Origin of the sequence: Aeribacillus sp. FSL M8-0254 (assembly GCF_038008845.1) — a bacterium.
In the GTDB taxonomy this organism is placed as follows: domain Bacteria; phylum Bacillota; class Bacilli; order Bacillales; family Aeribacillaceae; genus Aeribacillus; species Aeribacillus composti.
The window spans coordinates 638358-696028 of record NZ_JBBOZY010000001.1 but is presented as its reverse complement, the minus strand read 5'-3'; the positions used below and the strand labels follow the sequence as shown (position 1 = coordinate 696028).

48 protein-coding genes and 2 pseudogenes (2 of these 50 cut by a window edge) are annotated in these 57671 nt (G+C 39.5%); 6 read left to right on the top strand and 44 right to left on the bottom strand.

Features of this window, described 5'->3' with window-relative positions:
• The 17 genes and pseudogenes from NSQ44_RS03340 to NSQ44_RS03260 all read right to left on the bottom strand — a co-directional run.
• Positions 1–1397: the 5' portion of a S41 family peptidase gene (locus tag NSQ44_RS03340; RefSeq protein ID WP_340854888.1), read on the bottom strand. 49 nt of this gene lie to the left of the window's left edge; the window shows 1397 of its 1446 coding nt (coding positions 1–1397); the start codon lies at positions 1395–1397; its stop codon lies beyond the left edge, outside the window.
• 504 nt (positions 1398–1901) lie between these two features.
• Positions 1902–3218 (bottom strand): murein hydrolase activator EnvC family protein, encoded by a 1317-nt coding sequence (locus NSQ44_RS03335; RefSeq protein ID WP_340854886.1) that lies wholly within the window; start codon positions 3216–3218, stop codon positions 1902–1904.
• A 73-nt stretch (positions 3219–3291) separates the two neighbouring features.
• Entirely contained in the window at positions 3292–4182 is an 891-nt protein-coding gene (gene ftsX, locus NSQ44_RS03330; protein ID WP_340854884.1) for a permease-like cell division protein FtsX, read from the bottom strand.
• Complete coding sequence (gene ftsE, locus NSQ44_RS03325; RefSeq protein WP_327863853.1) at positions 4175–4861, bottom strand: cell division ATP-binding protein FtsE; 687 nt, start codon at positions 4859–4861, stop codon at positions 4175–4177. The genes ftsX and ftsE overlap by 8 nt, the downstream gene beginning before the upstream one ends.
• A 328-nt stretch (positions 4862–5189) precedes the next feature.
• Positions 5190–5522, bottom strand: coding sequence for a cytochrome c551 (cccB, locus tag NSQ44_RS03320; RefSeq protein ID WP_063389198.1), 333 nt, complete (start codon positions 5520–5522; stop codon positions 5190–5192).
• A gap of 359 nt (positions 5523–5881) precedes the next feature.
• A protein-coding gene (gene prfB / locus NSQ44_RS03315) for a peptide chain release factor 2 (RefSeq protein WP_327863854.1) occupies positions 5882–6983 on the bottom strand; the annotation gives its coding sequence in 2 pieces (ribosomal slippage) (positions 5882–6910 and positions 6912–6983; 1101 coding nt in all).
• 137 nt (positions 6984–7120) lie between these two features.
• On the bottom strand, positions 7121–9631 hold the full coding sequence (gene secA, locus NSQ44_RS03310; protein WP_063389200.1) for a preprotein translocase subunit SecA: 2511 nt from the start codon (positions 9629–9631) through the stop codon (positions 7121–7123).
• 191 nt (positions 9632–9822) lie between these two features.
• Positions 9823–10374 (bottom strand): ribosome hibernation-promoting factor, HPF/YfiA family, encoded by a 552-nt coding sequence (hpf, locus tag NSQ44_RS03305; RefSeq protein WP_340854881.1) that lies wholly within the window; start codon positions 10372–10374, stop codon positions 9823–9825.
• Positions 10375–10546: 172 nt separating this feature from the next.
• On the bottom strand, positions 10547–10900 hold the full coding sequence (locus tag NSQ44_RS03300; RefSeq protein ID WP_130158802.1) for a flagellar protein FliT: 354 nt from the start codon (positions 10898–10900) through the stop codon (positions 10547–10549).
• Positions 10900–11301, bottom strand: coding sequence for a flagellar export chaperone FliS (fliS, locus tag NSQ44_RS03295; protein WP_340854877.1), 402 nt, complete (start codon positions 11299–11301; stop codon positions 10900–10902). Before fliS ends, NSQ44_RS03300 begins: the two co-directional genes overlap by 1 nt.
• Positions 11302–11357: 56 nt before the next feature.
• Entirely contained in the window at positions 11358–12836 is a 1479-nt protein-coding gene (locus NSQ44_RS03290; protein WP_340854874.1) for a flagellar hook-associated protein 2, read from the bottom strand.
• A 15-nt stretch (positions 12837–12851) separates the two neighbouring features.
• Positions 12852–13196, bottom strand: coding sequence for a flagellar protein FlaG (gene flaG / locus NSQ44_RS03285; protein ID WP_340854873.1), 345 nt, complete (start codon positions 13194–13196; stop codon positions 12852–12854).
• 355 nt (positions 13197–13551) lie between these two features.
• Positions 13552–13782, bottom strand: a pseudogene (locus NSQ44_RS03280) (group II intron maturase-specific domain-containing protein); the annotation flags it as partial.
• A gap of 136 nt (positions 13783–13918) precedes the next feature.
• Positions 13919–14107 (bottom strand): hypothetical protein, encoded by a 189-nt coding sequence (locus NSQ44_RS03275; RefSeq protein WP_235600499.1) that lies wholly within the window; start codon positions 14105–14107, stop codon positions 13919–13921.
• 237 nt (positions 14108–14344) lie between these two features.
• Positions 14345–15457 (bottom strand): cupin domain-containing protein, encoded by a 1113-nt coding sequence (locus NSQ44_RS03270; RefSeq protein WP_063389206.1) that lies wholly within the window; start codon positions 15455–15457, stop codon positions 14345–14347.
• A gap of 24 nt (positions 15458–15481) precedes the next feature.
• Positions 15482–15961: a DinB family protein gene (locus tag NSQ44_RS03265; protein WP_094245185.1), complete on the bottom strand. Its 480-nt coding sequence runs from the start codon at positions 15959–15961 to the stop codon at positions 15482–15484.
• A complete protein-coding gene (locus NSQ44_RS03260) occupies positions 15958–16908 on the bottom strand; it encodes a fumarylacetoacetate hydrolase family protein (protein WP_340854870.1) in 951 nt (316 codons plus the stop codon). The genes NSQ44_RS03265 and NSQ44_RS03260 overlap by 4 nt, the downstream gene beginning before the upstream one ends.
• Positions 16909–17046: 138 nt before the next feature.
• Between NSQ44_RS03260 and NSQ44_RS03255 the strand changes: the two genes are divergently transcribed.
• From NSQ44_RS03255 to NSQ44_RS03245, 3 genes are all read left to right on the top strand, one after another.
• Positions 17047–17847 carry an IclR family transcriptional regulator gene (locus tag NSQ44_RS03255; RefSeq protein WP_066248859.1) on the top strand — a complete coding sequence of 267 codons (801 nt, stop codon included), beginning with the start codon at positions 17047–17049 and terminating at the stop codon, positions 17845–17847.
• 14 nt (positions 17848–17861) lie between these two features.
• Positions 17862–18632: an IclR family transcriptional regulator gene (locus tag NSQ44_RS03250; protein WP_063389210.1), complete on the top strand. Its 771-nt coding sequence runs from the start codon at positions 17862–17864 to the stop codon at positions 18630–18632.
• Positions 18633–18750: 118 nt separating this feature from the next.
• Entirely contained in the window at positions 18751–20019 is a 1269-nt protein-coding gene (locus tag NSQ44_RS03245; protein ID WP_340854867.1) for a phenylacetate--CoA ligase family protein, read from the top strand.
• A gap of 281 nt (positions 20020–20300) precedes the next feature.
• On the opposite strand, the gene NSQ44_RS03240 is transcribed toward NSQ44_RS03245, so the two are convergent.
• From NSQ44_RS03240 to NSQ44_RS03210, 7 genes are all read right to left on the bottom strand, one after another.
• A complete protein-coding gene (locus tag NSQ44_RS03240) occupies positions 20301–20873 on the bottom strand; it encodes a hypothetical protein (RefSeq protein WP_063389212.1) in 573 nt (190 codons plus the stop codon).
• A 33-nt stretch (positions 20874–20906) separates the two neighbouring features.
• Positions 20907–22130 (bottom strand): FAD-dependent oxidoreductase, encoded by a 1224-nt coding sequence (locus tag NSQ44_RS03235; protein WP_340789700.1) that lies wholly within the window; start codon positions 22128–22130, stop codon positions 20907–20909.
• A gap of 730 nt (positions 22131–22860) precedes the next feature.
• A complete protein-coding gene (locus NSQ44_RS03230) occupies positions 22861–24579 on the bottom strand; it encodes an acyl-CoA dehydrogenase family protein (protein ID WP_340854866.1) in 1719 nt (572 codons plus the stop codon).
• 560 nt (positions 24580–25139) lie between these two features.
• Positions 25140–25301: a hypothetical protein gene (locus tag NSQ44_RS03225; protein WP_161939833.1), complete on the bottom strand. Its 162-nt coding sequence runs from the start codon at positions 25299–25301 to the stop codon at positions 25140–25142.
• A gap of 92 nt (positions 25302–25393) precedes the next feature.
• Positions 25394–26947 carry a class I adenylate-forming enzyme family protein gene (locus NSQ44_RS03220; RefSeq protein WP_340854863.1) on the bottom strand — a complete coding sequence of 518 codons (1554 nt, stop codon included), beginning with the start codon at positions 26945–26947 and terminating at the stop codon, positions 25394–25396.
• Positions 26948–27111: 164 nt separating this feature from the next.
• Positions 27112–27891, bottom strand: a complete 780-nt coding sequence (locus NSQ44_RS03215; RefSeq protein WP_063389217.1) for an enoyl-CoA hydratase/isomerase family protein — start codon at positions 27889–27891, stop codon at positions 27112–27114.
• Between the two features lie 22 nt (positions 27892–27913).
• Positions 27914–28768, bottom strand: coding sequence for a 3-hydroxyacyl-CoA dehydrogenase family protein (locus tag NSQ44_RS03210; RefSeq protein WP_063389218.1), 855 nt, complete (start codon positions 28766–28768; stop codon positions 27914–27916).
• A gap of 432 nt (positions 28769–29200) precedes the next feature.
• Here NSQ44_RS03210 and NSQ44_RS03205 point away from each other — a divergent pair.
• Positions 29201–30429: pseudogene (locus NSQ44_RS03205) on the top strand (IS110 family transposase).
• 282 nt (positions 30430–30711) lie between these two features.
• Here NSQ44_RS03205 and NSQ44_RS03200 read toward each other — a convergent pair.
• Positions 30712–32931 carry a helix-turn-helix domain-containing protein gene (locus NSQ44_RS03200; RefSeq protein WP_339194330.1) on the bottom strand — a complete coding sequence of 740 codons (2220 nt, stop codon included), beginning with the start codon at positions 32929–32931 and terminating at the stop codon, positions 30712–30714.
• A gap of 201 nt (positions 32932–33132) precedes the next feature.
• On the opposite strand from NSQ44_RS03200, the gene NSQ44_RS03195 reads away from it, so the two are divergent.
• Positions 33133–33939 (top strand): glycosyltransferase family 8 protein, encoded by an 807-nt coding sequence (locus tag NSQ44_RS03195; protein WP_339194328.1) that lies wholly within the window; start codon positions 33133–33135, stop codon positions 33937–33939.
• A gap of 222 nt (positions 33940–34161) precedes the next feature.
• Here the strand turns inward: NSQ44_RS03195 and NSQ44_RS03190 are convergent, their stop codons facing one another.
• The 9 genes from NSQ44_RS03190 to rraA all read right to left on the bottom strand — a co-directional run bounded on the left by NSQ44_RS03190 (position 34162) and on the right by rraA (position 41903).
• The gene (locus NSQ44_RS03190; protein ID WP_066248836.1) at positions 34162–35841 is read right to left on the bottom strand and encodes an ABC1 kinase family protein; all 1680 of its coding nucleotides are present in this window, start codon (positions 35839–35841) and stop codon (positions 34162–34164) included.
• A 45-nt stretch (positions 35842–35886) separates the two neighbouring features.
• Complete coding sequence (locus tag NSQ44_RS03185; protein WP_327847696.1) at positions 35887–36177, bottom strand: phasin family protein; 291 nt, start codon at positions 36175–36177, stop codon at positions 35887–35889.
• A gap of 148 nt (positions 36178–36325) precedes the next feature.
• Positions 36326–36799 (bottom strand): Cys-tRNA(Pro) deacylase, encoded by a 474-nt coding sequence (gene ybaK / locus NSQ44_RS03180; protein ID WP_327847695.1) that lies wholly within the window; start codon positions 36797–36799, stop codon positions 36326–36328.
• 92 nt (positions 36800–36891) lie between these two features.
• Positions 36892–37602 carry an AAA family ATPase gene (locus NSQ44_RS03175; protein WP_063389224.1) on the bottom strand — a complete coding sequence of 237 codons (711 nt, stop codon included), beginning with the start codon at positions 37600–37602 and terminating at the stop codon, positions 36892–36894.
• A gap of 342 nt (positions 37603–37944) precedes the next feature.
• Complete coding sequence (locus tag NSQ44_RS03170; protein ID WP_066248832.1) at positions 37945–38484, bottom strand: O-acetyl-ADP-ribose deacetylase; 540 nt, start codon at positions 38482–38484, stop codon at positions 37945–37947.
• Positions 38485–38629: 145 nt separating this feature from the next.
• Positions 38630–38968 (bottom strand): L,D-transpeptidase, encoded by a 339-nt coding sequence (locus tag NSQ44_RS03165; RefSeq protein WP_063389226.1) that lies wholly within the window; start codon positions 38966–38968, stop codon positions 38630–38632.
• Between the two features lie 930 nt (positions 38969–39898).
• Positions 39899–40018 carry an NAD(P)H-binding protein gene (locus NSQ44_RS03160; protein WP_340854859.1) on the bottom strand — a complete coding sequence of 40 codons (120 nt, stop codon included), beginning with the start codon at positions 40016–40018 and terminating at the stop codon, positions 39899–39901.
• A gap of 117 nt (positions 40019–40135) precedes the next feature.
• Entirely contained in the window at positions 40136–40819 is a 684-nt protein-coding gene (locus NSQ44_RS03155; protein ID WP_340854858.1) for a class I SAM-dependent methyltransferase, read from the bottom strand.
• Positions 40820–41417: 598 nt separating this feature from the next.
• A complete protein-coding gene (gene rraA, locus NSQ44_RS03150) occupies positions 41418–41903 on the bottom strand; it encodes a ribonuclease E activity regulator RraA (protein WP_063389228.1) in 486 nt (161 codons plus the stop codon).
• A gap of 534 nt (positions 41904–42437) precedes the next feature.
• Here rraA and NSQ44_RS03145 point away from each other — a divergent pair.
• Entirely contained in the window at positions 42438–44135 is a 1698-nt protein-coding gene (locus NSQ44_RS03145) for an ABC transporter ATP-binding protein (protein ID WP_340858105.1), read from the top strand.
• A 40-nt stretch (positions 44136–44175) separates the two neighbouring features.
• On the opposite strand, the gene NSQ44_RS03140 is transcribed toward NSQ44_RS03145, so the two are convergent.
• The 10 genes from NSQ44_RS03140 to NSQ44_RS03095 all read right to left on the bottom strand — a co-directional run.
• Positions 44176–45291: an ABC transporter permease gene (locus NSQ44_RS03140; protein WP_340854856.1), complete on the bottom strand. Its 1116-nt coding sequence runs from the start codon at positions 45289–45291 to the stop codon at positions 44176–44178.
• Positions 45288–46553, bottom strand: coding sequence for an ABC transporter permease (locus NSQ44_RS03135; protein ID WP_340854854.1), 1266 nt, complete (start codon positions 46551–46553; stop codon positions 45288–45290). Before NSQ44_RS03135 ends, NSQ44_RS03140 begins: the two co-directional genes overlap by 4 nt.
• A 13-nt stretch (positions 46554–46566) precedes the next feature.
• Entirely contained in the window at positions 46567–47499 is a 933-nt protein-coding gene (locus tag NSQ44_RS03130) for an ABC transporter ATP-binding protein (RefSeq protein ID WP_340854853.1), read from the bottom strand.
• 272 nt (positions 47500–47771) lie between these two features.
• Positions 47772–48407, bottom strand: a complete 636-nt coding sequence (locus tag NSQ44_RS03125) for a response regulator (RefSeq protein WP_327848463.1) — start codon at positions 48405–48407, stop codon at positions 47772–47774.
• Positions 48407–49507, bottom strand: a complete 1101-nt coding sequence (locus NSQ44_RS03120) for a sensor histidine kinase (protein ID WP_340854851.1) — start codon at positions 49505–49507, stop codon at positions 48407–48409. The genes NSQ44_RS03125 and NSQ44_RS03120 overlap by 1 nt, the downstream gene beginning before the upstream one ends.
• Before the next feature lie 459 nt (positions 49508–49966).
• Complete coding sequence (locus NSQ44_RS03115) at positions 49967–50395, bottom strand: DUF2935 domain-containing protein (RefSeq protein WP_063389235.1); 429 nt, start codon at positions 50393–50395, stop codon at positions 49967–49969.
• 228 nt (positions 50396–50623) lie between these two features.
• On the bottom strand, positions 50624–52612 hold the full coding sequence (locus NSQ44_RS03110; protein ID WP_311066882.1) for a sigma-54-dependent Fis family transcriptional regulator: 1989 nt from the start codon (positions 52610–52612) through the stop codon (positions 50624–50626).
• Positions 52613–53130: 518 nt separating this feature from the next.
• Complete coding sequence (locus tag NSQ44_RS03105; RefSeq protein ID WP_144598056.1) at positions 53131–53631, bottom strand: acetone carboxylase subunit gamma; 501 nt, start codon at positions 53629–53631, stop codon at positions 53131–53133.
• 4 nt (positions 53632–53635) lie between these two features.
• Positions 53636–55915 (bottom strand): hydantoinase B/oxoprolinase family protein, encoded by a 2280-nt coding sequence (locus NSQ44_RS03100; protein WP_066246781.1) that lies wholly within the window; start codon positions 55913–55915, stop codon positions 53636–53638.
• Between the two features lie 22 nt (positions 55916–55937).
• Positions 55938–57671, bottom strand: the 3' portion of a protein-coding gene (locus NSQ44_RS03095; protein ID WP_063389238.1) for a hydantoinase/oxoprolinase family protein. 414 nt of this gene lie beyond the right edge of the window; the window shows 1734 of its 2148 coding nt (coding positions 415–2148); its start codon lies off the right edge, out of view; the stop codon is at positions 55938–55940.

Below are 57671 nucleotides of genomic sequence, written 5' to 3'. Positions count from 1 at the left end.
TTTTGTTTTGAACGAGTTTCTTTTGTGATCAATTCATTCATTTTTATAGCTGTTTTTTGATCCACTTTCCCCGTCACGGATAAACCGTTCATTTTTTGAAACGCCTTTACAGCCAGCTCGGTTTCTGCACTGAAATAACCGTCTTTTCTCCCAGGATCATAACCTAATCCTGATAATAATATTTGTGCAATGCGAACTTGTTCATTATTCATCTCTTTTTTTAATGGCTGTAAAATATCGAGCGGTCCAGCTTTAAAATAATCCGGCTGCGATATTTTTACCGTTGGTTCCACACCTTTTTCATGAATCCAATTTCCTTTAGGAGTCAACCATTTGTATAACGTCAGCTTTATGTTGCTTCCATCATCCAGCGGTATTGTTTGCTGAACTGTTCCCTTTCCAAAGGATTTTTCGCCGACAATGGCATACCCTCCTGCTTCTTTCAACGCAGCTGCCAAAATTTCCGAAGCAGATGCGCTGCCGTTGTCAATTAAGACTGCAATAGGATAATGCTTCTTTTCTTTTAATGTTGAATAATACATCTCCCTTTTTCCGTCTCTCTTTTCTATTTGAATATATGGTGCATGATTCGGGACGAGCTGCTGCAAAATTTGCTCTACAGCCTGCAAATATCCTCCCGGATTGCTGCGGACATCGATGACTAAACCGTTAATTTTTCTTTTTTCCAACATTTTTAATTTTTGTTTAAAGTCATCAGCTGTCCTTTCAGAAAATGAAGTAATATGCAAGACACCCAACCGCTTCCCATTTTTAATTATCTCGGAGCTGAACACTGTTTCTATCGGAATCTCATCCCGCTTTATTTCAAAAAACAATAAATCTTTACTTCCAGGGCGGCGTATCGCAAGTTTGACAGTTGTTCCTTTTTCTCCCCTGATTTTCAGTACTGCATCATGAAGATCTGAACTAGAAATAGTTTTACCATCAATTTTCACAATTTCATCATTTGGTTTTAAGCCCGCTTTTTCCGCCGGCGAATTTTTAAATGGTGAAATAATGGTTATTTTGCCATTGTTCATCCCGATTTCGGCACCGATTCCTTCAAATGAAGAATCAAGGGACTCTGTAAATTGTCTCACAGTTTCTTTATCCATATAGACTGAGTATGGATCGCCTAAAGAAGACATCATCCCTTGAATGGCGCCTTCTAGGAGACGATTTTTGTCGACTGGATGGACATATTTTTCAGAAATTAGTTCATAGGCTTTTATAAATTTCTCCAATCCTGGAATGGTTTCATCCGAACTCTGTGCAGATGCAGCAACTGATGGATTTTTCAGCGATACGTTATTTTCAGCATGACCGTGCACATCCAAAACGATGATGGAACTGGTCACGATCAAAAACACTGTAATCAATTTCATCATTTGTTTCATATGTTTTTGCCTTCCTTTCCAACAATCCGAATTATTTATAGCGTATGCAAAGCTTGTACAAATCATGTACGGATTACAGGAAAAGGAAAAGCAATTCAAAAAAACTTAATATACCGCCCTTTGACAAGAATTTGACCGCTTCTAGCCAGGTTCCATCAAGAAAATAGAAAAATCAGCTAACGATCATCTTTGCTTTGATAATGGGTAAGGTGTTTTGTTCTCTTAAAAACGCTTTCCTTTTCTTTTAGTCAAGCAAACTGCCTACACCGGCATAATCATACGGGAGGAGTAACTATATTTTTTGTAATTATCTATCACTACATGAAAAAAAAGAATTATTGTGAAAATCAATCCATTGAAGCTTGATGTAATCTCCCGTTTCCTCTATTTTTTGCATCGATGAAACACGATCAGAAGAAAACTGTTTTGCAATTTATAAAAAAATAACAATGCACAACAAACTCTTCTTCCCTTAAGAGCTTATTGTGCATTGTTAATAAATTTTTATGGAAGAACGCTTAAAGGATTGATCGCGCTGGATTTGCCTCGCCATGTTCCGTTATGTACTTCAAAATGTAAATGTTGGCCTGCCTGTGGGTTATTCTTAGTTGGTTTTGGATACACATTTCCTGAATTTCCCATATATCCAATAAACTGACCTTGGCTCACTTTTTGATCACTTGAAACGTTAATGCTTCTCAAATGCGCGTAAAGTGTTGTATACGTTTTACCATTAATATTATGGATGATCATAATCACATTACCGTAGCCGCTCATTTTCCCAGCATAACTAACCGTGCCGCCAGCAGAAGCGTAAACTGGAACCGTTCCTCGTTTCGCAATATCAAGTCCTGCATGTAACCTGTCCCATCTCATACCCATTTTAGAAGTAAGAACACCTGAAGCCGGCCAGATAAATGATCCGCTTCCTGCAGCTGATGATACAGATGGTTCTGGTGAAGATCCGCCATCGCTTGAAGCAGCAGCTTTATCGCTTGATTTAGAAGCAGATTGTGAAGCTTGAGCCTGTCCAGTCTTTTCTTCTTCTAGTCTTTTTAAATATTCTTGCTGCTGTTGTTCAATCATTTTTTGCTGCTTTGCCAGCATAGCATCTTGATATTCCAAATCTTCTAATTCATCCATCGCATGACCATATTTTGTTTCCAATTCCGCCAACAGTTTATCCTTTTCATCAATTTGCTTATCTAGCTCTTGTTTCAATGAAGCCAATTCAGATAAAGCTTCTTCCAAAGAGGACAGCTGTTTGTTTAATTTCGCCTCCGCTTCTTCTTTCAGTTTCATATCTCTTTCATGCTCTTCAATAATTTTTTGATCCGCATCAACGATCGTTGTAACAGCGCTTATACGAGTTACAAAATCATTGAAGCTTTTCGCACCTAAGATAACGTCGAGATAGCTGATTGTTCCTCCTGCTTCCTGCAAGGATTTTGCCCGTTCTTTTAACAGTTCATTCCGCTTTTCAATCCGTTTTTTTACTTCAGCAATTTGTTTTTTCAACTGTTCAATTTCAGCTTTAGTTTTCTTGATTTCATTCTCTTTCTCTTCGATTTTTTCACCAGTATCCAACAATTTTTCATCTAACTTTTTAATCTCTTGATTAAGTTGATTTTGTTTTGTCTCTAACTCTTTTACTTCACTTTTCTTGCTTTCTATATTCGATTGAACATTGGACCGCTCATTTTGAATTCTTGCTTTTTTCTCCTCAAAGGATGACGCATAAGCGCTTTTGCTCAGCGGTACAAATACCCCGCTTGTCCCCAATATAGCTGTAAGACTTAATGTCACTATTCTCTTTTTCACAATCCGGTTCCTCCTCTTTTTCCATGTTTTAAATTATCTCAATCGGGTATGTATAAGTGTAGCTAAAGATAAACTACACTTTTAAAAATTTTCGAACAGACATTAAGCTTCCCCATATGCCGATTAAGGCGCCGATTAACAATAAGATAGCCGATATTTGAAAAACAAAAGGGGAAAATGGCAACAATTCAACAAAAGATCCTTGAATGTAAGGGATGGCAAAATTAACTAAACTATTGTAGCTGACAACTAAAACTGTAATTGGTATGACAGATCCCAGCGCTCCTAAAAACAAACCTTCTAAAAAGAACGGCCAGCGTATAAACCAGTTTGTTGCACCAACAAGTTTCATAATTTCTATTTCTCGTCTGCGGGCAAATATAGTGATTTTTATAGTGTTTGAGATTAAAAACATCGCAGTAAACACAAGCCCGATGATTAAGACTATGCCGATATTTCTTGAAACGTTGACAACTTCAAACAATTTTTTCACAGTTTCTTCTGCATATTGAACATCTTCGACATAGCGCATTTTTTTAATTTCTTCCGCTACAACTGGAGTATCTTCGGGAACTTTCGTTTTGACGATGAAAACATCGTTTAAAGGATTATCCTGTTCAAATAGCTTGAATGACTCTCCTTTTTCACCGAAGCTTTTAATTAATTTTTCCAGCTCCTGGTCTTTGGAAGAAAATTGGACATTCTCTACTTTATCTAGATTTTTCAATTTCGATTCAAGTTGGTTTTGAGCGTTTTGATCTGCTGTCCTGTCAATTAGCACGGTTATTTCAACATCTTCTTCAATGTTGCTGGCGATATTATTTAAATTCATCATAATAACCAAAAACGTGCCGACCAAAAGAAGGGTCACTGTTACGGCTGATATAGAGGCTATGGACATCCAAGCGTTTCGCCAAAGACTTTTTATCGCCTCCCGCAAATGACGACCGAGAGTTTTATTCATAAAGACCATACTCCCCTCTCGCCTCATCGCGCACAATTTTGCCGTCCTCAATAGCGATAACCCGCTTTCGAATCGTGTTCACGATCACTTTATTGTGGGTGGCCATTAACACCGTTGTGCCCCGATTGTTGATTTCCTCTAGCAATCTCATAATCTCCCAAGAGGTTTCAGGGTCCAAATTCCCTGTCGGCTCGTCTGCTATTACAACAGGCGGATTGTTTACTATGGATCTAGCAATTGATACGCGCTGCTGTTCACCGCCAGACAATTCGTCAGGGAAGAAACGGGCCTTATGCTTCAATTGCACAAGATCAAGGACATTTAATACTTTCTTTTTAATGTTCTTCGGATTTTCCCCGATCACTTCCAAAGCGAAGGCAACATTCTCATAAACAGTCAATTTCGGCAATAATTTAAAATCTTGAAAGACAACCCCGATATTTCTCCGCAAATACGGCACTTCTTTTTCCTTTAGGTTTTCTAGTTGTATACCGTTTATGACAATACTACCTTTTGTAGGCTTTTCTTCCAGATACATCAATTTGATAAATGTCGACTTTCCAGCACCGCTAGGACCTACGATGTATACAAATTCGCCTTGATTGATTTTTATTGAAATACCGTTAATGGCCAAAACACCATTCGAATAGGTTTTATAAACATCCTTCATTTCGATCATGCTATCACCTGAAGTCATTGAATTATTTCAGTGCTCATCAAAAAATTTTTATTATTACTTGAAACTAATGTTATTTTCTATTCGTCTATTAATTATGAAGCAGAAAATAAATCTTACATCCTTCCCACAAAAAACATTATAACATCATTTTTCGTCAAAAATAGACTTTTTCATATTACATTTTTGTTTCAATATCATATTCCGAGGGAAAATTTTTAAAATTCTTGTAAAAAAAACTACAAAATTTTCTATTATCTGCTATTTTTTTCTATAGCATAAAAAAGCGAGGGTGATCATGTCCCCTCCCTCGCTTCTTATGTTACTTTTGTTACTTTTGTCCTGCAAGCCACTCAGCGACAACATCTGCTTCGCTATCGTTCAATAAACCTTTTGGCATAGCGCCTTTGCCGTTTAAAATAATATCTTTTATTTCATCTTTGCTATACTTGCTTCCAACTTTCTGTAAACTCGGACCGGAAGCACCTTCAAGATTTTGTCCATGGCAGCTTGTACAATTTTGTTTTATCAGATCTTCTGCAGATGCAGTATTCTCAGCTTGATCTGTTCCGCCATTTGTTCCGCTTTCTTGGTCATTCCCGCCGCCCCCGCATGCAGCTAATACGAGTGAAAGACCAAATACTAAGATCAAGAACTTTTTCACTGCGAAATCCCCCTTCACCAATTAGTCTCGAAGATATTATAACCTAATTATTGAGGTTTCAATCTGGAACAAATTGACCAACATTTGACAATCCTGTGAAAATAACTTGAATATTGATAAAAAAGAAAAAGGGTGTCTAATAAGTCGTTTTTACGCCTTATAGACGCCCCTTTAATGTTTTAAATGTTGATATATCAATGTTTATGATGTTTCGTTTCAATGGATTTTGACTTTCTGGACAGCCCCACAAGTTCTCTAATCAAATGGAATTTAGGGCAGTTTTTCTTCGTCATTTTTCCGCATCACATTTCTATTCGCTCATCTTTTGTAAACGCGTCATCATCCTTTTCATAACAGCCTTAAGACAATTTTGCTTTTAAATATGCATCAATAAATGCATCAATTTCCCCATCCATTACAGCTTGAACGTTGCCGATTTCGACATTTGTCCGGTGATCTTTCACCAATGAATATGGATGGAAGACATAAGAACGGATTTGGCTACCCCAGCCAATTTCCTTTTGCTCTCCTCGAATTTCCGCTAATTCTTTTTCCTGCTCTTCAATTTTTAATTGGTATAGCTTAGATTTTAACATTTTCATTGCTCGTTCTCTGTTTTTAATTTGAGAGCGCTCCGTTTGACATGTCACGACAATTCCAGTTGGCAAGTGTGTAATCCGTACCGCCGAGTCGGTCGTATTTACGTGCTGCCCTCCCGCACCGCTTGAACGATACGTGTCAATTTTCAAATCCTCGCTTCTAATTTCAATATCGATTTCATCATTAAATTCTGGCATCACTTCGCAGGAAACAAAGGAAGTATGGCGGCGGCCTGATGCATCAAAAGGAGAAATGCGCACTAACCGATGGACTCCTTTTTCCGCTTTTAAATAGCCATATGCATTGTGTCCTTTAATTAACAGCGTTACACTTTTTATTCCTGCTTCATCACCCGGAAGATAATCGATCGTTTCAACTTTAAATCCTTTCTTTTCCGCCCATCTCGTATACATTCGCAGGAGCATAGATGCCCAGTCCTGAGATTCCGTCCCTCCTGCTCCCGGATGAAGCTCTAAAATCGCGTTGTTTTTATCGTAAGGCTCATTTAACAGAAGCTGTAATTCAAAATTATTCAATTCCTTCGTTAATTTTTTCAATTCGGATTCAAGCTCTCTTTGCAAATCATCATCCGGCTCTTCTTTAATAAGCTCGTAAGTTACTTGAAGATTTTCATATGATTCATTTAAATGGTTAAATTCTCCGACAAGATCTTTTAAGGCGTTTGCTTCATTAATTACCTTCTGAGCTGCTTGCTGGTCATCCCAAAAATTTGGCGCAGCCATTTTCTCCTCTAATTTTTTTATGCGTGCTTCCTTCTCTTCTAAGTCAAAGAGACCCCCTAAAATCCGCTAATCGTTTAGCCATTTTCTCCAGTTCATTCCGAATTTCTACTAAATCCATTAGTCCATCACCTCTAAAAATTTTTTGCACAGTATACTATATTTTTGCAGATTCGCTTTGTCCACTTATACATTAGTTAAAAAATTTATGGGACAGGCGAGACTGACATCTCGCCACACCCATTCTATTTAAAATCGTTATCTTCCGCAACAATGTTTGTATTTTTTGCCGCTTCCGCACGGACATGGCTCGTTGCGGCCAACCTCTTTTGCTTTTCTGACTGGTTTCTTTTTCGTCTGGGCGTCTCCTTCTTTCGGCTGCACGGCTTCGCCGACCGCCACTTCCTGACGTTCCAAATTGTTTTGAATTTCAGCTTTCATTATATATTTTGTAACCTCTTCTTGGATGGACGCAATCATATTTTCAAACATTGTGTAGCCTTCCAATTGATATTCACGAAGCGGATCGGTTTGTCCGTATGCACGTAAATGAATACCTTGGCGAAGATGATCCATTGCATCGATGTGATCCATCCATTTTGTATCAACGGCGCGGAGTACAATGACTCGTTCAAATTCACGCATGTTTTCCTCGCCAAAAGCAGCTTCTTTCTCATCATAACGCTTCTTCGCTTTTTCCCAAATGATATCAATAATTTCATCCGATTCTTTTCCGCGAAGGTCATTTACATTAAAGTCATCTGCTTCATCCAAAATATTGGCTTTTACCCAGTCGACTAATCCTTCAAGGTTCCAGTCTTCCGGAAGCTCTTCTTCAGGCGTAAATGACTGTACAACACGGGTAATCGTTTGTTGAATCATGTCTTCAACATTTTCTCGCAGATTTTCAGATTCAAGCACTTCATCTCTTTGTTTATAAATAATTTCACGCTGCTGACGGAGCACATCATCATATTGAAGAAGCTGCTTCCGCGCATCAAAGTTGTTTCCTTCCACCCGTTTTTGCGCCGATTCCACAGCACGGGTAATCATTTTGCTTTGAATCGGCTGGGAATCGTCCATTCCAAGCCGATCCATCATGCTCATCATACTTTCTGAACCGAATCGGCGCATCAGTTCATCTTCCATTGACAAATAAAACTGCGTAACACCCGGGTCTCCTTGACGTCCAGAACGTCCTCTCAGCTGATTGTCAATTCTTCGGGATTCATGGCGTTCTGTGCCGATGACAGCTAATCCACCCAACTCTTTTACGCCTTCGCCGAGCTTTATATCCGTTCCCCGTCCAGCCATATTTGTCGCGATCGTCACAGCATTCTTTTGTCCGGCTTGTTCAATAATTTCTGCTTCCTTTGCATGGTTTTTTGCATTCAACACATTGTGCGGAATTCCCCGCTTCTTAAGCATATTAGAAAGCAATTCAGATGTTTCAACCGCGACTGTACCTACTAGAACAGGCTGACCAATCATGTGCCGCTGAACGATGTCTTCTACAACCGCTTTAAATTTCCCCTCCATTGTACGGTAAACGAGGTCCGGACGATCTTCGCGGATAACCGGCTTGTTTGTCGGGATGGTAATAACCTGCATGTTATAAATGTTGCGAAATTCTTCTTCTTCTGTTTTCGCAGTACCTGTCATTCCCGCCAGCTTTTCATACATTCGGAAATAGTTTTGGAACGTGATCGTTGCCAACGTCATGCTTTCATTTTGAATTTCAAGGCCTTCTTTCGCTTCGATTGCCTGATGCAAACCGTCGCTGTAACGGCGGCCTTTCATTAACCGTCCGGTAAATTGGTCTACAATGATCACTTGTCCGTCTTCAACGACATAATCAACGTCTTTATGCATGACGACGTGGGCTTTCAGCGCATTGCTGATATGATGGTTTAGTGTGACGTTTTTTAAATCGAACAAATTATCAATATGGAAAGCACGCTCCGCTTTTTCAATCCCTTCTTCTGTAAGTTGAACGGATTTCGTTTTTTCATCATAAGTATAATCTTTATCCTTTTGAAGCGTTCTGACAAAAGCATTTGCCTGAATATACAGTTTGGTGGATTTTTGTGCTTGTCCAGAAATAATAAGCGGAGTTCTTGCTTCATCAATTAAAATGGAGTCTACCTCATCGATTACCGCAAAATGCAGAGGGCGCTGCACTTTTTGTTCCTTGTATAAAACCATATTGTCGCGCAAATAATCAAACCCAAGTTCGTTATTTGTTGAATAGGTGATATCAGCTTCGTAAGCAGCCTTTTTCTCCTCTTTTGACATACCGTTTAAATTTAAACCGACAGTCATGCCGAGAAATTCAAAAATTTTGCCCATTTCTTTTGCGTCCCGGCTTGCCAAATATTCATTGACGGTAACGACGTGAACGCCTTTCCGCGTCAACGCATTTAAGTAAACAGGCATCGTTGAGGTTAATGTTTTCCCTTCACCTGTCTTCATTTCCGCAATATTGCCTTCGTGAAGGGCAATAGCTCCCATAAGCTGTACTTTATATGGATACAGGCCGAGCACTCTGTGAGCGGCTTCTCTTACAACTGCATAGGCTTCCACAAGCAGATCATCGAGTGTTTCTCCCTTTTCAAGCCGTTCCGCAAACTCAGCTGTTTTTGACCTCAATTCCAAATCAGAAAGCTTTCTCATATCAGGACCGAGAGCATTTATTTTTTCAGCTATTTTTTCATAACGAGCTAAAGTGCGTTTGTTCGGATCAAACACTTTATTTAAAAGTCCAAGCATCTTTAACGCTCCTTAATTTATTTTAATTATTTTAGTTTTTCTTTTAAATTTTATCACTGCTTTTCCAAGCGTACAACTTTTGCTATGTGAAAGTCTTTCCATAAACCCGTCCCATTTGTCTACATTTTATTTGCTTGAAGGTAAAAAAAGTACAGCCAGGAAGGCTGCACTTTTATTATATAAAATACATTTTACTCATTCGGTTCAATTAATCCATAGCGGCCGTCTTTTCTGCGGTAGACAACATTTGTTCTATTTGTATCAGAGTTCGTAAAAACAAAGAAGTTATGGCCGAGCATGTTCATTTGCAAAATAGCTTCCTCAGTATCCATCGGCTTTAAATTGAACCGTTTTGTTCTTACAAGTTCGATATCCTCTTCATTCACATCAGTGTCATCATTCGTTTCCGCATTGATGAAATATTTAGCATCAACTTGTTGTTCACGAAGCTTCCGGTTTACTCTTGTTTTATGCTTGCGGATCTGACGTTCAAGCTTATCAACGACAAGATCAATCGCAGCATACATATCTTCATGATATTCCTCAGCACGCATCACTAAATGCGTCATTGGAATCGTTACTTCAATTTTAGATTCTTTGTCATTATAATATTTTAAATTCACATTTGCATCGGCTTGTACTCCATTATCAAAATAACGTTCAAGTTTAGATAATTTTTTTTGTACATATTCTCTTAATGCTGGAGTTACATCAATGTTTTCCCCTCTAATGTTGTATTTCATATTGAGCTCCTCCTTTTATTAAGGGATATATATATAGTTCGATGTAACATTCGTTTTTCCTTTCACAAAATAAAAAAAATCGTGAACATTTTATGAATGCTGATGAGCGGGGAAAACGATTTTCACACTTTCATCCATCGCTACATGATCGTGTCTTTTTGTACATATATTGCTATTTTTTCTTATCATAAAAAATGCCATCAATAGTGGCATTCGCATAAGAGTTCATATATTTTTTTGCCATCTCTTTCTGGGCTTTCATCTTGACGATATCATGTTGTATCTCTTGTTTTATTAGTTTAAGCTGCTCAACAAGAATTTGATTCAATTGGATAATTTTTCTTCCTGCTTCTTTCTCCTTGGGCGTGAAGGGAGGATTCATGCTTTTTGTTAACTCCTCCCGTTTTGCCAGCAAGTCTTCTATTTTTTGTATCACTTGATCACGGTCGCGATGTTGATCTTTAGACCGTTTTGTCAATTCCACTAACTCTTCCGTTATTTCCAACAATTTTTCCACTTCGTCCATTACGCTTGTCCGCCTTCACTATGCCGCTGTTTCCGGTTGATTTGGATTACTTCTTTCCACGTATCTCTGAACTCTGTCACATATCCTTCCACTTCTTCAATAATGGTGACATCGTTTTTAAAATTGGCCTCAACAAGCCGTCGATTCATGTACTCATACAGTGCGTACATATTTTTAGAAATCTCAATATCCATATTTAGCGTGGCCATTAGTTCACAAATGATTCTTTGTGCTTTTTGCAAATTTTCGTTTTTTTGTTGGATAGATTTTTCTTCTATTGCTTTTTTCGCAAGCTTTAAAAATTTTAAACACCCGTTATAAAGCATTAATGTGAGTTCACCCGGTGATGCAGTTTGTACGCTGTTTTCCAAATAAGATTGATAAGGATTGTTCATTGTCATTTAAGACACTCCTCAGATATCATATCCATTAAAAAGTAAATAGTAAAGGCAGACGATTAAGCGCCGCCTCCAAATAATTGCATCAAATATGCTGACTGTTGGTTCGCCCGCTGAATCGCCTGTTCCATTGCCGTAAATTGCCGATAATATCTTGATTCGATTTGTATAAGCCGATCTTGAAAGGCATTGATTCGATTATCCAAATCTTTTAAGTTTTTTCCAATCGTAAACTGGTCATTTGTAGACAAAGACGTTCCCGCTTTGTCTTTGATTTTTGTCATCATACCTTTCAAAGAATCGCGGAGACGGCGGGCAATCCCTTTATCATTGTAAGATTCGCCGTCAGACATAAACAGTTTATAGATCGCTTCTGGATTTTCCTGAATTTTTTCCCGGAGTTTATTTTCATCAATTGTAAGTTTGCCTCGGTCCAAATAATTGGCTGTTGTTGAAATCCCAACATCCGTAAGCTGCTTAAACCCTTTCAAAGCATCTCCGGCGACAGGAGAATATAAATCCAACCGCATTTGATTAAGACCGCTTGTTAAAATCGCATCGCCGCGAAGAAGGCCGCTTTTCGCCTTTTCTTCCCACAGCTCGATTTGCTTTTCCGTCATTTCCTCTTTTTGTTCATCCGTTAGAGGAGGAAAATTCCGGAAGCGCTCTTCTGTTAATTTGCCATTAATCTTTTCAATCACTTCATTATATTTATTAACAAATTTTACAATAGTATCGAGAATTGCATCAACATCTGTTGATGTAGAAATCGTAACAGGACTTGTCGTTACATTTTTAATTGTATATTCAATCCCCGCAATCGTAAATGTATTAGATGTTTGGACAGTTTCGTAGCCGTTGATTTTAACTTTTGCATTTTGACCCGCAGTTTCGGGGATTAGGTTAAACGTTGTATCATCAAGTGAAAAACCTAGGCTTTGCAAAAAATCAAATGTTTCACTATCGGCAGCTTTAATCGTTCCGCCTTCACCTGTTTTATTATTCGTTAAAACGAGCCTTTCCACACCAGATGAATCCTTTAATTTCATCCCCGTAACGCCTAGATTTGAGCTGTTGATTTTGTAGATAACATCATCAAGCGTATCATTTTCACCAATATTAATCGTCACTTCTCTCGTTTCTGTTGAACCTGGATCGGTCACTTCAAATTTTAGCGTTCTTGCACCAGATGTAAAATTATTTAACGTTGCTGCACTATATGTGGCAGCCTTAGCCAATTGTTGGACTTCAATCGCTGTTGACGTATTAGCTGAAGCGTTGATTGCCTTTGCCACAACAGCTGACTCATCAGAGCTCGTCACTTTTTTTTGCCGGAAATTCGACAGTCTGTATACGCCGTCAAAAATCAATCTGTCCAATTCGTCCAACAGCTTGTTGATTTCCCTGTAGCTGTCGCGCTGCCATTCAAAAATTTGCTTTTGTTGGACCATTTTATCGAGCGGAATTCTTTCCGCCTTCATTAAATCTTTTACGAGAGCGTCAATGTCCATTCCGCTTGCCAAACCGACAATTCGCATTTTTTCCACCCCTAGTTAAATTTTCCGATCCACGATTAATCCCATCAGCTCTGCCATTGCCGCATATATATCAAGCATTTTTTTCGGAGGAATTTCCCTGATGACTTCGTTCGTATCTACATTGACAACTTGTACAAAATATTCTTTCAGTTCTTCATGAAGTACAAATTGAATCGATGTTTTAATCGGCTTCAAAAAATTGTTCAAATCCTCAATTGCTTCCTCCAGCGTAACTTTAGCTTTTTTTTCTTCTTCTTGGACAGGCTGCTTGTTTTCAGGCATTGACAATTTTTCCTCTTTTCCTTGCATATCCTGCAAAAAAGCATTATTATTAACATCGGTTATCTTTTGTATTCCCATATTCCTTCTCCTCCGAGGAATTCTTGCTATTTTATTTATCGGTAAAAAATTGCCTTGTTTTAGCATCTTTTGACAAAACATTCATAACTTTATTGAAATGGTTTCTTAATTTTCAAAATATTGAGTTTATGAAATCGGTAAGCTGACGAGCTGCTTAACATCCACACAACCATTTTTTATTCTTCTAAAAGCTTAGGTCGTTTAAGATGGGTAAGCCTTCCAATTTACTAGTAGAGTAGAACTGTTTTCAAAGGGACAGCCTATGCTGTTCTCAGCTTCCCCTCATCAAACCGTACGTGAGGTTTTCCCTCATACGGCTTTCCGACGTTCTTCTTCCTTTGGCTTTCGTTCTTGTCTAACTTGCTAATTTCACTAATAAGCCTTGTGTTAATTTTATAACTTCTTTCATTCTCGCATGTTTCTTCCTTTGGTTCTTCTTCTTATTCCAGTACAGAGTAAGTCTTTCTAATACATACCAGTCCACTTTATTTAGCCACTTCTTGGCGATGGACGAAATACTGTAGTAATTCTTAAATCCTTGTAAAATTCGATTGAGCCCTTTCACCAGTTCTTTGATGTCCATAAATCGCTTGTTCCTTGGACTCGTATATTCCTTAAATTCATTTTCATTTTCTTCTTACTTGGAAATGTGAGACATGACATAAACTTTCGAGCCACCCTTGTTCATCACAGGAAATTTCCGATGGTGTAGATCTAGAAAGTCAAATCCGTTTGTGTCGTCCCATAGGCTGACCAGTTTGGATCTCTGTGTTGATTTCAAGGTCGAGTTTCTTCATGATGGCTTTTAGTACTTGAATGCTCTCCAGCGCCTCGTTTTTCGTGCGACACATGATCACGAAATCATCTGCGTATCGCACCAGTTCTCCTAAGTGTGGAACTTCTTCTTTCATATCGTGTCCATATAATGCAGGTAGCTGTTCGCTAAAAGAGGCGAAATGACTCCGCCCTGCGGGGTACCCTTTTCGGTGTTATGAAACTGTCCATCTTCCATTACACCTTAGCTGGGCGCGCTAAAAAACAAAAACCCCTTTTTCAACAATAGCTTTGTGAAAAAGGGGTTTTGAAAACCTCGTCAAAAGGTTCAGTTTTAATTTGGACCGTCAACTGCTCCATTATGCTTGCTAAGTTTAAACGAATACAGGTTGAAATTCATCGGTCACTTGTTGGAATCCATTATTTTCTTCATAAGCTTCTTCACGTTCCACATCAAATCTTTCCATAATCGGCAAATCATTCGCAGAGAACAGGTAAGAATCTTTTTCGGCAACATGCTCATGCCACGCCCAATTCGGAACAACGAAGAAATCGCCGCTTTCCCAATCAAAGCGCACACCGTTGATAATACTGTACCCAGATCCCTTATAGACATGGTAAATAGTCGAGTGCGTATGACGGTGAGCTTTTGAATGAAACCCTTTTGGAAGCAATTGCATCCAAGCGGAAATCGTCGGATTGGCTTGTTTGCCTGTTGAAGGATTGATATATTCAACCGCATATCCATCGTACGGATCTGGATCAAAGCGTTTTAAACCTTGAATAGCTGCTTCAGTCTGCTTCCATTTGTAAGACCCTAACGGAGCGATTTTTGGTTCACGGTCAGAAATTGGACGAACCATGCCACCTTCATATCTTTGCGATGAGTAATTATCAGGAACTTTCGGTTGTTCAATTCCGTCTGGATAAGGATCAAAGAACGTGCCGCCAATCGAATAGATAGTTGGAATATCAAGGCAGTCCATCCAAATCATCGGCTCATCACCCGGATGTCCATGACCATGCCAAAGCCCTTTCGGAGTAATGAGATAATCGCCTTCCTCCATAAAAATCCGCTCGCCTTGCACAATTGTATAGGCGCCTTTTCCTTGACTGATAAAGCGCAGCGCACTTTGCGAATGTCGATGCGAAGGCGCTACTTCACCGGGAAGAATTAATTGTACGGCAGCATAAAGCGTTTGTGTTGTTGATGCCCATCCCCAAGGCTTTCGATAAGTCAATCCAGGATTTTGAAAATAAATCGCCCGTCTTTCTCCGCCGCGCTCAGGAGTAAAAATTTCAGTTGCTTCCATCAATTTTTTATAAAGGGTTTTCCATTTCCAAAGATACGCTTCAGCTTGCGGAGTTGGCTGGCGATGCATTAAATCTGGAATAGCATCCCAAAGCGGTCCTAGATGGTATTGCTCAATATCTTTTGTGAAATCTCGGACAATTTTACTTTTAAAAAACTCATTTTTTTCCGCCATGATGAACTAACCTCCTCTATTCTTTTAAAGCTTTGATAAATTACGTTGAATTTGGCTATAATGCTTGCTTGCATGTTCGACAAGCAGGTGGTCGACAATAAAAGACATCGGTTTTGTTCCGAAACGAGGATTGCGGCTCGGAGCCTCTGATTTTAAATCTTCTTCTGACAGCTTGCTCAACACTTTTTCCACTTGATCTTTTACGTTTTCAAGCTTGTTTAGCACGTCTGAAACTTCACGTTTTTCTGTATTAGCAACAGCAGCAAGCCTGTTTTCATCCGTAAGTCCTCTTCCCCATTCTGTACCCGGCGACTCAAGCAGCCGCTCAATTTCGTTTAACCAGTATGGAATCGCTTCTTCAACATGGCAAAGAATTTGCATGATGGACCATTCTTCTTCTGATGGATTCCAACGAATGGTCTCTTCTGAAAGACTTTTTGTAGTTTCAATCATTTGGTCAATGGATTGTTTTATGCTTTCAATCGCTTCGTTCATATTAGTCATTCGCTGATCTCCCCCGTCACTTTTTTCACTTTATTTTCTAATGCACCGATGCCGTCTATCTCGATGCGGACAACATCTCCATCTTTTAAAAATACTTGAGGGTCTCTTGCTACCCCAACACCTCCTGGAGTTCCTGTCAAAATGACATCTCCCGGCTCAAGGGTCATAAGTCCAGATAGAAATTCAACCAAGTACTGTACGGAAAAGACAAGATTTTTCGTGTTAGAACGCTGACGTTCTTCACCGTTAACCGTTAAGACTACTTCCAGACCAGAAGGATCTGACAGCTCATCGGTTGTTACTAACCACGGTCCCATCGGAGCGCTTCCATCCACTGTCTTGCCTTGAAGCCATTGCAGCGTACGGCGTTGAAGATCCCGGTAAGTCACATCATTCACAATTGTATAGCCTGCAACATAATCCAATGCTTCTGCTTGGGAAACATTGCGCGCCCGTTTTCCAATCACAAAAGCAAACTCAGCTTCATAATCTAGCTGATCGGAAATTGGATAATGAGGAATGTCATCCTCCGGTCCGATGACAGTATTCGCGAATTTCGCAAAAACTACAGGATATGGAGGAATCTCTCTTCCCATTTCCAAAATATGCTCCCTGTAGTTATGGCCTACGCAAATCATTTTCCCCGGCGATGGCACTGGTGCTTCCACTTTTACATCTTCTTTGGAAAACACAAGCTGCTTTCCTTTATATGTTTCATGTTTTAAAGCAAATGCAACTGCTTCTTTTGCATAGTCCAAGCTTTCCTTTCCGCCTTGTAAAAATCCGTTCATATCTTGCGGCACATACGCCTCAGCAATTTGTTTGAAGCGCAATTTCCCTTCCGATTCCAGCTTTTTTTCAAATGCGGCATGCAGATCAATCACTTTTCCATCCTCAATTGCACCGATGCGTGTGACGCCTTGTTCTGTAAACGTGATCAGTTTCACTATTGAAACCCCTTTCATTGATTATAGTCTTGTTACCATCTTAATATTGAAAAAAATCTAAAAATACATTATTTTTCTTATATACAGAACAAAATTGGATTTCCTCATCAATCAAAAAATTTTTTACAGGTGATATGGATGACTTCTCAAAATAAAAAAAGAATTTCTTCTGTTGAAAACGCTTTAAAAATTTTGAAAAGTTTTTCAATGGACGAACCGGAACTGGGTGTGTCAGAAATAGCCGAAAAGCTAAATATCGGAAAAAGCACTGCCCACAGACTTTTAACAAGCTTAGCCAGCGAAGGATTTGTATACAAAGATATAAACACAAATCATTACAGTTTAGGTGCTTCGATCTTGACATTAACAAGCATCGTTAGCTCCCAATTAAAAATTTTAAATGAGGCGACGCCGGTTCTAAATGTTTTAACAGAGGAGACAGGCGAAAATTCGCACATTTCCATATTAGAAGGCACCGAAATTATTTATTTGCAAAAAATTGAATGCACGTATCCTTCAAAAAAAGAATATACCCATATTGGCAGAAGGAATCCTGTCTACTGCACAAGTCCCGGTCAAGCCATTTTAGCCTTTGAAGACGAAGAAGTAATCGAGAAAATTTGCTCGCAGCCCTTCAAAAAATACGGTCCGAACACGATCACTTCACCCGAGCAATTAAAAGAAAAGCTTTTGAAAATAAAAAAAGAAGGCTACGCCGTTTGCAATCAAGAGTTCCAAAAAGGGATCATCGGAATCGGTGCGCCCATTTTTAATGAACATAACAAAGTGGTTGCAGCAGTGAACATTACCGGCTCTACGAAGCGAATCAATTCCATTAACATCAAGCAGCTTATAAAAAAAGTGGTGAATGCGGGAGAAAGAATTTCTGAATTAATAAAACAGAGAAAAACGAAGCAATTGTTCGGAAATGACGACTAGACTGGAGGACTAACATGAGCGAAAAATATTTGCTGTCATCTGTGAAGAACGCAATGAAAATTCTGCGTCTTTTTACACATAAACAAAAAGAGCTAGGGATTACCGAAATATCAAAAAAATTAAATATTTCCAAAAGCAGCGCCCATCGCCTTGTCTCATTGCTTGTAAAGGAAGGATTTTTATCAAAAAATCCCCGGACAAACAAGTATCGATTAGGCCTTTCGATTCTAACATTAGGAGGCGTGATTTTCAGCAATCATGAGTTGTACAAAGAAGCGCTGCCCATTGTAAAAAAGCTTGTTCACACATTAAATGAATCCGCCCATATTTGTCTTCTGGAAGAGGATCAAGTAGTGTATTTGTTCCGAATTGAAAGCAGCCAGCCCGATCGGCTGTTAACATATATAGGGCGGAAAAATCCGATTCATTGCACAAGTGAAGGGTTATGCATTCTGGCTTATCAAAACAAACGAACAATTGAAAAAGTTTTGTCGAAAAAATTATATGCATACACTCCCTATACGATCACCGATCCAGACATTTTAAAAAATGAGTTAAAAAAAATTAAAAAACAAGGATTTGCCATATCAAAAGACCAATTTTATGTCGGGTATGTCGGGATCGCAGCACCAATTCGCGATTATTCCGGCAAAGTGGTGTCTTCACTGTCCATGATTGGCTCAACTGCCAGAATGACAGATGATCGGTTTCCAGTCTTTATTGAACATATTACGCAAGCAGCTAAAAGCATATCAGAGCATTTAGGGTATATCGACGGAAAATGAGTATATTTTTTAAAATTTTGAATTTTTCGTTTTGTATAAAAGAACTAGAATATTCCTTTTTCTTTCTTTTCTGACTATGATAAGAAACTAGCCACAAGTCTAAAAGGGAGGAATATTCATGGTTCATACAGTACAAACACAAGAAAACGAACTTAGGTCGCTGCAATTGCAAAAATTGAATCGATTGTTACATTTTGTTTTGAATCATAATGAATTTTATAAAGAAAAACTTGCCGGTTTAAAGCTTCCGCTGCAATCTTTGGAAGAAATGAAAAAGCTTCCTTTCACAATGAAAAAGGAATTGGTCGATGATCAAAACAATCATCCTCCATACGGCAAAAACCATTCATACCCTTTAGAGGAATATGTAAGATACCATCAAACTTCCGGCACTTCAGGGAAACCGCTGAAAATTTTAGATACAAAAAAAAGCTTTGAATGGTGGGAAACATGCTGGCTGGAAGTTTATCGCTCCAGCGGAGTTACGAAAAAAGACAGAGTATTTTTCGCCTTTTCGTTTGGTCCTTTTATTGGATTTTGGGCTGCATTTGAAGGAGCAAAACGATTAGGCGCCCTTTCGATTTCATCCGGCAGCCAAACTTCGATTGAGCGATTGAGAAGCATGATAGAAAACAGAGCAACAGTACTAGTCTGTACTCCAAGCTACGCTTTACATCTGGCGGAAATAGCGGAAGAAAACGACATTGATATTAAAAATGGCCCTGTCCAAAAAATCATTACGGCTGGTGAACCTGGAGGCTCTGTTCCTTCTACACGAAAGCAAATTGAAAGTTTGTGGGGAGCCGTTTTATATGACCACGTAGGCATGACAGAAATGGGAGCATACGGTTATTCTTGTTCAGAACAAAAAGGGATTCATGTCAATGAATCGGAGTTTATTGTAGAAGTGATCAATCCTAACACGTTGGAGCCGGTGGAAGTTGGTGAAAAAGGAGAATTAGTATTAACCAATTTAGGAAGAGAAAGCTATCCGGTTATTCGCTATCGGACAGGCGATATCGTAATCCGGTCTGATCAGCAATGTGAATGCGGCAATTCCTATCAATTTTTCCCTGGAGGAATTCTCGGACGCGCAGACGATATGGTCATAATACGGGGCATTAACATTTACCCGTCTTCCATTGAATCCATTATTCGCGAATTCAAAGAAGTGAAAGAATTTCGCATCGTGTACTACACAGAAAATGAGATGGATCAAATCAAAGTGGAAATTGAATGCGATTCTGAACAAATCGTGCCTATCCTCGCAACAAAATTGAGAGAACGAGTCGGTTTAAGAATCCAAGTTGAAAAAGTTCCAGACAACGAGCTGCCTCGCTTTACAATGAAAGCAAGAAGGGTTGTGGACAATCGAAAAAAAAGATAAACACATATATTTTTGAAAACGTTTTCCACATAACTAGAAAAGGATGAAGATTTTCTTATCTCCAAAAAATAAAGCAGCCTTGCTTCATCTGTAAGAAGACAAGGCTGCTATTTTGCATAATTTTATTCTTCAAACTTAAAAACGGCTTTTTTCTGACAAAACTTGCATTTCTTTTTCGTGTAATGACTTAATATTATGACATGCGGTGCATCCAACAGCTTCAGCGATTCCTTTACATGCTTTTCGCACGAAAATATGGCTGCCGCACACATATGGAACCCCTACATGATATAAAATGTTTGGTTGTTTGAACCTAATGGAATATGTCCCATTTCTAAAATATCAACTAAATAGGCAAATGGATTTTCTCCCCATTCGTTTATATTTGCAGCCAATTCCCATGCGCATGCCAACACGCTGATGTACATGGCATGGCCAACTAAAAATCGAATGAATGATTCATCTGAAAATGTTTTGAAGGCACCTTTATAGACTTCATGAAATACAGCTTCCGGCAAGTGATAGACGATTTCGTTCAAAATTTCCTCTTGTCCGGATTGATCAATTTTCTCTTTCAGCCTGTCAGGCAGCACCTTCAATGCTTCCCATAAAGAGCTGTTAGTTAACCGTATGGTATCGTATATATTTCCAATTTCATCTTTTGAAATCCACTTAATTTCGTAATTTGCTATATTCAGTGATTGCAAAAATTTTTCTGCTTTATTCTGGGCGTCATCATGAATTGTTCCGACATGCTGGTACCAGTTAATGTTTAGCAGACGATCCGCCATTTGATTGACTCGTTCATGCTTGAAATCATATGAAGACTGGTTCTCAATGAGCGTAATTGACATGTTTTCCACCCCTTTATCTAAAATCAAAAGCGATTAATATTTTGTTGTTAATTCAGGCGGACCAAATTTCGGGCCATAAGGACCTTCATCAAGCCATCTTCCTAATTTCGGCACAATGGCTGTTAAAGATGCAGCAATTTCCCTTTTTAAATTCATTTCTGGAGAATTTCCTTGCAGGTGATGCAATGCAGTCGAAGAGCTGTTGCGATTCCACAAGCCTGCAATTCTCCGTTCATTTGCCGCTTTTTCAATCGCTTCGCGTCTTTTCTCTTCGCTTGAAGCATCAAGAGCTTTTTCAATTCCTTTAACAGCTATTAAAGCATCAGGAACCCCCGAATTCAGCCCTCTAGCACCAAATGGTGCAAATAAGTGGGCAGCTTCTCCTGCCAACAGAACTCTTCGTTTTTCGTCTGTATATGAATTGGCGACGACTTGATGAAATCTGTATGATGATACCCACGTAATCCGCTCTGCATATTTAGGATCCATAACTTTCGGAAGCCATTTTTTTACTCCTTCCACTTCCGAATATTCATCTGGATTATCGTCTTCCAGCAGTTGAAGGTCGATTCTCCACCCGCCTTTGAACGGTACAAACATCACATTCCGCCCGCCCATTGCCGGATGCTGATAGTGGAAAACCCTTTCAAGCGGCAGCGGATCATTTTCATCTTCTTCAACATCAACGACAAGAAATGTATCTTTTGTTCTTGGCCCTTCAAATTTTAATCCTGCTGTTTCACGGACGACAGAACGAGCGCCGTCACAACCAATCACATATTCCGCTTCCCAAACATCCCCTTTTTCTGTCACCACTTTAATGCCGTCTTCTTCTGAAATCACTTCTTTCACAGGGGTATCCCATACAAATTCAACGCCGGCTTTTTCACAATAATCATATATAATCGATTCAATATGATTTTGATGTAATGACGTAAATGGCGGAAGCGTTGTCGGATCACTAGTATCCGTCACACCGTAATTTCTTACGTACACTTCTTTCCCTTTATAAATCGTGCGTTTTATCGGCCAGACAACACCATTTCTCGCAATTTCAAAACCAAGTCCTTCATCAATGCTTTCAAGCAGCTTCAACGTTGCGTTATGAATATAAATTGCTCGGCTTCCAGGTCTTGGCCGCCCTTTCGGCTCTGCTTCAATCACGACAGAAGAAATTCCTCTTTTTTTGAGTGCCAATCCTGCTACAAGGCCAACTGGACCGGCACCTACAACGACAACTGTACGCTTGTTGCTCATGACATATCTCTCCTTTACATAAATGAAATGGATGGATTGATTGATGGAAACGCTTACTATGATTCTATTATAATGGCATTTTTTCTTTATTTGTCACTCATTTGTTCCTCTATGCGGGACAAATAAAATACCTTTGCTATTTTTTTAAATTGAATGCCCCTCGCGTCTGCAAGGTGCCAGATTTTCTTTGCGGGAGCTCGATAAGGTATATGTTGAGTTTGGGATTGCGGCATCAGCTCATACATGCTGAAAGGAGCTGTCCGATGAGTTCCTAAAATGAAGGATTTAGGAGAAATACTACCGTGAAGGACAAAATAATCGAATAAAATTTGTAAATGTCCTTCATATAGGTCATGAAGTTCAACAAGAAGCAATTGTATGTGCTGAATGTTCGTCATAAAACGTTTGGAGAACGTAATTAAGAAAAGTCCTTCATAAGACTTCTGAACACAGATAGAAAAATGGTTTGTCCGATAAGTCCCTAAAATGAAGGGGCTCCAAAAAGTCAGGGTAACTGACTTTTTGGACAGCCCCTTCAAACAAAAATCGAAATATATTAAGGGAGCTGTCAAATAAGTCGTTTTTCGGCTTATGACACCCCCTTAAATGTTTTAGAAACGTTATATATGATGCTTATGATTTTTTGTTTTCAATGGAGAATTGACTTCCTGAACAGCCCTACTTGAATTATTTTTGGAACTTATCGGACATCCACGTAAGAAACAATCGATTATAGCTTGTGAATGCCTGAATAATTTCCGGCAGTTATAACGGCAGATGCTATCAATCGTTTATCATGAACAAAATCATTGTTGCTTGATTGAATCGTTTTAAATAATTTTTCTTGTTGCTGCTTTATTTGTTCATCGTGTAACACACTGAACTTGAACATTTCTGACACGATTTTACTAGATGCCTCATATGCGAAAATTTTTGCCAATAGTTTCTTTTCTTTTATTTTTTTCTGAGCTTTATTTGCAAGTAATTTTTCTACTCGAAATAAATTGCTTTCAATTGAATAAATCGAAATGGCCAAATTTGCCAACCATGCTAAAATTTCTTGTTCTTCCTTATAATTTTCAAATGACTGTAAAATCATTTCCATCGCTTGTCCCGCGAGCCTTCTCAAGTTGGACAGCAGTTCCCACTCCTGCGCCATTTCTTCAGATGGACCTTCATCGAGCTTTCTGAAATCCGGCCATTCCGCTTTTGATTGCAGCAGTGTTTGGGCAATAATCATCCGGTTAATCTCGTTTGTTCCTTCAAATATTCTGTTAATCCTTGAATCGCGGTAAAGGTGCTCCACTTCATATTCGGAAATATAACCGTATCCGCCATGCATTTGCAGCGCTTCATCCACAATGATATCCAGCGCTTCGGAAGCAAACACCTTGTTGATCGAAGCTTCCACTGCAAATTGCTTTAAAATATCTCTATACGGTATATTATTTTCTTTACAGTACTGATATCCCCGATCCAACTCGCCGGCAGAACGATATACCATGCTTTCAATCGTAAATATTTTTGCAGCTATGTCGGCTATTTTTTCTTGAATTAACGGAAATTGCGACAGCAGCCGATTAAATTGTTTCCGCTCTGTTACATGCTGAACGGCGAGCTCCAATGCTCTTTTTGCCATGCCGAGGCTTGCCGCTGATATTTTATGGCGGCCGTTATTCAAAATGTTAAACGCAATCAAATGTCCCCTGCCAATTTCCCCTAATACATTTTCAACCGGAACTTTTACATCCTCCAAAATGACCGGTGTTGTTGAAGAGCCTTTTAAACCCATTTTCTTTTCTTCCGGCCCTATTGTAATCCCTTCACTGTTTTTATCGACAATAAAGGCGGTGAACTTCTCACCGTCCACTTTCGCGTACAAAATAAAGAAATCTGCAAAAGATGCATTAGTAATAAATTGTTTTTCGCCATTAATTAAATAGTACTTGCCGTCATCAGACAATCGTGCTGTCGTTTTGATACTTAAGGCATCTGTTCCTGCCGACGGTTCTGTCAATGCATACGCACCAATTTTTTCGCCGCTAACTACGTAAGGCAAATATTTTTCCTTTTGTTCGTCTGTTCCATAATACACAATCGGAAGGGAGCCAATTCCAATTTGCCCTCCAAATGTTGTTGAGAAAGATCTCGTCTTTCCAATTTCCTCCATGATGATAACCGAGCTGATTTTGTCTAAATCAAGCCCTCCGTATTCTTCAGGCACATCTGATCCTAATAGACCTAATTCTCCTGCTTTTCTCAAGAGCTCAATCGATTGATCAAATTGTTGTTTTTCTATTTCCGGCAAAACAGGCAAAACTTCTTGTTCCACATAGGCTGATGCAGTACTAGCTATCATGCGATGTTCTTCAGTAAAATTCTCCGGTGTAAATATATCATCTAAAGAAATCACTTTTTTCAAAAAAGGGTTACTTGAAAATTGTTCCATTTTATAACACCTCTGTTTTTTACCATTCATTTTTCTCCCAAAGCTGCTTCATCTGTTATTAGAGCAAAATCAAGAAAAGTGCATTTGCTCCAATAAGCTGAAAACAGTCCCCATAACTACCGGCATCTGTATAAGCTTGCTGAATGGAAGCGCAAAACATAATGGCATCACATACTTAATGGAAAGAACAAAAGCTAAAGGCACGAAAGAATAGCGGGAAATTCCAAATCATACATCACTTTTCCTTTGCGTCCAAAAAAAGAGGCGGAGCCAGCCGAAATAACGGCTGAAAAACTCATCATGAGACGACAATTTATATGGAAGGTAAGTAATTGCTGCTGCAATATCGAAAAAAGACAAGAATAGAAGCAGGGAGCCACCAAAAGATTAAGAAAATCCGGATCTCGCAAATGAAATCAAATGAGCATGCACAATCACCAAACGCTTATGAACATTTTTTGCAATCGTTTTCAAATTTTAAAAGATTGGAAGTAAAAATAATAGATTTGAGATATTGTTATTTTATCTGAATTTTCGGAAATTATAACTCGTTTATTCAGTCAATAAACCAGCTTCCAAATCGCAGCATGGACATCAAACGCATGAATAACTTCAATACCATGGCAAAACTGTCCGTTACGACGAGTTACATAAATAATGCCGGCCGGCAGTGTAAAGAAACCAACAGGAAACATTATATGGAAATTGATGCTCAGCTTCATAAGATATCCTGATATTTTCCAAATCATAATCGCCGGAGTTTCAATGTTTCAGCCGATAAGCTGTTCTTAAACTCTTCTTTTCATCGAACCATTTACGCATCGAAATTAAATTTTTCCATCACTTGGTCTTTCAGTCTTACCTTTTGAATTTTACCGCTCGCTGTGACAGGAAAATCTTCTGTGAAAATAATTTTGTTTGGAACTTTGTATGATGCCATTTGCGCTTTAACAAACTCTTTTAATTCTTCCTCTGTGCAAGCTGCGCCTTTTTTCAGCTTTATAACAGCACAAACTGATTCGCCCATTACTTCATCAGGCAAGCCTATGACAGCTGCTTCGACAACTTGAGGGTGTTTAGTTAAAACTGCCTCGACTTCCTGCGGATAAATGTTGAAGCCTCCACGAATGATCATTTCTTTTTTTCGCCCGACGAAACGAAGGTTTCCTTTTTCATCCAATACTCCGAGATCTCCCGTATAAAACCATCCTTCTTTATCCAAAACCTGCTCTGTTTGTTCCTTCATTTTGTAATACCCTTTCATGGTGCCAAAGCTGTGGATGGCAATTTCACCAACTTCACCTGGAGGGAGCTCCTGCCGATTTTCGTCTACAATTTTCAGCTTTACACCTTCGATCGGTTTTCCTACAGTTTCCAATATCACTCGTTCATCCTGTTCATCATAGTCAGTCGCAGTAACAGATCCTGTTTCGGTAATTCCGTATGATTGGCACAAGTTTATTCCCATCCGCTCCCGAATTTCTTTCACTTTGTTTGGTGGAATAGGTGATGCCCCGACAATACCCGCTCGCAATGAAGAAAGGTCATAATCTTCAAAATCTTCTTGTTCTAATTCTTTTATAAACATGGCGGGAACTCCTTGTTTGATCGTCACTTTTTCCTGTTCAATTAATTTTAATGTTTCCTTCGGATGATATTTCTCTTGCAAAATGATTCTTGCGCCGCAAGAGATCGCACAAAACAAATTGACGGCCATTCCAAAAATATGGAATAAAGGAGCAGGAACGATAAACACATCTTTTTCAGTACATCTAATCGTTTTAGCCATAATATTAGCTGATTGAACAATGGCGCGATGGCTGATCATTACACCTTTCGGAATGCCTGTCGTTCCTGATGTATACAATAAACAAAACAAATCGTTGTTGACATCAAGCTTTTCAGCTGGAGCATCTTCTGACGCGGAAGACGCTACTTCTTGATAGGATAATAGATCAGGATGTTCAAAACGAACAGAAATCAAAGTTTTTACAACTTGGAACGCTTGCTTAAATCCAATGTTTTCATCAAACTGTTCCGTTACAAACAACACTTTTGGCTCCGAATTTTTGAGAATGTATTCCACTTCGTGATGCTTATACTTCGGATTAAACGGAACTAGAATGGCACCTATTTTGGCCGCTGCTACAAAAATAACGGCTGTTTCGTTCCAGTTTGGCAAGCAAACAGCGACTCGATCTCCCTTGTTGATCCCCAGCTTTTTCAAACCCGCAGCCAGCCGATTAGCTTCTTGAAAAAATTCGCCATAGGTCAATCTGTTTTTCAGGTCATAGAGCACTTCTTTATCTTTATAGGCTTTCACCGTATGTTCTACCAACTCGTACACCGAAAACAAATAATTGTTCATTGCTTCGCCATCTCCTCTTACGCAAATATTCAAAACATGTAAGACACGAAGCATCCTGAGTCATTTCATATCGGACACTTCGTGAAATTACATGATTTGTTCGTTCGATGACTTTTTCTATATAAAATAACCTTTTCTACATGAAGTCGGTTGTATCGCTTTTATTATTTTCCAACGTAAACCGGCTTGCGCTTTTCTACAAACGCTTTCAATCCTTCTTTTCGATCTTCTGTTGAAAAGGCATTGGCAAAACTAGATGCTTCAAGGGTCAATCCTGTTTCCAGATCAGCATTGCTGCCAGCATTGACAGCTATTTTCAGCATACGAAGAGCTACAGGCGGTTTTTGGGCTAGCTTTTCTGCCCATTGTTTGGCAGTTGCCAGCAGTTCCTCGCCAGGTACAACTTTGTTCACTATATGAAGCTCCAACGCTCTGTTAGCATCAAACATGTCGCCAAAATAAAGTAATTCTTTAGCAATGCCTTGACCGACAATTTTTTGCAGACGCTGGGTGCCTCCGCCGCCAGGAATAATGCCAAGACCGACTTCAGGGAAAGCAAATTTAGCTTTTTCCGAGCAAATCCGCAGGTCACAAGCCAATGCAAGCTCTAAGCCTCCGCCTAAAGCAAGACCGTTAATGGCAGCAATGACAGGTTTGGATGCGTTTTCAATTTTTGAAAAAGCTTCCCTTGACACACGGTTCATATTCATCATGCCAACAAGATCGAGATCAGCCATTTCGTTAATATCTGCTCCGGCAACAAATGCTTTTTCACCGCTGCCTGTTAAAATAATGACTCTTACTTGGCTGTTTTCTTCCAGCTCGTTAAAAATGGTTACAAGCTCTTTAAATACTTTTGAATTCAGCGGGTTGACAGGCGGGCGGTTGATGGTGACAACTGCTACATGCTGTTCAATATCGCATGTTAAAAATTCCAAGCTCATCTTCAGTCCCCCATTCTCATGATTAGTCATAGTCGTAAAAACCGGCTCCTGTTTTCCTTCCAAGTCTTCCTGCTCTTACTAATTGCTTTAGAAGCATTGGAGGTGCGAAGCGGTTATCATTAAACTCATTTTTCATATATTCCATTACGTAGTAGCCGATATCAACACCGGCAAAATCTTGAAGTGTGAACGGCCCCATAGGATAGTTCAGCCCGAGCGTAACCGCTTTATCAATATCTTCCGCTGTAGCTACCCCTTCTTCGAGCAGCTTAATCGCTTCAATAAATTGCGGAATCATAATACGGTTGACAATAAATCCTGGAGTGTCTTTTTTCACTTCCACCGGCTCTTTATTCAGCTTTTTCGCAAATTCCTTCAGTTCTACTACTGTTTCATCGCTTGTTTTATATCCTCGAACAACTTCCACTAATTTCATGATCTGCGCAGGATTGAAGAAATGCATTCCTGCGACGCGTTCCGGCCTGTTCGTTGCAGACGCAATCTCTGTTATGGACATGGAAGAAGTATTTGTTGCCAAAATCACATGGTCAGATGTAATTTGATCCAATTTCGCGAAAACGCTTTTTTTTACTTCCAAATCTTCTATAACAGCTTCAATCACAATATCAGCCTGTTTAAAATCCTCCAAATTTGTCGTAACTTGAATTCGTTCCAAAACTTCCTTTTTTTGCTCTTCGGTCATTTTTCCTTTTGCAACGCTTTTTTCCATAAATTTATTTATTCTTGATAAGCCGTTATCAAGAAATTTTTGTTCGACATCATGCAAGATAACTTGAAATCCTGAAATGGCGGCCAAATTGGCGATGCCGCTTCCCATCGAGCCTGCTCCAACTACCCCGACTTTAGATATCGTCATAGTCACAACTCCTCGTATACTAAGTTTCAGAAAGTTTTTTTATCGAATTTCCAGTCCGATACGCTCCTTGACAATCGCATATCTTGGGTGGTTACCTTTGTGGGAGGGGCGCGCCCCTCCCACAAAGGGTTCAGCGTACCGGGGTTGGACTTTTCTCAATGTTCCTGGATAATGGTCTTAGGATCATCGGGGATACTCTTCTCACTCCTGTAGCTTCGACTACTTGTAAAGTCTGTCTCCCCGGCCCCTGTTTGGACGTCTAACCCGCAGGCTGTTCCCGTTGGTTTTCCCCATGCTGGAAGGAGCAGCTTCCAGGGCAGCCCATGGTCCAACGTGAGTTCTCATATGCGAGGGTGACTGGTCAACAGGCGCGATCCGGGGGCATCCCGAAGAGTCCAACCCCTCGATCCTACAACAATAGGAGGTGATCTCATGAAACTCTACGTCGGGATCGACGTGAGCTCACGCGACTTAGCCACCTGCATTATGGATCATGAAGGAAATACGTGCGCACGCTTCAAAGTGGATAATCATCTTCTGGGCGCCACCTTCCTTCGGGATCAAATCCTCCTGTGGGCTAACAAGCGAAAGCCAACCGAAATTCTCATCGGGATGGAAGCCACCTCGGTCTACAGTTGGCATCCAGCTATGTTTTTCCACCAGCAGGAGGCCTTGCAGGCTTGGAACGTCAAGGTGTTTACGATCAATCCAAAGCTCATTCGCAAGTTTAAAGAAGCCTATGTCGACTTGGAGAAAACGGATGACATCGATGCTTGGATCATTGCGGATCGGCTTCGCTTCGGCCGTCTGAAGATGACGGCTGTCCTCAAGGAGCAGTTTCTCGCGCTTCAGCGACTGACACGCATGCGATATCATCTCGTCCACCAGTTAACCCGTGAGAAACAGTATTTTCTCCAGCACTTGTTTTACAAATGCAGTTCCTTTACCCAAGAGGTGGACAGTTCGATCTTCGGACATGCCATTCTCGAACTGCTGCTTGAGTCGTGGAGCCTCGATGACATCTGCCAAATGGATGTCAAGCAGTTGGCCGACTTCCTGCGCCAAAAAGGGCGCAATCGCTTTGCCGATCCGGAATGCATCGCCAGTCGATTCAAAAGGCGGCCCGTTCGTCGTATCGGTTGTCCAAGTGTGTCGAGGATTCCATCGACTTGCTGTTAGGGCTGTCGATTCAATCAATCCGCAGCCTGCAATCGCAGCTCAAAGAGCTCGATAAAGCCATTACCCGCCATCTTGAAGGCATTCCGAACACACTGCAAACCATCCCAGGCATCGGACCGGTTTATACCGCAGGCATCCTGGCCGAAATCGGGCAAATCGAGCGGTTTCACAACCAGGCCGCCTTGGCAAAATATGCCGGCTTGACATGGTCCAAGCACCAATCGGGCCGTTTTCAAGCCGAGGACACCTCCCTCATTCGTTCCGGCAATCGCTATCTCCGTTACTACCTAGTGGAGGCTGCCAACTCGGTGCAACGGCATGATGCGACGTTTCGTGCGTACTACCGGAAGAAGTATGAGGAAGTGCCCAAACACCAACATAAACGAGCCCTCGTCCTCACCGCTAGAAAACTCGTGCGTGTGATCGATGCGCTGCTACGCAACGGTCAAATCTACACGCCAAGAAAGGGGGAAGATCGATAAGAGGATCGATCTGGTATACCAATATCAACCTTTAGACCCAGTTTATTACATGTACCAATACTGGGTTTCTTCAGTATTGCCTTTTTTCGGATCATCGGACAAGGGAATTTCCAATTTCTATGATTTTTCACCTTGACATATTACCGCAGGACTTTTAAAAACATAACTTTATTAATATTCTGTAAATTATTATAGAAAATATAAAATGAAATAAACACCTACAAAATACGGAAAAAGCTTCTCTTCTATCAACAATTTTGTGGAAAAAACGCTGCGGCGCTTTTATATTCTTTCAGTTGTTTTTGAATAATACAGATCATAAAGCTTATAAGCCATCATCATATTGAATCGATGATCAGCATCATTTAAATCAATTTCCAGCAGCGATTCAATCTTTTCAAGACGATAAAGAAGGGAGCTTCGATGAATAAACAGCTCTTCTGCCGAATTTTTAATATTTCCGTTGTTATAAAGGAATACTCGCAGCGTATGGAATAAATCCATACTTTTCCCTTCCGAATAATTCAATAACGGTTCAAGATGCCTTTTGATGAAAAATTCCACCGCTTCTTTATTATCTAAATGATGTAAAATAGTGTAAGCGCCCAATTCCTCAAACAAAGCAAACCCTTTTTGGCGAAACCTGTGAAACACGACATTCAAAGCTTGGATAGCCTGCTGATAGCTAATATAATAATCATTTAAATTTTCAGTTTTACCGCCGATCCCCATGAATACTTGGCATTCAATATTGCCTTCTCGAACCCAATTTTTTATATTTCTATAAAATTCTCTCCAATAGTTTTTTGGATGCTTGCCTTCTACTTTTACCGGAACAATCAATATATAGTTTCCATCGTTTGTCGCCATGATAATTTCTTTGCTGAAACGGGAAATTTGTGTTTTCAACTGGTCCCAAATCAATGTTTTTTTAGATTGTTGAACAAGCAAATTACTGTTTTCCGTTTCCTTCTTATCTAATAAAATCGACAACACCGCTAATCGGTGCTGATGAAATAAGTTCCATTGGAATAAATTCGCATATTGTAAAATCCGCTCTTGATCCTCTATACGTTCCACAAGCAATTTGCTGACAAAGCTATCCTTTACCTGCTCTTTTGTATCCAAAACAAGCTTCTGCTTGATAAATTGGATCGAACAAATATTTCTTGCCAAATCAATTGTCAGCTGGTCAAATTCATCCATGTCATTTTCGCCAATTTCAACAGCCAAAAACCCAAGCAAATTTCCTCCGCCGTTCACCTTCCACAGCCTGAAATGAAGCTCTTCCCCGTCATCCAATTGGATGTGGATTTTCCTTCCGTTTTCTATCAATCTCTCTTTATTTCCGCTGCTCATCAGCCTTTCTACATCTTTATTTGATAAATCATAATGATGGAAGGAACAAGAAATCGGCCTCATAAAACGGTCGAACAAAAGGACGGATTTGGAAAAAAGACTTCTTAAAGCAGAAGTAATACCGTCAAAATTATCATGCTCTACTGTTTCTTTCACAAGAGCGTGCTGATAATCAAGCAGAAAGTAAAGACGTTCTTTATGCTCCTTTTCGTTTTTATATAAACGGGCATTTTCCAAAATAGCGGCAATATGATTGGAAAGCAGCTTTAATATCTCCAAATCATCTTCATTAAAAACTCCCTTTTGTTTCCCTTCTACATGAAGCACACCGATTGTTTTCAAATCAAATATTAATGGAACGGTCAGTTCAGACCCGCCTGGAGTATCCAAAAACGGAAAGTATTCTTTTAAAACATAATTTGTTTCAATATTAATCCGTTCCGGTTTTTCAAATGGACCATAGGATGGAGGCTGAAAAATAAAATGGTTTTCTTTTTCGTTATATAAATAAATACAAGCCATCCTTGCATTAGTTCCTTTTCCGGCGCGTTCCACAAGTGTTTCAATATTTTTTTCAAGCGGAACATCAAGCGACAAATTTTTGCTGATCCACTCGATCCCTTCGATTTTTTTAATTTGTGCTTCTTTTTGTTTCGCCATTGCAATCGCAACAGCTACATCTTTGCCGAATTCGTCAAAATGGGCCTTCATATCCAACAGAGGTACGTAGTCAAGATAAGCAATAATGCAAAAGCCCAAGCTGCTCATATCGTCTTTGAGAGGAACTGTAAACCACGTTTTTACTTTTTCTTTTTTCATTAAATTGGTAAACTGACAGTCGCCTGCTTGCTCTGCTTTATCATATGTTAAGCTTTGGTGAAGGAGATTCGGCGAACAGTTTTGAACCTGCAGCGGAAAGGATTCCGTTATTTTCTGCAAATCTCCGCTCCAAACTTTCAAACTCAGCTCCTCTCCCTCTTGTAAAATGATGCCGACAAAATCACATGAAAACTGGGAGCGGAAGGAATCAGCCAAAAATTGCAATGCCTCTTCCTCCGTATCAATTTTCACTAGATGTCTAGCCGTTTTTCGCAAATGATTTTCAATCTTTCTCATTAATTTTTCCCGTTTTGATTCTGTCAAAGAGAACTCCTCCTTTTTGAAGAAGCTTGTGTCAATATTTCGAAAAATGAAAAACATGCTATAATTCAATTTAAGCAAAAACAAATGCTGCGTACAAATTTTATTTGAAAAATGAAAACGTTGATGGTAATTTGTTAAATAGCTGTGGCTTTATCCACGCTTTTAAAAATTTTGCTACGATCTTTTGCGAGGATGGTACAAATGATCAATATTCTTGTCACACTGAATTCAAATTATATTCCCCCGCTGAAAGTTATGTTAAATTCATTATTCCAAAATAATATTGAAGAAAAATTTTCGATATATATCATGTATTCAAATATTTCCGATCAAGATTTATACGAATTGGATCAATTTGTAAAACGTCATAACCAAAGTTTATATCCAATATACGTAGATCCTAAGCTCTTTGAAGATGCACCCGTTTTTCGCCATTATACATCAGAAATGTATTATCGATTAGCTTCCCATCAATTTTTGCCCGACGATTTGGACCGAATTCTGTACCTTGATCCCGACATCGTTGTAATCAATCCCATCAAAGATTTTTACTATAGTGATTTTGAAAATTGCTTGTTTATTGCTTCTGAACATACACACTCTACAAAAGTTGCCAACCTTTTTAATAAATTAAGGCTTAAAACCCCGAATGCGAAAGGATATTTTAATACGGGCGTTTTGCTTATGAATTTGGAACGGATTCGGAAAGAAGTGAAATTGGAAGATATTTATGCATTTATTAATGAAAACCGTTTAAAGCTTGTCCTTCCTGATCAAGATGTGCTCAATGCTTTATACTGGGATAAAATTAAACCTGTTGATTGTTATCGATACAATTATGATGCAAGATATTATGAAATTATTAAATTGCTTCCAAATGCAAAGCATGGGATGGAGTGGATAAAAGAGAATACTGTTTTTATCCATTATTGCGGGAAAGACAAGCCTTGGCAAAAAAACTATAAAGGAGAGCTGGGAGCTTTTTATAAAAAGTACGAAATACTATAAAGAGCGGCAAAAAACATTTATCATCACATCTCCGCGTTAATAAAAGGGGCTGTCTAATAAGTCGTTTTTTCGGCTTATTGACACCCCTTTCTTACATTTAGTCAAGTACTTTTTTAAATTCTTTTGGAGATATGAATTAATGTTTTAGAAAACGTTGATATATCACCGTTAATGATTTTTTGTTTTCAATGGGGATTTGACTTTCTGGACGGCTCTTTTTGACTAAAACCGTCCTGACTTAAAAATGGAAAATAACAGCCACAAAAACATGAGCGTTGCTACGCCAAAACCGATTTCAATCGCTGGAATTTTCCAAAGCAGTGTTGATTGCCTTCCCATTGAAGAACCAATAATAATCCCTACCATAATAATACTGAATGCCAATAACACGATGCTGAACGATAACCGATTGCTGATGCGGTCAAGTTTTTTCAGAAAAAGATCCAATTCCGGAATCGTGATCTCATGGCGGAGTCTGCCCCGCTTCATTAAAGAAGCGATCTCTGCTACATAAGCTGGAAAATCCATTAGCAGTTCTGTATAATCTGTTACGTGTTTCCATGCATTTTCAGCGATATACTTCGGATGCAAGCGCTCCTTTGCCAGCCGGCGACCAAAAGGCTCAGCAACATCGATAATTCTAAAATCAGGATTCAATTTTTCGACCACGCCTTCAACCGTCAAAAGCGTTTTTCCTAGTAGTGTTAAATCAGAAGGGATTTTGATGGAATGTTTGAAAGCTGCTCGAAAAAGGTCGTTCACAGCTTCACCGATGCTGACTTGGTGTAACGGAACACCGTAATACTTTTCCCGTAAATCTTCGATGTCCGCTCTCAATTGCTTTAAATCGATATCTTCAGGAACGATGCCCATGCGCAAAATGGCTTTCATGACGCCATCCGTACTCTGCCTCATTAAAGAAATCACTAATGATGAGAAATGATGCTTCATGTCCGATGTAAGCCGGCCGGTCATTCCGAAATCAATGAAGGCAATGATTCCGCCCTGCTTAATGATGACATTTCCAGGATGGGGATCGGCATGAAAAAAACCATCTATAAATATTTGCCGGAAAATTTCTTTTGATAAAATTTCTGTAATATGATCCAAATGGTATCCATTTGTTTTTAGTTTTTCAATCTCATTTAGTTTAATTCCTTCTACATATTCCATTGTTAATACTCTTTTCGTCGAGTACTCCCAAAACACTTTCGGAATGTAGACAGCTTGTTCATTTGCACTCTGTTTAGAAAATTTGTCTGCATTTCGGGCTTCAATGGTATAATCGAGCTCAGCACGAAGAGCCTTTGAAAACTCTTCAATCATGTCCCTGACCTGATACTTTGCAGCCCATTTTAGCCTATGCTCCGCTAATACCGCTAAATCTTGAAGAATTTCTAAGTCCGTTTCAATCACATTCGAAATATGAGGGCGTTGAATTTTTATAGCCACTTTTTCACCCGAATGCAAAACAGCTTGATGAACTTGTCCTATTGAAGCAGCAGCTAACGGAGCATGATCAAAGTGCCGAAAAATTTTTTCTATTTCACCGCCCAATTCTGATTGAACAATCTCACGCACCTCATCAAAAGAAAAAGGCGGAACTCGATCCTGCAATTTTTCCAATTCACTAATAATCTCCTCCGGCAGCAAATCAGGACGGGTGCTCGCAATTTGACCTAATTTTATAAATGTCGGGCCTAATTCTTCCAATACAAGCCTTACCCGTTCACCTATCGTTTTGGAATGATGCTCAGTTTTTCTGCCAAAAAAAGCTTTTTGCGGCAAAGAAAGAAATTGCGAAATACCCATTTCCTCTACGACGAATCCAAATCCATTTCGAATTAAAGCAGACGCGATATCCCGATAACGGCCAATATGCCGCATCCTTTTTCCGACCACTTTACCGCCTCCTCAACAACAAAGGACCTTTTAACAGGTCCTCTTTTACTCATCTTCCTTTTCCAATTTGCGAATCTTTTCTTCCAGTTCTCGGATATCCTCTTTCGTTGCTATATCTAGTTTGTTGATCACCTGAGCCACTTGATCTCGAACAAGACGCTGCAGTTCAGTTTTTTCTTCTTCACCGCGCTTGATTAGCTGGTTAAAAACTTCTTTTGATTCTTCAATCGATATCTCGCCTTTTTTCACGAGTTCATCTACAAACTTTTTCACTTGTTCTTTGCTTGCTACAGCTAAACCAAGTCCGAACGCCAATCCCTTTTTGAATAAATCCATTATGCTTGCCCTCCATTTCTTTCGAATTTCAACACGAGGCTTTATCCTTGTTATCACCTTAATCTTCTATTTTATTCAGTAAAATTCCTTCACTTTCTTTTCGAAGTGTAAAACAACAACCACATCTTATAAAATTCGGCTATTTTTGTTATTTCGTCACATCTTCCAGCTTCGCTTCTGTTACTTGCTGCAAATCTTTGACGCTGAGCTCCATTTGCACGCCGATTTTGCCCCCGCTGACAATAATATGATCGTGTTCCAATGCAGTTGAATCGATAATCGTCGGGTAATGTTTCTTCATGCCGATCGGCGAACAGCCTCCGCGGATATAGCCTGTCCATTTTTGTAAATCTTTTACTGGCAGCATTTCGATTTTTTTCTCTCCTGTTATTTTCGCAGCTTTTTTTAAATCTAATTCTGCCTCAACAGGGATGACAAATACATAAATGTTGCCGGCGCTGCTCTTAGCAACTAATGTTTTATATACTGATTCAGGGCTTCTGCCAATCATTTGTGCAACAGAAATCCCATCAACCTTCCCCTTTTGGACATCGTAAGTAATCACGTTGTATTGTATTTTTTCTTTATCAAGAATTCGCATTGCGTTTGTTTTTGTGTTCATTGTTTATACCTCTCCAAAAGCAGAATATTTTAGGGTGAGTGATGTGATGAAAAATATAAATGGACGGCATCTCCAACACAGGCTGTTGTGTCTCAATCGTTAAACAGTTCACTTAACACCTTTTTTCTATTTTCGAGAAACCGCCTAGTAATAATATAATGCATAGTTTCTTCATATTTTACTTCCTTTAACGGATGTTCATCAAAATTTAAGATTTGGGCATTTGGATAGCCGAGTAAAATGGGAGAATGAGTAGAAATAATAAACTGCGCATCGTTTTCCAAATCTTTTATGATCCTTAATAAAGTCAGCTGTCTAGCAGGTGAAAGTGCTGCTTCAGGCTCATCCAACAGATAGATCGCTTTTTTTCCAAAACGATTTGTTAAAAGTGAGAGAAAAGCTTCCCCGTGCGACTGTTTGTGAAGAGAACGGCCTCCATAATAAGGGAGACTTTCAGGAATTGTATCGAGATACGACGCAAAATGATAAAAGGTCTCAGCTCGCAAAAAAAACCCGTTCGTCACTTTTGGCATCCATGACAGCCGTATGTATTCCCCAAGGGCCGCATCGGAAGCATCTACATGAAAATTATTGTTTTTGCCTCCTCCGGCTGTATTAAAGCCACACTGATAAGCTATTGCCTCAAGGAGCGTTGATTTTCCGGAACCGTTTTCCCCGACAAAAAAAGTAATATTGGAACGAAACGAAATGGATTTTAAATTTTTTATTGCAGGAATCGAAAACGGGTAGCTATTTAAATCAATATCTTTATTTCTTAAAATTTCGAGGCTTTTCAAATACATTGAATTCATCTCCAAAGTCGTTCGTATTTTCATATTCACTGTGCACGTTTCACATAAAAATAAACAACTGCCGATTGCTTGATGTTTTATGGAAAAAATTTTTTGGAATACTGCGACCTTTGAAGTTGATCGCTTTGAAAATCATCAAATGTTGTATTCCGACTTCGAAATTTCTGCATTCATTGAAAAAGTTTCATTATAAACGAAACGGGCGATGGATATTTTCGTCTCAACGCTGCATATTTTGATAAATATGTCGCAAAAACTTATTGTTTACTATTAAAGCCCAACGAATAAATGCTTTTTGTATGGTGGACATTGATTCGAAAAAAGAGTTTTTTCCTATCTGATCATCGTCTTGTAAATATGATAATTTTCGTCATCAAAACAAACGAACAATATTGATTGAATGCTTCGGATGAATTGATTTTGAATACACTCCTTAACGGTCTCTAAAGCAATTTGGGCCGCTTCATGCTTTGGAAAACGATAAACACCAGTACTGATATTTGGAAATGCGATCGTTTTCACGAAATGCTCTTCCGCAAGCTTTAAGGAGTTTATGTAGCAATTTCTTAGCAGCTCCCTTTCTTGATAGGCTCCTCCCTTCCATATTGGTCCGACAGTATGAATAACGTATTTGGCGGGCAAATTTCCTGCAGTAGTAATAACTGCTTCCCCGGTCGGACATCCTCCTGTTCTTTCCCTGATCTTTTTGCATTCCTCCATAATCTCCGGCCCGCCTGCTCTATGGATCGCGCCGTCGACACCCCCGCCTCCCAAAAGTCCGTTGTTAGCCGCATTAACAATCGCGTCAACAGTACACTTTGTAATATCGCCTTTTATTACCTCCAATTCAGTATCGTTAATAACGATTTTCATTAATATCAACCTCCGTTTTTGCAAATTTGAATATGTTATTTCTGGCAGACAGCTCCTATCATGACATATAACAAGAGCTGTCCAAGTTTACGGAAAACCTATTAAACAATACTCTAAACCTTGTGATGCTAGTTGTCGCTGTTATTTATTGCCTTATATCAACTATCGTGCCGATTCGAACGAATTTGGACAATTCAATGATATCGTGATTGTGCATGCGAATGCAGCCTTTGGACACCCTTTTCCCGATCGAAGAAGGGTCATTTGTTCCATGAATGCCGTAATGTTTTTTCGACAATCCCATCCATAAGACACCATAAGGCCCTCCTGGGTTCGGAGCTTTATTGACAATCTTAAAACGACCAATCGGCGTCGCGGTGACAATTTTTCCTATTCCTACTGGGTACCCCCTAATCACTTTGTTTCCATCCAACAGAAAAAGTTTGCGATCCGAAATGTCAACGATGATCCGATAATTTGGCATGCTTCTCACCCTCCTACCTGCACAATATGGGAGGGCGGAAACTAGTGTGACAACATGAAAGCCAAAGGCTTAAGCCTTATCATTATTTTTACGTTTTTATCTGTTTTCTAGTTTCTTAATTTGTTGCTTGATGAACGGTACGACCTGAATCGCCGCTTAAGCATCACTTCCATTTTTTCATACCAGACAGAATGAATAAATTTTTGTATATGTGTGGTCCGCATCCATTTTTTGAACATGGACTTTAAAAGAGGGGCCTACCAAAAAGGATTGATTATTATCATTATCATGTAGTACTTGAAGCTTCGATATAACATGTTTCATTTTGGATGGCGTGGACAGTGAGTTTTCTATAATAAACAGTGAATTCCAAAAATTATTTTCAATCATTAGCGAGTAGCAAAATAACTCATGGCTTTATAAAAAAATGGCTTCTTTCCCACATATAGCTTTTAGTCAGCTTGAAATAAAAGGCTTCTTTTCATGAATCTGATCAATAATAAATCTTGCTATATCAGCATTCGAAATTTTTATTCCCGGCATATCCGTTAAGCTTTCCTTTATATTGCCCGTTTCTGACCCCTAAACAACAAATGGTAAGCGTACAAGCGTCCAGTCAATCTCACTATTTGCGAGAATGTGTAGTTCTTTTCGTTTGTCTGTCATCATCTTAGGAAATAAGAGTTCAAGCATTTTTGCACCTATTCTATTTATTAGTTTCTTGTTGTCACCTTTTATAGTTGGGACCGCACCTGTAACCCCTTAGTATCTTTTAATTCCAAATTCATGCATTACCGCAAGGACATTATTCGGTACACTGCTATATAACGGCAAAGCCTTTACCGACTGTCCAAAGGTATTTATAACAATATTACAGTCTTTGAGGAGAATTCGAATAAAATTTATATTTTGAACATCTCCCCTAATAAGCTAAATTCTGTCATCACGATATGCTAATTTATCTGGATTTCTAACAAGCATACGAACTTGGCAGCCGCTTTCTAACGCTTTTTTGGCAATGTAACGACCTACTTTTCCTGTCCAGCCCATGATTGAATTCTATCAGAATGTTCCAATGAATCTTCCCCTAGGACATTTTTTATAGAATGTGTAAAATATTGTTTTCGTTTCTTTTTAAACAACTACAACAAAATAAGTCCCCATTTGCTATTCAGCTTTACGAAGCATGAATAACCACATGAAGGTTAATGCCTGCTTTAACTCCGTTGAAAGTGAGGCAACTAGTTTCTCAGTGACTCTGCTTTTATAAACTCCTTCTCCATCAACTAGTTCCCAGCCGTTTTCCTTCGCTAATTTTTCAAACTCCCATGGCATCATTGTATTGCAAATCACTGGCTCTCCATATAATCGGCGATAGCTGTGCATTCGCGGAGCAGCGGTCGGACCGAGCAGCCCTACACAAAGGAGATGACCGTTTTTTAACACTCGCCTCATTTCATTCAAAGCTTCCAGCGGCTTCTCTATCCACTCAATCGAGTTAATTGCCATTGCTCCTGAAAATGTTTCATCAGGAAACGGCAATTTCGTTAAATCCCCTTGAAGAAATTGCAAATGCTCGTTCTCTCCTCTCGACTTCGCCTTTTCAATCATTTCCTTGGAGAAATCAATGCCAATAACATGATAGCCTGCTTCATGAAGCTTAAGCGAACCGTATCCGTCCCCGCAGCCTAAATCAGCGATATAACTTCCTTTCGGTATATGCTTTAAAATAAAAGGAACAATCGTTTTACGGTTGCCATGCTCCCACCTTTCCTCACTGCTTTGATTCCAAAAATCGGCCCGATCATTCCAGTTTTTTTCTGCTTCTTTATGCCAATTAAATGTTTCCAATGTTTACACCTCATTTGTATTAAGATACATGAATGGACGAGAAGTTAGGATTGACAATCAACAAGAAATGCTTGCTGCGAAAAAAATTATGAAGGCGGCATTATAAATTTTAACCTCTTCGGGGCAAGTGCTGATGGAAGCCGCAAATGAAGCTGTTCGTGCGTAAAAATTTTCACAGAAAAAACGGTGATCATGACATTAGTAGAAATGGCGAATAACTTTCCTGCATTTTTCTAAATAAAAAGGAGAGTTCATTAAAAGTACGATAAAGGCAGCGGTGACCAAAAAATTCATCCATTTTTTACTCAAGCGATTGGAAGAAGCAACAGCAATAGCAATAATTGTAATAAATCGTCAAATATAAAAGTGACGTAAATGATGAAAAGGAAAAAGTCGACTCTTTTATACGAATGTCGACTTTTTGTCTAGATCTTCATTGTTACTTATATAAGCTGACGGTGCGTCTGAACGCGTGTTATTCGCAAAAAATTCTCATTTTTCCTTTCGACATTACGTTTCGTCCTCTGTATCGTTTGACAGCTTTTCAAGTATAGATCACTATGTTGTCCCACGTAAGGACAGTATGCAATCAATTAAATTATTCTATATTCATATTTAGCGACACTTCAGAAACGACAATGCCATCGCTGTCAGCATACACATACGCATTTGGGATCCAGCGCACTTCACCAAATTCAAGTACGACATCACGGCTTCCTTTCCCTTCTTTTTTACTTTTAACCGGACAGGTGCCGAGTGCCTTTACCCCAATCGGCATCGTTGCAATTTCAGCGGAGTCGCGTATACATCCATTTATAATCACGCCAGATAATTCACGTTCACATGCAATCTGAGCTAAACGATCTCCTAAAAGCGCGCAGTTTCGTGAACCTTTTCCATCCACAACAAGAACTGAACCTTTTGGGATCGTTTCTAGAGCCTGACGAACTAGCACATTATCTTCAAACACTTCAACCGTTGCAATTGGACCTGAAAATTCCTTTTGTCCCCCATAACTGATAAGCGGCAATTTACAAACTTGAAGCTTTTCTAAATATTGATCGCATAAATCAGCAGTTTTCATGATGAATTCTCCTTCCCCATCTATGTTTGATACAAAAATATATTTTGACAACCAAGAAGCAAATCCCTTTCAAATTGAAAAAATAATCAAAGGTCAAGATCCGCGCTCGCTTTTCGTTGTTTGGCCGGGCTTGCTGGATACTAGCCGGCGCAACACAAAGCCAAACTCTTCTCTCTTGCACTTAGTGATTCATTAATTCTTTCTTTAAAATATTTCGATGAACTACCCCCTCCCACTTGCTTAGAGGCGGGCTTCATGTAACCGTTTTAACGATATGAAAAGGACTGAGCCGTCAAATCTGTTCCACTTAGACAGCCGCAATTCTTCCTTTCCATACAATTTCAAAATTTAAATCAATTTTTTCAAAAAATATATTGATTCTAACGTTACGTCAGGTTTTAAGATAAAACTAAGAAGGAGAGAAGCTATCCAGCAATCCTGATTCAAAATGGCCCGAACGTAAAGGAGAGATTCGTTGTGGAGAATTTTGAAAAAAATCAAACTTCCTGGCAAAATTTTAAAAAGCTGATAAAAATGGCTAACCCTCCTTTCTGGATTTTTGTTGCGGCAATCGCATTAAGTCTTTTGGAAGCAGCTACAGGATTAGTCGTTCCGATCTTTACACGGGATTTGATTGATCGTTTTTCAACTTCAAGTATTGAAACTCATTTAATCTTTTTATTGATTGCAGTTTTTATTCTTCAGTCAGCTACATCAGGCTTCTCCTATTATCTTATGTCTTATATTGGCGAATATATTGTGGCAAAAATCCGTTCAAAGCTTTGGAACCATGTGCTGTATTTGCCGATACCTTATTTTGACCGCCATGAATCTGGAGAATTGATGAGCCGCATAACACAGGACACTTATACAGTAAAGTCGCTTGTGACCGAGCATTTTGCTAATTTTGTTTCAGGAATTGTTACGGTCTTAGGGGCTGTCGCTATTTTAATTATCATTGATTGGAAAATGACGCTCATTCTGTTTATTTTTGTACCGCTTGCTATCGTATTGGTTCTTCCACTTGGACAGAAAATCTATAAAATTTCCATGCAAACCCAAGACGAAATGGCCACTTTCAGCGGCAATCTAGGCCGCGTGCTGAGCGATATCCGGTTGGTAAAATCAAACATTGCCGAACCTGTCGAAAAACAAAACGGAAATCAAAAAATTCAGCAGTTGTTCCGATTCGGCTTGAAGGAAGCAAAAATCCAAGCGATTATTTCACCTTTAATGGCAACGATTATTATGGCGGTGTTAGTCGTCATTATCGGCTATGGAGGAATTCGTGTTGCCAGAGGAGAATTATCCGCAGGTTCGCTCGTTGCCATCATAATATATATGGTGCAAATTATTGTACCTTTTAGCCAAATGGCAGGATTTTTTACAGCTTTCCAAAAGGCAATGGGTGCGACAGAACGAATTCAGCAGCTTTTGAATACAGAAACAGAATATAATAATGGAAATACAAGAATTGATGTTCATAAACCGATCGTGTTTCAAAACATCTCGTTTGCTTATGAAAAAGGAAAAACGATTTTGCAAAACGTTCATTTTGAAGTGAAGCCCGGCCAAACCGTCGCGATCGTCGGACCAAGCGGTGCTGGTAAAACAACTATTTTTTCCCTTATTGAACGGTTCTATCAGCCAACAAACGGGGCAATAAAATTAGGGAATACCGACATTCGCGAATTTCCGCTTTTTGAGTGGCGCCAACAGATCGGTTACGTTTCTCAAGAAAGCCCGATTATGTCTGGCACGATTCGTGAAAATATTTGCTACGGCCTAAATCGTACAGTCAGCGAAGAAGAAGTGAGAAAAGCAGCGCAATTGGCCAATGCAGATGAATTCATCGAACAAATGCAAGACGGCTATGAAACGGAAGTCGGCGAAAGAGGGATCAAGCTATCCGGTGGGCAGCGTCAGCGCATTGCCATCGCGAGGGCACTGTTGAGAAATCCAAAAATTCTTCTGCTGGATGAAGCTACATCCAATTTAGACAGCAACTCCGAGCAAAAAGTGCAAAACGCTCTCCTTCATCTTATGAAAAATCGTACAACATTTGTCATCGCCCATCGACTTTCAACTATTATTAATGCAGATTTAATCATCGTCCTCGAAAATGGTAAAATTACCGGTCAGGGAACACATGATGAACTTTTGCAGTCCCATCCGTTGTATCAAAAGCTTGTCAGCCGACAAATGCAAAATTTTGCTCCCGCCAACGATTAAGGCGGGAGCCACATATAATTTACAAATGGAAGCTGACCGCTTAAGCCCGTTTCCGCTCCATAATGTTGATCCCTAACCCCATGAACACAACAGCCATCAAGAATAGGATGCTCATCGGATAGAGCAAATCGCTGAATGAGTAGCCGTAAACTACCGCCCCTTTTAACAGGTCCATTCCATACGTTACGGGGACAAATTTTGAAAGCAAGAGAAGTGCATCCGAAGAAACAATTTCCAGCGGCCAATAAGCTCCTCCGAGCATCGCCATGCTGACAGAAACAAGCGGAAGCACCGCATGAAACTGCTGCTCATTATTGACAATTCCTACTATAAAAATTGATATTGCGACAATTGCCAGTACATAAGGGATGAGCAATACGAGCACAAACCAAAATTTATCGCTGAAATCTACATCAAACACAAAGTGAAAGACTGCAAAAATGAGCGCCACCTGAATATAGCCGGTTGCAAAACTGTAAATTAAATTTCCGGCATACATCTCCCATTTTTTGACCGGCGACAAAATCATTCGATCCCAAATGCCGTTTCGCTTTTCCATTAATATATTAAAAACGTTGTACGCAATCGTATAAATGACAAAAAATAAGACACTGCCGAAAATCGATTGCATTTTGCTGTTGATGATAACAGTTTCATCCGCACGGAAATGTTTTGTCTCTACGGTAAACACCGGATCGTTTTTCGCTTCCGCAAGCGATTTTGCCACTTGCTTTGCGCTTGATTCTCCTTGTTTTTCCTTCACCTGATCGATGATCGACTTGGATTGTAATGCTTTTGCGTAAACTTTTTGAACCGTTTGCTGAACCAAATAGCTATTGGGGGTATTGGAAGCAACGATTATGCGGAAATCGTCCTTTTTAAGCTCCACACCTGCTTCCACCTTACCTTCGCCAACCAGCTTTTCAACTTCCTCTTTTTTCATCCTTTTAAACGAAAATAGATTATACTGCTCAAGAGAGCGAATGATTTCCTTCACTTCACTTTCAGGCAGCGCGCTGTATACTGGAACAACTATAGTCTGTTTGTTTACGGAACTGATGAGCATAGCAAAAACGACAGAAAGGATCGACACCATTAAAAATAGCCAAGGCTTCCGGATAAAAAGACGCAGCTTTGCTGTCAAAACTCCGATCACGCCATTTCACCCCTTTTTGGGAAAACTAGCAAGCTCAATACAAACATAACAAAACCGAAAAGACATAAGTATATGACAGGCCAAATAAATTGCGACAGATCATAGCCTTGCAAAATTTTTAAATAAGCTGTCATGCCGGCTCCATTTGGCGTCATATCCCCCAATTTGTGCATAAATTCCGACATTTGCGAAACCGGGAAATAGCTGCCGCCAAGAAAAGCCAAAATAGAAACGACTCCGCTTGAGAAGAAAATGGAAACATTATCTGAATTTATTCGATAGCTCAATGATGTTAAAAAGGTTCCTATTCCTCCGACTGCCACACAAAGAGCAAGCGTAACAATGATAAACGAGACGAGATCCGGCCACTTGACACTGTAAAAAACGGCTGCTAAAGCATATAACAAGGAGAGCTGAAAAAAGGCAATGATCAAGGAAGTTATGAAAATAGCAGCCATGTATAAATTTTTCGGTACATTGGCAAGCAACAAACGATGGAATGCGTTCGACTGTTTTTCTTGCAAAGCATGAGACGAAATATACGAGGCCAGATACAACACAAACATAACGCTTATGCCGACTGTATAATAAGTAAAAGAATTAATCGGCTCCCGTTTTGTCACGGTTTCCATTTCTCCTTTTACTTTTGCGACAGGCAGTTCAAGGGATTCGTTTAAGCCAGCTTGATCCAGTTTAGAAATCAAAGAATATTGCTCTTGAAATTCAGTGATGAGCTCTTGAACAAATTGGGCTGTAATGTCTTTGCCTTCGTTGACATATATACTAAGCTTCGGCTTCGTTTTCTCACCAAATATTAAATGGTTTAACAACGTGTATGAAAAATGCTCCGGCACTTCAACAATGACTGTATATTTGTCATTTTCGCGGATTTCCTCCAATTCAGAAGGCTGAAACTCTGCCATTTGTATATACGGTTCCAGCTCTTTTGAGCCTAAAATTTCTTGTTTTAAAATGGAAATAGGCATCATTTTTTCCACTTGTTTTAATAGAAATTCCTTTTCCTCATCCGGCATTTGCACGTTTTTTACGTCGTTGGCGAATTTTTCGAAGTCCTCTTGTTCATTGCCATGTTCGACAATCGCTACTTTCGCTTGAATATCCATTTTTTTACTGTCCATTACACTTGTGAGCGCAAAACCTAAAATAGATATAAGAGTGAACGGCATTACTAATAGAAGAAGCAATTCCTGCTTATTGCGGATCATTATTAAAAATTGTTTCTTAATAAATTGTCCAATCATGGTCATCACCCTTTTAATTTCGTAATGCTCTTCCAGTTAAATGAAGAAACACATCTTCCAAAGTAGGTGTTTTAATCTCGATAGATGTCAACATTGTGTTTGTTTCCTCAGCAATTTTGAACAATATGGAAAAAGCATTCGCTTCCTTTGGCGTTAATACGGTAATTACCCGATCTTGCACAGTCACGCGATTGACAACCGGATGATCACGCAGCGCTTGAATAAATGAATCGTTCACGCGCTCGACAGTAATTTGGGTTGTGTTTTCTGCCGATAAAATATTTTTTATCTCCTCTTTAGTACCGGCCGCCAAAATATTCCCTTTATCCATAATGTAAATGCGATTGCATAAAAATTCGACTTCCTCCATATAATGGCTCGTGTACAATACGGTCATTTTTTTCTCCTTATTTAACCTTTTGACCGTTTCCAAAATATAATTTCTTGATTGCGGATCAATGCCGACTGTCGGTTCATCCATAATGATCAATTCAGGTTCGTGCAGCAAGGCAGCCCCGATGTTCAATCTTCTCTTCATTCCGCCTGAAAAATTTTTGACAAGATCATGCTGGCGATCCGTTAAACCGATCATTTCCAAAACTTCCTCTACCTTCTGTTTTAATTGCGAACCTGACAGCCGATAAATTTTGCCGAAAAACAGCAAATTTTCCCGCGCTGATAAATCGGGATATAATGCAATTTCTTGCGGTACAACCCCTAAAATTTTTCTGAGCTTTTCCGGCCTTTTGATGACACTTTCGTTATGCAAACGAACATCACCGCTTGTCGGCGGAATCAGAGTAGAAATAATTGAAATGGTGGTCGATTTGCCGGCGCCGTTTGGCCCCAAAAGCCCGATGATTTCCCCTCTTTCCAAAAATAAATTCACACCGTTTACAGCATGCGTTTGTTTAAACCTTTTCGTTATTTCAACAGCTTCCAGCATTTTTTATCCTCCCTCTCAACGTTCTATTTGTATATTACAGCGTCCGCACTTTCTCACATACTATCTGCAGTCACTCTTTTCACTGAAAAACTATGACTTAGGTCATACATTTACAAAGTCTCTAGGAATAACGCTGAAAATCAGCAAACATTCCGAGTCGAAGCAAACATTTTTCAATTATGAACGCTTCATTAACATAGAGCTTTAAAATTTCACGGCATTATTTCAATACAAAAAAAGACCGGCCTAAATAGCCGATCCTAATCAAACAGCTAGCAAATATCATGTTTAATGGCATAAATAGCGAGCTGTGTTCTATCCCGCAGCCCAAGTTTATTTAAAATTTGCGTCATATGGTTTTTGACAGTTCCGACGGACAAATGAAGGTCAGACGCAATTTCTTTGTTCGTTTTTCCTTCGCCGACAAGCTTCACAATCGCCAGCTCACGCGGTGTTAAAGGCACGTTCACCATCTCTTTTTTTGGCTTTTCCAGCAGCTTCGGTACCATTTTTGCCGCTACATCTTCATGAATGGACATTCCGCCTTTCATGCAGCTATGTATCGCATCAATCAGCTTTGTCGGTTCAGATGTCTTCAGCAAAAAACCACTTGCCCCATCCTTCAACGTCTGTACGGCATATTCCTCATCATTAAACGTTGTTAAAATAAGAATTTTCGCATCAGGCCACCGCTCTTTTATTTTTTTAGTCGCTTCTACTCCGTTCATAACTGGCATGCGAATATCCATTAATATCAGATCTACAATTGTCTTTTCCATTATTTCGATTGCTTTTAACCCATGCTCAGCTTCCGCGACTACTTTTAATTGCTCGTCCTGTTCGATCATCATTTTCAAACCCTGGCGGACAATGGCTTGATCTTCAACAAGTAAAATACGGATGGTCATCATTCATACTCCTTTATTGGCAAAGTCCCATGAACAACAAACTCATCATTTGTTTGAAATATGTTCAAGCTTCCTCCAGCTTCTTTCACACGCTCTTTCATATTCGTTAAACCGAAGCCTTTTTGAAACGGTTTGGCATCCGATATCCGGTTTTTTATCGTAAATTCCAAGTCACCGATCGCATTTTTTCCTAATATGATATACACTTCCCTTGATTGCGCATGCCGCATCGCATTCGTTAGCGCCTCTTGGATGACTCGGTACAAAACGACATTTTGCTGATTAGTAAGACGGGCCGACAAAACCCCTTGCTTCGTCGTAAAATGCACCATAATATGACTTTCCGATTCCAGCTTGCGAATGAGCTGAAGCACTGACGAAATCCCTTCACTTTCATCCATTTTTAGCGCCCTAACTGCATGTCTCGTTTCCTCTAAACTTTCGCGAACTAAAGATTTTAATTCTTCATATTCCTTCCTTTTCTCTTTGATCGAAAGCATCTCAAGCTGCATCAGCAATGCCGTTAATTTATGCCCGACAGAATCATGAATATCACGGGCAATTCTCGTTCGTTCTTCCAATCTGGCCGACCGCTCGTTTTCATAGCTGATACGCTTTAATCTCCTATATTCTCCCAATAGTTGTTCATACAGCTCCCTTTGTTCCTTCCTTTCAAAGATATATTCATTTAAAACAACAGAAATGAACGTAAATATTGCAAACGCCGTCAGCCATTCAAAAGGATTAGGAAGGAATAAGGCGATGAGAATCGAAGCAAAAACATGAATAACGGCAAACAGACGAAAGGACTGTTTTTTCAGCTGAAAAATTGCTTCGACATAAAGGTATAAAATTAATAAAAGAGAGGCATGATTGCCTGCAGCAGACTGAAGCCATCCCGCTGACAAAATGAAGAGATCCAAGATGATGTACAACAGAAGAGGATTTTTGACAACAGGCAGAAAAAAATAGCAGCCAATTGTACAAGCACTTAAAAATACCAATAAGGTGAGATGTGCTGAATGATCCAAAAAAGCTGAAAATAAAAAGTACGTCCATAAAACAGCAAAAACGAACACTCTGAATAAAAAAGCCTTCACTGACATCCCACCCTTTGTAACCTACTATCAACCTACTGAAACTATAAAAGAATGTCAACGGCTTTTCAAAAGAAATGTCGGACATTTCTCAAATCCTGTACCAATTAATTAAAATACTGAACTCCTCCCTTTTTCTCTCCAAAATAATTACCCTGTGATTTTAGAATTCAACATTTCTAAATAACAACCTCTATAATTAAAGACACCGGTTTAATCTAACCGATGTCTTTAACTAAATCCTATAACTAACAATAACAATTCCTATATCTAATTAGTTAATGTAAAAACCGCATAAAAATCAATATTCCAGCAAGTTTTTATAAATAAAATTTTTCTTACTAGTATTCCATAGTATGTAAAAATATCCTCATACTCTCGAAATTGCATATCATAGATATAATAATAAAATCCAGGAAAACAAAAAGGAAACTCCTTCAAAAAAGGAATTCCCTTGAAAATTTACTTGCTGCCATACAACAGCACTTGCGCTATGCCGACAAAATATTCTGATTCACGAATAATATGGTTCAAAACAACTTTGGCGGTCGGATTTTTTCGAACAGCAGCGCTTTCCGTTTTAATTTGCCGGCATAATTTAATAAAATCGAGACTTTGCTTTAAGCAAAATGACACCAAATTCAATACTCGTTGATAAAGCTTTGCTGGAATATAGTAAGGGGAGCGTATGACAGACTCAATATAGCGCACAACCTTTTGATGCGTCTTCGACAATTCTTCTTCCCAATTTAACAAAGCATCTACATAGTTTTGCTCTAAATTTGCCACCAGCTCTCGGATCACAACAGTATGCTCTTCCTCTTGATGCTTCCAAAACTCCGCTTCATCCAATATGCGAAGCGGCATTTGCTGACCGTAATAAAATTGCATCATCCATCCTCCCATGATCGTCGTTCATTTCAATTGTATGGAAGGAATGGATAAGGTATGATAGCTTTGTTTGAGGATCTTTTTATTTTCAACACACTAGCTTCTATTAACTATGACACCGTAAAAAAAGGCGCCTTGCCTAGGCATTTTTTTGTTTTAAAAAATTTGAGATGTGATGACATGTGAAGAGTTTAGTGAATATGATTGTATTTACGCGAGAAAATCGGCTTATGTTTGTTTTAGCTGATATTTTTTTAACTTCCGATAAAGAGTGGACCTGGCAATATTCATTTTTTTGGCGACAGCTGATAAATTCCAGCCTGTTTCCTCTAAAAGCCTGACAAGCACTTTTTGCTCTTCGATTTCAATTAAAGATAAATCTTTAAGCTGGTTATTGATGGAGAGGCTCATTCTGTTTTCAATAAAGTATGCCGGCAAGTCTTCTATCCTAATAACAGGAGAATCACTAAATATGACGGCATACTCAATGACATTTTGCATTTCTCTTATGTTGCCGGGCCACGAATATTCTAAAAAGTAATTTAAAGTTTCTTGCGCAATGGAAAGGGATTCTCTCGCATACTTTTTTGCAAATTTTTTTAAGAAATAATCAGCAATCAGAGGAATATCTTCCCTTCGCTCACGAAGAGGAGGAATATTAACCGTAACAACGTTAAGTCTAAAAAATAAGTCTTCGCGAAAAAGCCCTTGTTTACACAAGGCATATAAGTTCTTATTCGTTGCAGCAATAATTCTCACATTAATTGGAATCGTTTGAGATGAACCCAGCCTCATAATCTCCTTTTCTTGCAGCACCCTAAGCAAATGGACTTGCAGATCTAGCGGCATCTCGCCGATTTCATCTAAAAACAAGGTTCCTTCGTTTGCTTCCTCAAATTTTCCTTTCTTCCCTTCTTTCGAACCTCCGGTAAAAGTTCCACTTTCGTAACCGAACAGTTCACTTCCAATCAATTCTTTCGGAATTGCGCCACAGTTTATTGCTAAAAAAGGTTTGTCTCTTCTCTGACTAGATTGATGTATTGATTTTGCAATTTTTTCCTTTCCTGTACCGCTTTCTCCCAACAGAAGAATCGGAACATTTGAAGGAGCAGCTTTATAACATTTGTTTAGTGCTGTTAACAATGCATCCGATGTCCCAATAATATCGTTCCATGGTTCATCCTTGAGAATGTATCGCGCAGTGGTACGGAATACCTTTTTGTTATCCTTCAACACGACCATATATCCAGCAACTTCCCCTTTAAAATGAATCGGCTCGATTGCTAAAACCTTGAAATCTCGAACCATCAAATCGCTGGAAATATCGTTTTTCGCAGAGAATTTGGACATCCTTTTCATCTCATTTATTAAAGGATGAAAATCAGGATTTACCGCCAAATCTCCTGCATGTTTCAGGTTAAATAATTCCTTTAGCTTTTCACTGCTCTTCACAACATAAAAGGCATGGTTCAGTACTAGAATATGATCGTTTTTCCATTTATTTGCGCATTGAAAAAAATAATCTATTAAATAGTTATTCACTTTCATATAGACGTATGCAAGCTGTTTTTCAATCACTTGTGCAGTGGATACAGCTAAACCAAGTGTATGAGGCTGAGCATCTTCCCAAAATCCTGTAAAATCGATGACACCGATGACCTCTTTTGTGAAGGGATGAATGATAGGAGCTGAAGAACATGTCCATGGATGACATCCTTGACAAAAGTGTTCTGCAGAAAAAATTTGAATGGGATTTTGGGTGACGATACACGTTCCAATCGCATTTGTACCTGCTGCATTTTCGCTCCAGTCCATGCCAACTGTGAAATTCATTTTTTCCGCTTCCCGCAAAACATACGGTTCACCTTTTAAATAAATTATGCAACCGTTTTCATCCGTCAGCGTGATAAGATACCGAGTACCTTTCAACTTATAAAATAAATTATCAATAATCGGTTTCGCAATTTGATATAGCTCAGATCCTTTTAACAGATGATTTAATTCGTATTCTGTTAAAGCTGCCTTCGTTTGCAATTGCATCGGGTCAACTCCAGTTTCCTGACAGCGGCTCCAAGAATCTAAAACATTTTTTCGTATTTTGCCCGATATTTTATCTTCCCACGATCTTTCCACAAACATTTCCCATAAAGTTTCCAAATCTCTTTTTTTATCTGGCAAGTTGTGCGTAGAGAAAATAGATATATATGGATTGCCCATGTACTCCCCCCTCCTCTTGGACATATTATCAAAATTTTTCGAAAATAGATTATAAAAATACTTTATTCGGGGCTTTAAAAGCAAAAAACTTACCACCCCCGTAGTTCTTAAGGAATTACACACCAGTGATGATAAGCAAGGAAGTGACAAGTGTTACCACAATTATTAACGTATTTACTCGAAGATATCAAGTGTCTAGATTCGCATTTTTAATCTTTTGAATCAAATTCATGCGTTCACCATCGCTTTATCAAAACGATGTCAAATGTTTAACGCATTTGCTCAAGTGTGCATGCGACAGATTAATTTTGAGCAATACGTTTTGAACTGCTTGTCGTGAAAAATTCTGTTTATTTATGGTATTCTCTCTAAAAATGAAATAATGTGTCAACTTTCTATAGTTTTTTTAAAACTGCTTTAAATAAAAGTGGATAACCTTTGTGATGAAAACACTAGGTTATCCACTTGCTGTTCGATTGTGTCAGACTTTAGTCAGAAACGAACTCCTGGTTGATGGTTTATTTCACTTGAGGTATCGGACGCTTCAGCCATTCATTGTAAAATGCATCAATATCTGGTTCAAAATCTTTTAAGATTGGATACCAAGGTGTTACAGCTTCTACCTCCAGTTGACTTGCACAATTTGGGCAATAGTATTCACGTATAACCTGCCACTCCGGATCTGGAGCAAGCAGCTTCGGATACAGCTCCACCATTTTTTCCTCTGTATCACGAACGTGTATAAGCGCATGAAGTTTCCAGTTGTCACTTGCCTCACAAAATTCATGTCCGCAATCACACTTTACGACTCGTTTGCCATCTGGCTTCAAAACGATATAAAGGTGAAGTCCAGCCGGCAATAGAATTGGATCATCCCATGGAACTCTTTCCTGCAAAATGCTGATATATTTATCAAATCGGTCAGTATCCTTAAAATTTGAAAGCATTTCTTTTAATTTGTAAAAATCAATTGTTCCGTCGATCAGCTCTTCAATCGTCTTACGATCATATTGTGCCATGTTCTCACCCCGTTTTTTTCTGATGATTTATTTTTGCTCCGAAGGTTGGTACACCTAACTCATCTTCTGATAAATGCCATTCTGTCGGCAGATTCCAGAACTGTTTAAACTCATTCGCAAATTTTTCACTTAAGGCAAAGCTGCCGGCATACATATGACGAACCTGTACAGCCGCTTCTTTGTTTAGAATTTTTTGTCTCTCCTGCTCCATCCATTCTTTTACAGGAACCCCGCGCTTTAGACGCTCTTTTCTCATTTTTTTGCGGCGTTTTTCTGTCGCTTTTTCATCAACGATATACTTGCCTTTTTCATTTTTGCTGACAACTGCTCCGTAAACGCTTTCTGCATAACGCGGCAGCAGCAGTCCTTCATTTAAATCATCCTCAATCATTTTCGGCTTGCGCTCAAGCGGATCCCCAAAACCAGGTCCCCCACGAAGGTAATTTAAATACAGATCGTAATTTTCAAAAATTGTTTCTGTTGTAATGGATTGCTTATCACGGATAATTTCCTTTGCTTCCATTAAAGTATCGTATTCTGGATTATCCGGATCACTGTCTCCCCCTGTAGGAATAGGCAGTCTTTTTTCGATCCGTTCTTTCAAATTCGTTCCATGTGCTTCAAAACGGTATCCTGATGCTGCTGGATAGCCTCCCATTAAACCGCAGTCACTTGACATATAGCCATTTCCCATAAAGAACATTGTCCAGTCTTTTGCACCATATACCATCCGCAAAGTCTCGTAGCCGCTGCCTCCCCGGTATTTTCCATACCCTGCTGTATTTGGTTTTATGCTTCGTCCCAAATAAAGAAGCGGTTCTGCGAGCTCCCAAATTTCCATATCTCCCATATCACCTTCAGGGTTCCAGATGGCTGCCGCATGGTTAATACCGTCTCTTACCGCACTTGCTCCGACCCCTTCGGCTGCTGATTCGAAGCTGTTAACGGCATGATTTTCGTTAAATTGGTTATATCCTCCTCCTTGCAGCCAGTTAGAAGTGTTGGCATTTCCGGCGTTAACTTCTTCTAAATACCCGCGTGCAAAGTAGTTGCGGCTAAGTGCACGCCATAATGGACTCCATGCAGATACAAGGAAGTGCCATGCATAGCTGTGAGCGGTCCGAATATCGTCCGGATTTAGCCATGAACCGTAAGGCAAGTCGAACTGGCTCGCATAATAAGCGCCATCATTAACCCGATCGTTCGGGATGAGCGTTTGCGACATCATGACCCATATTCCGCTCGTAATCGAAACAGGTGTAGCATTGTAGCTGTGCCATCCCCATCTGTTAACGCCTTCAAAGTCGATTTGGAACTTGCCATCTTTGTGAACAGTCAGTTCTGTTGGGGCATGCATAATCGTGTTTACACGAGCGTAAGGAGGAACATCTAGGTTTTTATACGGTACGTCCACAAATGAAACTTGGCGGTATTTACCCGGAATCAGCAACGTTTTTACTTGATTGACAAAACCGCGCCGTCCATCCTCAATTACCTCGCGAATAAATTGTTTATAAGTGTCGACACCTTCCTCCTTAACAATATCAAGGACAAGGTCTCTGATCATATGGCAGCCGGCAACGCGAGTCCGTTCATCAAGAAGCCAGTACTTTGTTGTTCGGACAGAACGCTGGCTTTCAATAAGCCAATCTTTTAAGAGCGTATCATTTTTACCGATTTTACGGCAGGCCACTTGATAACCGTCATCGTAACGGCTAACTGGTCCAACGGTCATACTTCCTGGTGCAGTCGCCCCAACATCAATTACGTGGGTAACTCCGCCAACCCAGCCTATCAGCTCGCCCTCGTAAAAGATTGGAACAATTGTATGAACGTCACATGGGTGCACATTTCCGATCTGGCAATCATTGTTACAGAAAATATCTCCGTCTTCAATTCCCGGATTCTCTTCATAATCGTTTTTAATCATGTATTTAATCGCTGCGCCCATCGTCCCGACGTGAATGATAATTCCAGTAGAAGTTACAATCGAATCTCCTTCAGGAGTGTATAAAGTAAAGCATAATTCCCCTTCTTGCTCAACAATCGGGGAGGCCGCCACTCTTTTGGCCGTTTCCCTTGCATGCACAACTCCTCCCCGCAATTTTGAAAAGATCTTTTCATAGCGGATTGGATATGACTCTTTTAATGGCAATGTTTTTAAACCTGCGTAATGTCCTGTCTCTCGGCTGATTTCATCAATTTCTTTACGCATTTGCTTGAGTGTTTTTCCGTGCCAACCAATATTTTTCTGGCTTTGTATTGTTTTTTCAGTAATCGTCATGAAAAAATACCCTCCTTTTTCCTTAAAGTTCTTTTAAGTGGAAAATGCGATGCTCATCAAGATATGTTTCAAAACCAGGCGGAATCACAAACGTTGTGGCTGGAGATTCTAAAATTGAAAATGCACCGATTTTGTTCCCTGGCTTCAATTTTTCCATTTCCCAAATGTTTGCTTTGATCCACTCGCCCTTCCAATACACATCACGCTGGCCAAGAAACGCTTCTGACGGCGGAGTTTCTCCAGATAAAGGCTCCTCAGGAATTTTCGGCTTTGCCACTTCAACAATACCGCGTACGATTGCTCCTGTGATGCTGTAACCGAGTTCAGGCGATTTGGCCGCTTTTGCGTAAATTCTCGCATACGTTTCTTCGAATGCTTTGACAAGCTCTTCCCAGTCGTTAATATCCTTAAACTTTTGAATCGGCGATTCAATTTCAAGGTCGTTTAACTGACCTTGGTACTGCATGCGGAAATAAAGACGGAAACTCACATCTTGTCGTTTAAAGTTATTTTTCTCAAATTCAGCTGCCACTTTTTCGATTAGTTCATCCCAAGCATCCTGCAATTCTTTACCTGCCTTCAGCTTACTGCTGTCTTCATCTCCGTTGTTTACATTGATATCAAGTGTTTTATCATAGCGGTATTCAAAGTCTGCCGCACCGCAGCCAAAAGCAGAAAATCCAGCTGCCCACGCCGGTACTAGAACATCTTCAAAGCCAAGACCTTTTGTGTAGCCGGCAGTATGAAGCGGACCGCCGCCTCCATAAGAGAAGCATACATATTGAGATGGCGAATACCCTTTTCCAAGGATCATAGATTCAAGGTAATTGCGCAGTTGCGACTCAAGCAGATCGATAACACCGTATGCTGCGTCTTCAACAGATAATCCGAGCGGATCGGCGACCTGCTTCTTCAATGCTTCATAAGCTCTTTCCGGATATAGCTTAACCTCGCCGCCAAGGAAATTATCCGGGTTGATTAGTCCAAGAACCACGTGGCAGTCGGTTACTGTTACCGTTTCTATGCCGCCCTCCGGATAACAAACGCCGACTCTCGAACCTGCGCTGTCCGGTCCAAGTGTTAATGATTTGAAGTTCGGATCCACTCGCACAAAGCTGCCTGCCCCAGCTCCAACAGTATCCATGGAAACAAGCGGTAATGATAGTACAAGCCTTGCCATATCTGGGCTTGTATTAATACTCAAATCCCCTTGAGTAATAAGAGCCATATCAAAACTTGTTCCGCCGATATCCGAGCATGCAATATTGCGAATACCGAGTTGTTCACCAAGATATTTCGCGCCAACTACTCCCCCAATCGGACCTGAAACGAGCGTTCTTGCCAGTTCATTTGCACGCGTACTTATCGTTCCACCGTGGCTGGCCATGACCCGAAGATCAAATTTTGCCCCGTGATTTCTTAACATGTTATCAATTTTCGACAATGTCTCCCGAGACGGGTCTGCTGCATATGCTTCAATAATGGTTGTATTTGTGCGGTGAGACTCTTTTCTAACAGGGTAATAATCAACCGATGCAAACACAGGCACTTCTTTTCCGACTTTCTTCATGACTTCCTTTGCAATATCCCTAATTTTTCGTTCATGCTGCGGATATTTGTAAGAATGAAGCAAACTGATCACAATTGCTTCGACATCCTGTTCCAGAAGGTCCAATACTGCTGGTTCCACTTCATGTTCATAAAGCGGAATGACAACGTTTCCAAATAAATCGACTCTTTCTGTTACGCCTCTTGT

Excerpts from the sequence above, each read along its gene's own strand:
- NSQ44_RS03195 (WP_339194328.1), top strand. The coding sequence starts at position 33,133 with ATGATCAATATTCTTGTCACACTGAATTCAAATTATATTCCCCCGCTG.
- NSQ44_RS03300 (WP_130158802.1), bottom strand. The coding sequence starts at position 10,900 with ATGGACGAAGTGGAAAAATTGTTGGAAATAACGGAAGAGTTAGTGGAA.
- NSQ44_RS03135 (WP_340854854.1), bottom strand. The coding sequence starts at position 46,553 with ATGATTGGACAATTTATTAAGAAACAATTTTTAATAATGATCCGCAAT.
- NSQ44_RS03245 (WP_340854867.1), top strand. The coding sequence starts at position 18,751 with ATGGTTCATACAGTACAAACACAAGAAAACGAACTTAGGTCGCTGCAA.
- NSQ44_RS03105 (WP_144598056.1), bottom strand. The coding sequence starts at position 53,631 with ATGGCACAATATGATCGTAAGACGATTGAAGAGCTGATCGACGGAACA.
- NSQ44_RS03215 (WP_063389217.1), bottom strand. The coding sequence starts at position 27,891 with ATGAGCTTGGAATTTTTAACATGCGATATTGAACAGCATGTAGCAGTT.
- hpf (WP_340854881.1), bottom strand. The coding sequence starts at position 10,374 with ATGAAATACAACATTAGAGGGGAAAACATTGATGTAACTCCAGCATTA.
- NSQ44_RS03100 (WP_066246781.1), bottom strand. The coding sequence starts at position 55,915 with ATGACGATTACTGAAAAAACAATACAAAGCCAGAAAAATATTGGTTGG.
- NSQ44_RS03235 (WP_340789700.1), bottom strand. The coding sequence starts at position 22,130 with ATGAGCAACAAGCGTACAGTTGTCGTTGTAGGTGCCGGTCCAGTTGGC.
- fliS (WP_340854877.1), bottom strand. The coding sequence starts at position 11,301 with ATGACAATGAACAATCCTTATCAATCTTATTTGGAAAACAGCGTACAA.
- ftsX (WP_340854884.1), bottom strand. The coding sequence starts at position 4,182 with ATGAATAAAACTCTCGGTCGTCATTTGCGGGAGGCGATAAAAAGTCTT.
- NSQ44_RS03265 (WP_094245185.1), bottom strand. The coding sequence starts at position 15,961 with ATGACTAATATGAACGAAGCGATTGAAAGCATAAAACAATCCATTGAC.
- NSQ44_RS03275 (WP_235600499.1), bottom strand. The coding sequence starts at position 14,107 with ATGAAAGAAGAAGTTCCACACTTAGGAGAACTGGTGCGATACGCAGAT.
- ybaK (WP_327847695.1), bottom strand. The coding sequence starts at position 36,799 with ATGAACACAAAAACAAACGCAATGCGAATTCTTGATAAAGAAAAAATA.
- NSQ44_RS03240 (WP_063389212.1), bottom strand. The coding sequence starts at position 20,873 with ATGTCAATTACGCTCATTGAGAACCAGTCTTCATATGATTTCAAGCAT.
- secA (WP_063389200.1), bottom strand. The coding sequence starts at position 9,631 with ATGCTTGGACTTTTAAATAAAGTGTTTGATCCGAACAAACGCACTTTA.
- ftsE (WP_327863853.1), bottom strand. The coding sequence starts at position 4,861 with ATGATCGAAATGAAGGATGTTTATAAAACCTATTCGAATGGTGTTTTG.
- NSQ44_RS03230 (WP_340854866.1), bottom strand. The coding sequence starts at position 24,579 with ATGGAACAATTTTCAAGTAACCCTTTTTTGAAAAAAGTGATTTCTTTA.
- NSQ44_RS03175 (WP_063389224.1), bottom strand. The coding sequence starts at position 37,602 with ATGTATTTGAAAAGCCTCGAAATTTTAAGAAATAAAGATATTGATTTA.
- NSQ44_RS03185 (WP_327847696.1), bottom strand. The coding sequence starts at position 36,177 with ATGGATTTATTCAAAAAGGGATTGGCGTTCGGACTTGGTTTAGCTGTA.
- NSQ44_RS03170 (WP_066248832.1), bottom strand. The coding sequence starts at position 38,484 with ATGAAAATCGTTATTAACGATACTGAATTGGAGGTAATAAAAGGCGAT.
- NSQ44_RS03225 (WP_161939833.1), bottom strand. The coding sequence starts at position 25,301 with ATGAAGCTGAGCATCAATTTCCATATAATGTTTCCTGTTGGTTTCTTT.
- NSQ44_RS03290 (WP_340854874.1), bottom strand. The coding sequence starts at position 12,836 with ATGCGAATTGTCGGTTTGGCAAGCGGAATGGACATTGACGCTCTCGTA.
- NSQ44_RS03270 (WP_063389206.1), bottom strand. The coding sequence starts at position 15,457 with ATGGCGGAAAAAAATGAGTTTTTTAAAAGTAAAATTGTCCGAGATTTC.
- NSQ44_RS03165 (WP_063389226.1), bottom strand. The coding sequence starts at position 38,968 with ATGCCAAATTATCGGATCATCGTTGACATTTCGGATCGCAAACTTTTT.
- NSQ44_RS03110 (WP_311066882.1), bottom strand. The coding sequence starts at position 52,612 with ATGGGCAATCCATATATATCTATTTTCTCTACGCACAACTTGCCAGAT.
- NSQ44_RS03160 (WP_340854859.1), bottom strand. The coding sequence starts at position 40,018 with ATGGGCTGGACAGGAAAAGTAGGTCGTTACATTGCCAAAAAAGCGTTA.
- NSQ44_RS03255 (WP_066248859.1), top strand. The coding sequence starts at position 17,047 with ATGACTTCTCAAAATAAAAAAAGAATTTCTTCTGTTGAAAACGCTTTA.
- NSQ44_RS03250 (WP_063389210.1), top strand. The coding sequence starts at position 17,862 with ATGAGCGAAAAATATTTGCTGTCATCTGTGAAGAACGCAATGAAAATT.
- flaG (WP_340854873.1), bottom strand. The coding sequence starts at position 13,196 with ATGGGAATACAAAAGATAACCGATGTTAATAATAATGCTTTTTTGCAG.
- NSQ44_RS03115 (WP_063389235.1), bottom strand. The coding sequence starts at position 50,395 with ATGCAATTTTATTACGGTCAGCAAATGCCGCTTCGCATATTGGATGAA.
- NSQ44_RS03210 (WP_063389218.1), bottom strand. The coding sequence starts at position 28,768 with ATGACGATATCTAAAGTCGGGGTAGTTGGAGCAGGCTCGATGGGAAGC.
- NSQ44_RS03125 (WP_327848463.1), bottom strand. The coding sequence starts at position 48,407 with ATGACCATCCGTATTTTACTTGTTGAAGATCAAGCCATTGTCCGCCAG.
- NSQ44_RS03145 (WP_340858105.1), top strand. The coding sequence starts at position 42,438 with ATGGCTAACCCTCCTTTCTGGATTTTTGTTGCGGCAATCGCATTAAGT.
- NSQ44_RS03220 (WP_340854863.1), bottom strand. The coding sequence starts at position 26,947 with ATGAACAATTATTTGTTTTCGGTGTACGAGTTGGTAGAACATACGGTG.
- NSQ44_RS03130 (WP_340854853.1), bottom strand. The coding sequence starts at position 47,499 with ATGCTGGAAGCTGTTGAAATAACGAAAAGGTTTAAACAAACGCATGCT.
- rraA (WP_063389228.1), bottom strand. The coding sequence starts at position 41,903 with ATGAAAACTGCTGATTTATGCGATCAATATTTAGAAAAGCTTCAAGTT.